Source organism: Streptomyces sp. NPDC014907 (genome assembly GCF_055562975.1).
On sequence record NZ_JBVHEG010000008.1, the window covers coordinates 1 to 50,911 of the forward strand.

At 74.0% G+C, this 50,911-nt stretch carries 44 protein-coding genes and 3 pseudogenes; 32 read left to right on the top strand and 15 right to left on the bottom strand.

What is annotated here, in order from left to right:
* Window positions 1-203 precede the first annotated feature (203 nt).
* The 5 genes from ACZ3IL_RS20895 to ACZ3IL_RS20915 all read right to left on the bottom strand — a co-directional run bounded on the left by ACZ3IL_RS20895 (window position 204) and on the right by ACZ3IL_RS20915 (window position 6,273).
* Entirely contained in the window at window positions 204-1,181 is a 978-nt protein-coding gene (locus ACZ3IL_RS20895) for a zinc metalloprotease (protein ID WP_467392067.1), read from the bottom strand.
* Between the two features lie 324 nt (window positions 1,182-1,505).
* Window positions 1,506-3,155 (bottom strand): alkaline phosphatase D family protein, encoded by a 1,650-nt coding sequence (locus ACZ3IL_RS20900; protein WP_467392069.1) that lies wholly within the window; start codon window positions 3,153-3,155, stop codon window positions 1,506-1,508.
* Window positions 3,156-3,326: 171 nt separating this feature from the next.
* Entirely contained in the window at window positions 3,327-4,142 is an 816-nt protein-coding gene (locus ACZ3IL_RS20905) for a DsbA family protein (protein ID WP_467392071.1), read from the bottom strand.
* Window positions 4,143-4,196: 54 nt separating this feature from the next.
* Complete coding sequence (locus ACZ3IL_RS20910) at window positions 4,197-4,877, bottom strand: hypothetical protein (protein ID WP_467392073.1); 681 nt, start codon at window positions 4,875-4,877, stop codon at window positions 4,197-4,199.
* A gap of 37 nt (window positions 4,878-4,914) precedes the next feature.
* Complete coding sequence (locus tag ACZ3IL_RS20915) at window positions 4,915-6,273, bottom strand: DUF2252 domain-containing protein (RefSeq protein WP_467392075.1); 1,359 nt, start codon at window positions 6,271-6,273, stop codon at window positions 4,915-4,917.
* A gap of 221 nt (window positions 6,274-6,494) precedes the next feature.
* Between ACZ3IL_RS20915 and dnaE the strand changes: the two genes are divergently transcribed.
* Window positions 6,495-10,034 carry a DNA polymerase III subunit alpha gene (gene dnaE, locus ACZ3IL_RS20920; RefSeq protein WP_467392077.1) on the top strand — a complete coding sequence of 1,180 codons (3,540 nt, stop codon included), beginning with the start codon at window positions 6,495-6,497 and terminating at the stop codon, window positions 10,032-10,034.
* Between the two features lie 69 nt (window positions 10,035-10,103).
* On the opposite strand, the gene ACZ3IL_RS20925 is transcribed toward dnaE, so the two are convergent.
* Entirely contained in the window at window positions 10,104-10,274 is a 171-nt protein-coding gene (locus ACZ3IL_RS20925; protein WP_467392079.1) for a hypothetical protein, read from the bottom strand.
* 226 nt (window positions 10,275-10,500) lie between these two features.
* On the opposite strand from ACZ3IL_RS20925, the gene ACZ3IL_RS20930 reads away from it, so the two are divergent.
* From ACZ3IL_RS20930 to ACZ3IL_RS20945, 4 genes are all read left to right on the top strand, one after another.
* Complete coding sequence (locus tag ACZ3IL_RS20930; RefSeq protein WP_467392081.1) at window positions 10,501-11,817, top strand: NYN domain-containing protein; 1,317 nt, start codon at window positions 10,501-10,503, stop codon at window positions 11,815-11,817.
* 20 nt (window positions 11,818-11,837) lie between these two features.
* Window positions 11,838-12,818, top strand: coding sequence for an ABC transporter ATP-binding protein (locus ACZ3IL_RS20935; RefSeq protein WP_467392485.1), 981 nt, complete (start codon window positions 11,838-11,840; stop codon window positions 12,816-12,818).
* Window positions 12,819-12,990: 172 nt separating this feature from the next.
* Entirely contained in the window at window positions 12,991-13,815 is an 825-nt protein-coding gene (locus ACZ3IL_RS20940) for an ABC transporter permease (RefSeq protein ID WP_467392083.1), read from the top strand.
* A 34-nt stretch (window positions 13,816-13,849) separates the two neighbouring features.
* The gene (locus ACZ3IL_RS20945; RefSeq protein WP_467392085.1) at window positions 13,850-14,503 is read left to right on the top strand and encodes a DUF2567 domain-containing protein; all 654 of its coding nucleotides are present in this window, start codon (window positions 13,850-13,852) and stop codon (window positions 14,501-14,503) included.
* A 103-nt stretch (window positions 14,504-14,606) separates the two neighbouring features.
* Here the strand turns inward: ACZ3IL_RS20945 and ybaK are convergent, their stop codons facing one another.
* The 4 genes from ybaK to ACZ3IL_RS20965 form a co-directional block, all read right to left on the bottom strand.
* Window positions 14,607-15,104 carry a Cys-tRNA(Pro) deacylase gene (gene ybaK, locus ACZ3IL_RS20950; RefSeq protein ID WP_467392087.1) on the bottom strand — a complete coding sequence of 166 codons (498 nt, stop codon included), beginning with the start codon at window positions 15,102-15,104 and terminating at the stop codon, window positions 14,607-14,609.
* Window positions 15,105-15,148: 44 nt separating this feature from the next.
* A complete protein-coding gene (locus ACZ3IL_RS20955) occupies window positions 15,149-15,886 on the bottom strand; it encodes an LON peptidase substrate-binding domain-containing protein (protein ID WP_467392089.1) in 738 nt (245 codons plus the stop codon).
* Between the two features lie 10 nt (window positions 15,887-15,896).
* Window positions 15,897-16,976, bottom strand: coding sequence for a hypothetical protein (locus ACZ3IL_RS20960; RefSeq protein WP_467392091.1), 1,080 nt, complete (start codon window positions 16,974-16,976; stop codon window positions 15,897-15,899).
* A gap of 226 nt (window positions 16,977-17,202) precedes the next feature.
* Window positions 17,203-18,807 (bottom strand): oxidoreductase, encoded by a 1,605-nt coding sequence (locus ACZ3IL_RS20965; protein WP_467392093.1) that lies wholly within the window; start codon window positions 18,805-18,807, stop codon window positions 17,203-17,205.
* Window positions 18,808-19,001: 194 nt separating this feature from the next.
* On the opposite strand from ACZ3IL_RS20965, the gene hisD reads away from it, so the two are divergent.
* The 10 genes from hisD to ACZ3IL_RS21015 all read left to right on the top strand — a co-directional run bounded on the left by hisD (window position 19,002) and on the right by ACZ3IL_RS21015 (window position 26,688).
* Window positions 19,002-20,345: a histidinol dehydrogenase gene (gene hisD / locus ACZ3IL_RS20970; RefSeq protein ID WP_467392095.1), complete on the top strand. Its 1,344-nt coding sequence runs from the start codon at window positions 19,002-19,004 to the stop codon at window positions 20,343-20,345.
* Window positions 20,342-21,448, top strand: coding sequence for a histidinol-phosphate transaminase (locus ACZ3IL_RS20975; RefSeq protein WP_467392097.1), 1,107 nt, complete (start codon window positions 20,342-20,344; stop codon window positions 21,446-21,448). The genes hisD and ACZ3IL_RS20975 overlap by 4 nt, the downstream gene beginning before the upstream one ends.
* On the top strand, window positions 21,445-22,038 hold the full coding sequence (gene hisB, locus ACZ3IL_RS20980) for an imidazoleglycerol-phosphate dehydratase HisB (RefSeq protein WP_467392099.1): 594 nt from the start codon (window positions 21,445-21,447) through the stop codon (window positions 22,036-22,038). The genes ACZ3IL_RS20975 and hisB overlap by 4 nt, the downstream gene beginning before the upstream one ends.
* Window positions 22,039-22,040: 2 nt before the next feature.
* The gene (locus ACZ3IL_RS20985) at window positions 22,041-22,205 is read left to right on the top strand and encodes a hypothetical protein (RefSeq protein WP_388691510.1); all 165 of its coding nucleotides are present in this window, start codon (window positions 22,041-22,043) and stop codon (window positions 22,203-22,205) included.
* Window positions 22,202-22,852 (top strand): imidazole glycerol phosphate synthase subunit HisH, encoded by a 651-nt coding sequence (gene hisH, locus ACZ3IL_RS20990; RefSeq protein WP_467392101.1) that lies wholly within the window; start codon window positions 22,202-22,204, stop codon window positions 22,850-22,852. Before ACZ3IL_RS20985 ends, hisH begins: the two co-directional genes overlap by 4 nt.
* A complete protein-coding gene (gene priA, locus ACZ3IL_RS20995; protein WP_467392103.1) occupies window positions 22,849-23,577 on the top strand; it encodes a bifunctional 1-(5-phosphoribosyl)-5-((5-phosphoribosylamino)methylideneamino)imidazole-4-carboxamide isomerase/phosphoribosylanthranilate isomerase PriA in 729 nt (242 codons plus the stop codon). Before hisH ends, priA begins: the two co-directional genes overlap by 4 nt.
* Entirely contained in the window at window positions 23,574-23,987 is a 414-nt protein-coding gene (locus tag ACZ3IL_RS21000) for a RidA family protein (protein ID WP_467392105.1), read from the top strand. Before priA ends, ACZ3IL_RS21000 begins: the two co-directional genes overlap by 4 nt.
* Window positions 23,984-24,739, top strand: coding sequence for an imidazole glycerol phosphate synthase subunit HisF (hisF, locus tag ACZ3IL_RS21005; protein ID WP_467392107.1), 756 nt, complete (start codon window positions 23,984-23,986; stop codon window positions 24,737-24,739). Before ACZ3IL_RS21000 ends, hisF begins: the two co-directional genes overlap by 4 nt.
* A gap of 117 nt (window positions 24,740-24,856) precedes the next feature.
* Window positions 24,857-25,444 carry a helix-turn-helix domain-containing protein gene (locus ACZ3IL_RS21010; RefSeq protein WP_467392109.1) on the top strand — a complete coding sequence of 196 codons (588 nt, stop codon included), beginning with the start codon at window positions 24,857-24,859 and terminating at the stop codon, window positions 25,442-25,444.
* The gene (locus ACZ3IL_RS21015) at window positions 25,441-26,688 is read left to right on the top strand and encodes an MFS transporter (RefSeq protein ID WP_467392111.1); all 1,248 of its coding nucleotides are present in this window, start codon (window positions 25,441-25,443) and stop codon (window positions 26,686-26,688) included. The genes ACZ3IL_RS21010 and ACZ3IL_RS21015 overlap by 4 nt, the downstream gene beginning before the upstream one ends.
* A 3-nt stretch (window positions 26,689-26,691) precedes the next feature.
* On the opposite strand, the gene ACZ3IL_RS21020 is transcribed toward ACZ3IL_RS21015, so the two are convergent.
* Window positions 26,692-27,327 carry a TIGR03085 family metal-binding protein gene (locus tag ACZ3IL_RS21020; protein ID WP_467392113.1) on the bottom strand — a complete coding sequence of 212 codons (636 nt, stop codon included), beginning with the start codon at window positions 27,325-27,327 and terminating at the stop codon, window positions 26,692-26,694.
* Between the two features lie 84 nt (window positions 27,328-27,411).
* Here ACZ3IL_RS21020 and hisI point away from each other — a divergent pair, with 84 nt between their 5' ends.
* The 11 genes from hisI to lgt all read left to right on the top strand — a co-directional run bounded on the left by hisI (window position 27,412) and on the right by lgt (window position 36,688).
* Window positions 27,412-27,762, top strand: coding sequence for a phosphoribosyl-AMP cyclohydrolase (hisI, locus tag ACZ3IL_RS21025; protein ID WP_356543510.1), 351 nt, complete (start codon window positions 27,412-27,414; stop codon window positions 27,760-27,762).
* A gap of 11 nt (window positions 27,763-27,773) precedes the next feature.
* Window positions 27,774-29,276 (top strand): anthranilate synthase component I, encoded by a 1,503-nt coding sequence (locus tag ACZ3IL_RS21030; RefSeq protein WP_467392115.1) that lies wholly within the window; start codon window positions 27,774-27,776, stop codon window positions 29,274-29,276.
* 22 nt (window positions 29,277-29,298) lie between these two features.
* Complete coding sequence (locus ACZ3IL_RS21035) at window positions 29,299-29,940, top strand: TIGR02234 family membrane protein (RefSeq protein WP_467392117.1); 642 nt, start codon at window positions 29,299-29,301, stop codon at window positions 29,938-29,940.
* Window positions 29,941-30,076: 136 nt separating this feature from the next.
* A complete protein-coding gene (locus ACZ3IL_RS21040; RefSeq protein WP_467392119.1) occupies window positions 30,077-30,331 on the top strand; it encodes an HGxxPAAW family protein in 255 nt (84 codons plus the stop codon).
* A gap of 77 nt (window positions 30,332-30,408) precedes the next feature.
* On the top strand, window positions 30,409-30,963 hold the full coding sequence (locus ACZ3IL_RS21045; protein ID WP_467392121.1) for a DUF2752 domain-containing protein: 555 nt from the start codon (window positions 30,409-30,411) through the stop codon (window positions 30,961-30,963).
* Window positions 30,964-31,100: 137 nt separating this feature from the next.
* Window positions 31,101-31,910: an indole-3-glycerol phosphate synthase TrpC gene (gene trpC / locus ACZ3IL_RS21050; RefSeq protein ID WP_467392123.1), complete on the top strand. Its 810-nt coding sequence runs from the start codon at window positions 31,101-31,103 to the stop codon at window positions 31,908-31,910.
* Window positions 31,911-31,980: 70 nt separating this feature from the next.
* The gene (gene trpM, locus ACZ3IL_RS21055) at window positions 31,981-32,193 is read left to right on the top strand and encodes a tryptophan biosynthesis modulator TrpM (RefSeq protein WP_467392487.1); all 213 of its coding nucleotides are present in this window, start codon (window positions 31,981-31,983) and stop codon (window positions 32,191-32,193) included.
* Between the two features lie 193 nt (window positions 32,194-32,386).
* The gene (gene trpB / locus ACZ3IL_RS21060; protein ID WP_467392125.1) at window positions 32,387-33,676 is read left to right on the top strand and encodes a tryptophan synthase subunit beta; all 1,290 of its coding nucleotides are present in this window, start codon (window positions 32,387-32,389) and stop codon (window positions 33,674-33,676) included.
* Window positions 33,673-34,503 (top strand): tryptophan synthase subunit alpha, encoded by an 831-nt coding sequence (gene trpA, locus ACZ3IL_RS21065; RefSeq protein WP_467392127.1) that lies wholly within the window; start codon window positions 33,673-33,675, stop codon window positions 34,501-34,503. Before trpB ends, trpA begins: the two co-directional genes overlap by 4 nt.
* Window positions 34,504-34,567: 64 nt before the next feature.
* Complete coding sequence (locus ACZ3IL_RS21070; RefSeq protein WP_467392129.1) at window positions 34,568-35,389, top strand: DsbA family protein; 822 nt, start codon at window positions 34,568-34,570, stop codon at window positions 35,387-35,389.
* A 255-nt stretch (window positions 35,390-35,644) separates the two neighbouring features.
* Window positions 35,645-36,688 carry a prolipoprotein diacylglyceryl transferase gene (lgt, locus tag ACZ3IL_RS21075; RefSeq protein WP_467392131.1) on the top strand — a complete coding sequence of 348 codons (1,044 nt, stop codon included), beginning with the start codon at window positions 35,645-35,647 and terminating at the stop codon, window positions 36,686-36,688.
* Between the two features lie 73 nt (window positions 36,689-36,761).
* Here lgt and ACZ3IL_RS21080 read toward each other — a convergent pair.
* The 4 genes and pseudogenes from ACZ3IL_RS21080 to ACZ3IL_RS21095 all read right to left on the bottom strand — a co-directional run.
* Window positions 36,762-37,095 (bottom strand): annotated as a pseudogene (locus tag ACZ3IL_RS21080) (CoA transferase); the annotation flags it as partial.
* Window positions 37,092-38,012, bottom strand: coding sequence for a ribokinase (rbsK, locus tag ACZ3IL_RS21085; RefSeq protein WP_467392133.1), 921 nt, complete (start codon window positions 38,010-38,012; stop codon window positions 37,092-37,094). The gene rbsK and the pseudogene ACZ3IL_RS21080, both read right to left, overlap by 4 nt.
* A pseudogene (locus ACZ3IL_RS21090) lies at window positions 38,009-38,473 on the bottom strand (ADP-ribosylglycohydrolase family protein); the annotation flags it as partial. The gene rbsK and the pseudogene ACZ3IL_RS21090, both read right to left, overlap by 4 nt.
* Window positions 38,422-39,588 carry an ADP-ribosylglycohydrolase family protein gene (locus ACZ3IL_RS21095; protein WP_467392489.1) on the bottom strand — a complete coding sequence of 389 codons (1,167 nt, stop codon included), beginning with the start codon at window positions 39,586-39,588 and terminating at the stop codon, window positions 38,422-38,424. The pseudogene ACZ3IL_RS21090 and the gene ACZ3IL_RS21095, both read right to left, overlap by 52 nt.
* A 606-nt stretch (window positions 39,589-40,194) precedes the next feature.
* Here ACZ3IL_RS21095 and ACZ3IL_RS21100 point away from each other — a divergent pair.
* The 6 genes and pseudogenes from ACZ3IL_RS21100 (at window position 40,195) to ACZ3IL_RS21125 (ending at window position 50,760) form a co-directional block, all read left to right on the top strand.
* Complete coding sequence (locus tag ACZ3IL_RS21100; protein ID WP_467392136.1) at window positions 40,195-40,923, top strand: VIT1/CCC1 transporter family protein; 729 nt, start codon at window positions 40,195-40,197, stop codon at window positions 40,921-40,923.
* 590 nt (window positions 40,924-41,513) lie between these two features.
* Window positions 41,514-46,082: a glutamate synthase large subunit gene (gene gltB, locus ACZ3IL_RS21105; RefSeq protein ID WP_467392138.1), complete on the top strand. Its 4,569-nt coding sequence runs from the start codon at window positions 41,514-41,516 to the stop codon at window positions 46,080-46,082.
* Window positions 46,075-47,535, top strand: coding sequence for a glutamate synthase subunit beta (locus ACZ3IL_RS21110; protein WP_467392140.1), 1,461 nt, complete (start codon window positions 46,075-46,077; stop codon window positions 47,533-47,535). The genes gltB and ACZ3IL_RS21110 overlap by 8 nt, the downstream gene beginning before the upstream one ends.
* Before the next feature lie 257 nt (window positions 47,536-47,792).
* Window positions 47,793-48,164, top strand: a pseudogene (locus ACZ3IL_RS21115) (VOC family protein); the annotation flags it as partial.
* A gap of 70 nt (window positions 48,165-48,234) precedes the next feature.
* Entirely contained in the window at window positions 48,235-48,744 is a 510-nt protein-coding gene (locus tag ACZ3IL_RS21120; protein WP_467392142.1) for a pyridoxamine 5'-phosphate oxidase family protein, read from the top strand.
* A gap of 360 nt (window positions 48,745-49,104) precedes the next feature.
* Window positions 49,105-50,760 (top strand): DEAD/DEAH box helicase, encoded by a 1,656-nt coding sequence (locus ACZ3IL_RS21125; protein ID WP_467392144.1) that lies wholly within the window; start codon window positions 49,105-49,107, stop codon window positions 50,758-50,760.
* Window positions 50,761-50,911: the final 151 nt, after the last annotated feature.

The following is a 50,911-nucleotide window of genomic DNA, read 5'->3' on the forward strand; positions in this document are numbered from 1 at the left end:
GGGGGGGGGGGGGGGGGGGGGGGGGGGGGGGGGGGGGGGGGGGGGGGGGGGGGGGGGGGGGGGGGGGGGGGGGGGGGGGGGGGGGGGGGGGGGGGCGGGGGGGGGGGGGGGGGGGGGGGGGGGGGGGGGGGGGGGGGGGGGGGGGGGGGGGGGGGGGGGGGGCCCCCCCCCCCCCCCCCCCCCCCGGCGTCCTCCGGGACGGGTCAGCCCGCGCGGTACGCGGTCCAGCTCTCGTTCATCCGGGTCACCTGGCCGGTGGTGAACTGGTACATGCAGGAGTCGTACGTGTAGTCCATGAAGTTGTGGATCGGGTCCACGCCGGTCTTGCTGGCGCAGGAGTCGCGGCCGGTCGGGCACTCGTAGGCCGGGCTCTTCTCGGCCGGGGTGTCGGCGACGTAGTCGCCGTTGCCGTTGCAGCCGCCCTGGAAGGTGTGGTAGAGGCCCATCCAGTGGCCGACCTCGTGCGTGGCGGTGTCGCCCTGGTTGTAGTTGGCCGCGGAGCCGCCCGGGAGCGAGGCGTCGAGGACGACGACGCCGTCCATGGACGGGTTGGACTTGTACGAGGACGGGAAGGTCGCCCAGCCGAGGAGGCCGCCGCCCAGGTTGGCGGTGTAGAAGTTCAGCGCGTTCGCCCCGCCCTTGCGGAGGGTCTGCTTCATCTCCTTCTCGGCGGTGGAGCCGGAGGTCAGGTTGTACCAGGCGGCGTTGTCCGTGTAGTCGGTACCGGCCAGCGTGAACTGGAAGTTGGTGTTCACGTTGCCGGTGCCCTGGCCGGCGTAGGCCGCGTTCAGGACGTTCATCTGGTTGCTGATGGCGGTGGCGGAGAGCTTGCCCGTCGTGCCGGAGTGGATGACGTGGAAGTAGACGGGGATGGTGACCGCGGTGGCGGCCTCCCCGGCGGCGGCGCCGAGGCGCCCGGACGGGCGGGCCGAGGCCAGTCTCTTCCTGAGGTCGTCGTCCATGGCCTTGGCCTGGGCGGCCGTGACCTCGTTCGGCTCGGCGGCGTGGCTGTCGGCGCCGCGCTCCTTGCGGGCGCCGGAGACGGCGGCGGTGCCGTCCGCGCACTCCTCGGCGGAGGCGCCGGCCAGGGTGGTGGAGGCACCGGTGGCGACGGGGGCGGAGAGGGGGGTCAGGGCCAGGGTTCCGGCCATGACGGCGGTGCCGACGATACGACGTGACATACGCGGGGATATACGGACAAGAGCACGCATGGTGTCTCCTCGTGGGGGGCGGGCGGAGGAACTTCCTCCGCCACGCCGGGGAGATTACGCGTCCATGTCAGGGGTCGTTGAGCAGTGATCAAGCCCAATCATCCGTAGGGCAATTCGGTACATCGGGAAGAAAAACTTGTGCGGTTTCCGGAGTTTGAGGCGACAACATCACGCCCGGAGGGTGGAGGCGGGTGGTGTGTCCGGATTCGATCGCCCGAAAAGGCCACCCGCCACAGCCGTGTGATCTCCCGTTAACAAACGGGACCATGGCTGAAAATAGACCCTCCGGGGAACTCAGAGGACCGGCTGGTACACCCGCTCGACACGCTGCGTTCCGCTCCGCGTCCGGTACGAGCGCGCCCAGGCCGTCGTCGCGTCCGGGTCCGCCTTGTCGGAGACCGTGTAGTAGTCCATCTGCGCGCGGGCGGCGGTCACGTCGAGCACGCCGTAGCCGTGGTGGTCCATGTCCACCCACTTCACATGGCGGTTGGCCGCCCTCACGGCGGTCTCCGCCACCGCGGAGAGCGTCCCCGGCGCCACGTGCAGCAGGTCGTCCAGGTTGTCCGAGGTCACCGAGGTGACGACGAACTCGGTCGCCGCCGAGCCCGACAGGGGGTACGTCGCGGCCTTCACCGGCACGTCGTTGGCCCACGCCATGTGGATGTCACCGGTCAGGAAGACCGTGTTCCGGATGCCCCGCGCGGTCAGGTGCGCCAGCAGCTCCCGGCGGTCGTCGGTGTAGCCGTCCCACTGGTCCACGTTGACCGCCAGCCCCTCCCTCGGCAGGCCCATCAGCTCCGCCAGCGGTTCCAGGAGGTGGGCGGGCAGGGCGCCGAAGGCGACCGGCGAGATCATCACCGAGGTCCCGACCAGCTGCCAGACCGCGTCCGAGCCCGCCAGCCCGGCCTTCAGCCAGTCCAGCTGGGCGCGGCCGGTGATGCTCCGCTCCGGGTCGTCGACCGCTCCGCTGCCCGTCCTCGCCGGGGCCGACCGGAACGAACGCAGGTCGAGCAGGTGCAGATCGGCCAGTCCGCCGAAGCGCAGGCGCCGGAAGACCGTGCCCTCGGTGGACGTCCGGACCGGCATCCACTCGAAGTACGCCCGCTTGGCGGCCGCCACCCGGGCCGCCCACTCGCCCTCGGCGCCGGGGGTGTGGTTCTCCGCCCCGCCCGACCAGGCGTCGTTGGCGAACTCGTGGTCGTCCCAGATGGCGATCACCGGGTGCGCCGCGTGCACCGCCCGGAGGTCGGGGTCCGTCTTGTACGCGCCGTGCCGGGTGCGGTAGTCGGCGAGGGTGACGATCTCGTGGCGCGGCTCGTGGGGCCGCACGGTGTACTCCGCCCCGGGGTAGACGCCGCCGGCGTACTCGTAGAGGTAGTCGCCCAGGTGCAGGACCGCGTCCAGGTCGGCGCGGGCGGCGAGGTGGCGGTAGGCCGAGAAGTGTCCCGCCTCCCAGTTCGCGCAGGAGACGACGCCGAAGCGGACGCCGTCCACGGCCGCGCCGGCGGCCGGCGCGGTGCGGGTGCGGCCCGCCGGCGAGACGACGCCGTCCGCGGTGAAGCGGAACCAGTAGGCGGTGGCCGGGCGCAGGCCCCGGACGTCCGCCTTCACCGTGTGGTCGGTGGCGGCGCCCGCCGTGACCGCGCCGGAGGCGACGACCCGGGTGAAGGCGCGGTCCTCCGCGAGCTCCCAGCCGACCCGCACGTCCGGGCCGAGGCCGGAGCCGGGCACGGCGGCGGGGACCGGGGTGACGCGCGTCCAGAGCAGGACGCCGTCGGGCAGCGGGTCGCCCGAGGCGACACCGTGCAGGAAGGCGGCCCGCCCGGTCTCCGCGACGGCGGGGGAGACCGCGCCCAGGACGGCGGGCGCGGCGACGGCGGTGGCGGCGGCGGCCTTCACGACCGTGCGGCGGGCGGGGGCGAGGGGTATGCGTCGACTGGTCACGGCCCGTCAGATTACTGAGGGGTACGCCCGGAGGGCGGGCGAGAACCGGAAATTCGCCCACTCGTCGTCCCGGGGACGCCTCCGGCCCCGGACCGGTGGGTCCGGGGCCGCGGGCGACCGCCGCGGGAGGGCCGGGCACCCGGGAGGGCCGGGCCCCGCGAGCGGCCGGCGTCAGGACTTCAGGGCCGCCGTGATCGCCTTGTCGAACTCGTCCGTCGTCATCGGCGGGTTGTCGGTGCCCTGGACCGTCACCGGCTTGCCGTCCATCCTCAGGGACGGGGTGCCCGTCACCCCGCTGTCGTCGAAGGTCCTGGACATCTTCATCGCCCAGGCGTCGAAGGTGCCGTCCTCGACGTGCTTCCTGAACGCGGCGTTGTTCTTGAGCGCCGGCACCGTGTCCGCGACCTCCAGGAGGTAGGAGTCCTTCGCGAACTTGTCCTCGTTCTCCTCCGGGTGGAACTTCGCGGAGTAGAGCGCCGACTTGTACTTCAGGAAGGCCTCCGGGCTCACGTCCAGGGCCGCGCCGAGCGCCGAGAGGGCGTTCTTGGAGCCCTCGCCGGGAGCGGCGTTGTCGATGAAGGTGGCGCCGACGTAACGGATCTTGTACTTGCCCGCCTCGACGTCCTTCTCGACCGTGGAACCCACGGACTGCTCGAAGGTCGCGCAGACCGGGCAGCGCGAGTCCTCGTACAGCTCCAGGGTCTTCTTCGCGGACGGCTTGCCGATGACGACCGTCGTGCCGTTCGCGCCCGAGGTGTTCCTGGGGGCGGTGACGGTCTTCGCGTCCGCCGCCGCCTCCCAGTGGGAGGGCTTGTTGGCCTGCACCACGGCGTAACCGATGCCGCCGGCGACGGCCAGGACGGCCACGGCCGAGCAGGCGACGACGAGCTGCCGGCGCACCCGGTCCTTCTTCGCCTGGCGCTCGCGCTCCTCGCGCAGCCGCTCGCGGGCGGCCGCCTTGCTGGCCTGGCTGTTGCGTGCACTCATGATCGTGATCTCCGTGAAGGTGAAGAGGGGGGCAGGGGGGACCGCGGGGTCCGCTCAGACGAGAGCGGGACCCGGGCGCGGCGGCCCCCGCCGCCCCACGGAGTGCACGAGGAGCCGGACCCGGGAGGGCCGGGGCCGTTCCCCGGGGCGGCCGGCGCGCCGGGGCGCCGGGCCCCCGGCGCGGACGAGGGCCGTCACGAGCAGCAGCGGCCGGAAGGCGAAGGCCCCCACCGCGCGGACGAGCCGGGCCAGCGCCCGCTCCCCGCCGCGCAGCCAGCACGCCGCCGAGAACCCGACGCCCACGTGCGCCAGGAGCAGCAGCCACGGCAGCGCCGGGTCGGGGGAGCCGAGCGGGCCGGCCGCGCCCCCGGGGGCCGTCACCCCGGGCAGCGGCGCGCCCACGGCGCCGCCGCAGAAGACCTCCACGCCCACCGAGCGCAGCGACCCGGCGACCGGTCCGCCGGCGGGGCCGTAACAGACCGCCTGGCCGCTGGTGAAGAGGGTGTCGGCCGCCAGCTCCAGCGGGACGAGGAGCCCGGCGATCGGGCCGAGGCCCCGCTCGCGGCCGGCCAGCGCGTACGCCACGGCGAAGACGCCGGCCGCGACCGGCACGACCGTCCCCGCCGGCAGCGGCACGCCCGAGAGCAGCACGTGGGACGCCACGGACAGCGTCACGACCAGTGCCGTGAAGAACGCCGCCCGCAGCGCCCTCAGCTGCGTCCCTGCCATGTCCATCGTCCAGGAGTGTGCCACGCCGGCCCGTAAGGGGTCTCTAAAGGGAACCCGTGGACGGTCCCGCCTGCCCCTGGAGTCCCGGAATCCGGCCGTTGCGGAAGAGGTCCACGAAGATCTGGTGATCGGCCCGCGCCCGCGCCCCGTAGGCGTGCGCGAAGTCCACCAGGAGTTCGGCGAAGCCCTCCTCGTCGGCGGCGATCGCCGCGTCGATGGCCCGCTCCGTCGAGAACGGCACCAGGGAGTGGCCGCTGGAGTCGTCCGCCGCCGCGTGCATGGTCGCCGTGGCCCGGCCCAGGTCCGCCACGGTCGCCGCGATCTCGGCCGGGTCGTCGATGTCCGACCAGTCCAGGTCCACCGCGTACGGCGACACCTCCGCGACCAGCTGCCCGGCACCGTCCAGCTCCGTCCACCCCAGCCACGGGTCGGCGTGCGCCTGGAGCGCCCGCTGCGAGATCACCGTGCGGTGGCCCTCGTGCCGGAAGTACTCCCGCACCGCCCCGTCCGTCACGTGGCGGGAGACCGCCGGGGTCTGCGCCTGCTTGAGGTAGATCACGACGTCGTTCTCCAGGGCGTCGCTGTTGCCCTCCAGGAGGATGTTGTACGAGGGGAGGCCGGCCGAGCCGATGCCGATCCCGCGCCGCCCCACCACGTCCTTCACCCGGTGCGAGTCGGGGCGGGCCAGACTGGACTCCGGCAGGGTCTCCAGGTAGCCGTCGAAGGCCGCCAGGACCTTCCGGCGGGTGGCGGCGTCCAGCTCGATCGCGCCGCCTCCGCCCGAGAAGCGCCGCTCGAAGTCCCGGACCTCCGTCATCGAGTCGAGGAGGCCGAAGCGGGTCAGCGACCGGGCCCGGCGCAGGGCGTCCAGCACCGGCCCGCCGGCGGTCCCCAGGGTGAAGCCGGGCACCTCGTCCCCGCGGGCTCCGGCCGCCAGGGCGCGGACGCGCTCCCGGTAGGCGGCCGCGCAGATCCGCACGAGGTCGGTGATCTGCGCGTCGCTCAGCGCCTTGGCGTGGCCGATCAGGGCGAGCGAGGCCGCCAGGCGCTTCAGGTCCCAGGTGAAGGGGCCCACGTACGCCTCGTCGAAGTCGTTGACGTTGAAGATCAGCCGCCCGTTGGAGTTCATGTACGTGCCGAAGTTCTCCGCGTGCAGGTCGCCGTGGATCCAGACCCGGCCGGTCCGCTCGTCCAGGTACGGCCCGCCGTGCGCCTCCCGCTCCAGGTCGGCGTAGAACAGGCACGCGGTGCCCCGGTAGAAGGCGAAGGCGGAGCCGGCCATCTTCCGGAACTTGACGCGGAAGGCCGCCGGGTCGGCGGCGAGGAGTTCGCCGAAGGCGGTGTCGAAGACGGCGAGGATGTGCTCACCGCGTTCGGCGGCGGCGGGCTGGGGGACCGGCATCGGGGTGCCTCCTGGTACGGGACGTGCGCGCAGGGTGTTCACGACAAAAGGGACGGGTGTTCCCCGTCTCCCACCGCGCGACCCTAGCCCCCGAGCGCCCCGCGCGACCCACCCGCCCGACTAGACTCCGACACCGTCCCCCCGGACCGCCCGCGGCCCGCCCGCCCGCCGCCCCTGCACGAGGCGCTTCGCGCCACAGATATCCCCGGAGGCCTCCCGCCGTGACCAAGCCGCCCTTCACGCACCTCCACGTCCACACCCAGTACTCGCTGCTGGACGGTGCCGCGCGGCTGAAGGACATGTTCAACGCGTGCAACGAGATGGGCATGACGCACATCGCCATGTCCGACCACGGCAACCTGCACGGGGCGTACGACTTCTTCCACTCGGCCAAGAAGGCCGGCGTCACGCCGATCATCGGCATCGAGGCGTACGTCGCCCCCGAGTCCCGGCGGAACAAGCGGAAGATCCAGTGGGGCCAGCCGCACCAGAAGCGCGACGACGTCTCCGGTTCCGGCGGTTACACCCACAAGACGATCTGGGCGGCGAACGCCACCGGCCTCCACAACCTCTTCAAGCTCTCCTCCGACGCCTACGCCGAGGGCTGGCTCCAGAAGTGGCCCCGGATGGACAAGGAGACCATCTCCCAGTGGTCCGAGGGCCTGATCGCCTCCACCGGCTGTCCCTCCGGCGAGCTGCAGACCCGGCTGCGCCTCGGCCAGTTCGACGAGGCGCTGAAGGCCGCCTCCGAGTACCAGGACATCTTCGGCAAGGACCGGTACTTCCTGGAGCTGATGGACCACGGCATCGAGATCGAGCACCGGGTCCGCGAGGACCTCCTGCGGATCGGCAAGAAGCTCGGCATCCCGCCGCTGGTCACCAACGACTCGCACTACACGTACGCGCACGAGGCCACCGCCCACGACGCCCTGCTGTGCATCCAGACCGGCAAGAACCTCTCCGACCCGGACCGCTTCAAGTTCGACGGCACCGGCTACTACCTGAAGTCCACGGACGAGATGTACGCCGTCGACTCCTCGGACGCCTGGCAGGAGGGCTGCGCCAACACGCGGCTGGTCGCGGAGCAGATCGACACCACCGGCATGTTCGAGGCCAAGAACCTCATGCCGAAGTTCGACATCCCCGAGGGCTACACCGAGGTCACCTGGTTCCGCGAGGAGACCATGCGCGGCATGCACCGCCGGTTCCCGAACGGGATTCCGGAGGACCGCATGAAGCAGGTCGAGTACGAGATGGACACGATCATCTCGATGGGCTTCCCCGGCTACTTCCTCGTCGTCGCCGACTTCATCATGTGGGCCAAGAAGCAGGGCATCGCCGTGGGCCCCGGCCGCGGCTCCGCGGCCGGCTCGATCGTCGCGTACGCCATGGGCATCACCGACCTCGACCCCATCCCGCACGGCCTGATCTTCGAGCGCTTCCTCAACCCCGAGCGCATCTCGATGCCCGACGTCGACATCGACTTCGACGAGCGCAGGCGCGTCGAGGTGATCCGGTACGTGACGGAGAAGTACGGCTCCGACAAGGTCGCCATGATCGGCACCTACGGCAAGATCAAGGCCAAGAACGCCATCAAGGACTCCGCGCGCGTCCTCGGCTACCCGTACGCCATGGGCGACCGGCTCACCAAGGCCATGCCCGCCGACGTCCTCGGCAAGGGCATCGACCTCGACGGCATCACCAACCCCTCCCACCCGCGCTACAGCGAGGCGGGCGAGATCCGGGCGATGTACGAGAACGAGCCCGACGTGAAGAAGGTCATCGACACCGCGAAGGGCGTCGAGGGCCTGGTCCGGCAGATGGGCGTGCACGCCGCCGGCGTGATCATGTCCAGCGAGCCGATCGTCGACCACGCCCCGATCTGGGTGCGGCACACCGACGGCGTCACCATCACGCAGTGGGACTACCCGCAGTGCGAGTCGCTCGGCCTCCTGAAGATGGACTTCCTGGGCCTGCGCAACCTCACCATCATGGACGACGCCGTCAAGATGGTGAAGGCGAACAAGGGCGTCGACCTCGACCTGCTCGCCCTTCCGCTCGACGACCCGAAGACCTTCGAGCTGCTCCAGCGCGGCGACACCCTCGGCGTCTTCCAGTTCGACGGCGGCCCCATGCGGTCGCTGCTGCGGCTGATGAAGCCCGACAACTTCGAAGACATCTCCGCCGTGTCCGCCCTGTACCGGCCGGGCCCGATGGGCATGAACTCGCACACGAACTACGCCCTGCGCAAGAACAAGCAGCAGGAGATCACCCCGATCCACCCCGAGCTGGAGAAGCCGCTCGAAGAGGTGCTCGCGGTCACCTACGGCCTCATCGTGTACCAGGAGCAGGTGCAGAAGGCCGCCCAGATCATCGCCGGGTACTCGCTCGGCGAGGCCGACATCCTCCGCCGCGTGATGGGCAAGAAGAAGCCCGAGGAGCTGGCGAAGAACTTCACCATCTTCCAGGCCGGCGCCCGGAAGAACGGCTACAGCGACGAGGCCATCCAGGCCCTCTGGGACGTCCTGGTCCCCTTCGCCGGCTACGCCTTCAACAAGGCGCACTCCGCCGCCTACGGACTGGTCTCCTACTGGACCGCCTACCTCAAGGCCAACCACCCGGCCGAGTACATGGCGGGACTGCTGACCTCGGTCAAGGACGACAAGGACAAGTCCGCGGTCTACCTCAACGAGTGCCGCCGCATGGGCATCAAGGTGCTGCCGCCCAACGTCAACGAGTCGGAGTCGAACTTCGCCGCCCAGGGCGACGACGTGATCCTCTTCGGCCTCTCCGCCATCCGCAACGTCGGCACCAACGTCGTCGAGTCGATCATCAAGACCCGCAAGTCCAAGGGGAAGTACTCCTCCTTCCCCGACTTCCTCGACAAGGTCGAGGCCGTCGTCTGCAACAAGCGGACCGTCGAGTCGCTGATCAAGGCCGGCGCCTTCGACGAGATGGGCCACACCCGCAAGGGCCTGGTCGCCCACCACGAACCCATGATCGACAACGTGGTGGCGGTCAAGCGCAAGGAGGCCGAGGGACAGTTCGACCTCTTCGGGGGCATGGGCGAGGAGACCAGCGACGAGCCCGGCTTCGGCCTGGACGTCGAGTTCTCCGACGTGGAGTGGGAGAAGTCGTACCTGCTCGCCCAGGAGCGCGAGATGCTCGGCCTCTACGTCTCCGACCACCCGCTCTTCGGCATCGAGCACGTCCTGTCCGACAAGGCGGACGCGTCGATCTCCCAGCTCACCGGCGGTGAGCACGGCGACGGCGCGGTCGTCACCATCGGCGGCATCATCTCCGGCCTCCAGCGCAAGATGACCAAGCAGGGCAACGCCTGGGCGATCGCCACCGTCGAGGACCTGGCCGGCTCCATCGAGTGCATGTTCTTCCCGGCCACGTACCAGCTGGTCTCCACCCAGCTCGTCGAGGACACGGTCGTCTTCGTCAAGGGACGGCTCGACAAGCGCGAGGACGTGCCCCGGCTCGTCGCCATGGAACTCCAGGTGCCCGACCTGTCGAACGCCGGGACCAACGCGCCGGTGGTCCTCACCATCCCGACGGTGAAGGTGACCCCGCCGATGGTCAGCAGGCTCGGCGAGATCCTCAAGCACCACAAGGGCAACACCGAGGTGCGGATCAAGCTCCAGGGCCCGCGCAAGACCACCGTGCTCCGGCTCGACCGGCACCGGGTGACGGCCGACCCGGCGCTCTTCGGCGACCTGAAGGTGCTGCTCGGCCCGTCCTGCCTGGCGGGCTGACCCCGCCTCCCCGCACGCGCAAGGGGCGCGCCCGTCGTCACGGGCGCGCCCCTTTGCCGTACGCGGGCGTCAGTTGTGGCCGAAGCGCTTCTGGCGGCCCTTGCGGGCGACGTCGCTCGGCAGCACCTGGGACGCGCGCTGCGCGGCCTCGGACTCCATCGCCGTCTGCTGGGCCTGCTGGGTGCCGCGCTCGGCCGGGGACTGCTTCTGACCACGGTTCTGGTTGCGGTTCTTGGCCATGGTGATGCCTCCTCAAGGGGATCTAGGGGCCAGGGCCGTTGTCAGACTCACATACGGTATGAAACGCCGCATGTTGGATCATTACGGAACGTAAAAGCCCTGCGAGCGGGGCATCCGCCACGCCGATGATCCAGTTCCGGCCGTCAAGCCACCGGCGGTCGGGCAGACTCGAAGGAAACCCGGAGCAACTTCCGATCCCGAGTCCGACCCCCAGGGCCGAAAGAGGGTGGAACACGTGGACCGCTGCGTCGTCCTGGTGGACGCCGGCTACCTGCTGGGCGCCGCCGCCAGCCTCCTCGCCGGGGAACCGGCCCGTTCCCGGATCACCGTCGACCACGCCGCGCTCATCCAGCAGCTGCGCCAGCGCGCCGAGGCCGAGACCGCGCTGCCCCTGCTGCGCATCTACTGGTTCGACGGCGCGCCCGACCGGGTGCCCCAGCCCGAACACCGCAGACTGCGCGTGATGCCCCGGGTCACCGTCCGGCTCGGCGCCCTGACCAGGAGCGAGGGGCGCTGGGCGCAGAAGGGCGTCGACGCGGCCATGCACACCGAGCTGACCGAGCTGGCCAGGAACAGGGCCTGCTCCGACATCGTGCTCGTCACCGGCGACGGCGACCTGCTGCCCGGCCTCATGTCGGCCAAGGAACACGGCGTCGCCGTCCACCTCTGGGCCGTCCAGGCCGCCGACGGCGACTACAACCAGTCCGAGGACCTGGTCGCCGAGGCCGACGAACGGCGGGTCCTCGACCGGGCCTGGATCACCCGCGCCGTCCGCGCCAAGGACCTCACCGGCGTCTGCGCGCCCCCGCCCGCCCCCCGCCCCGAGATCGCCGCCATCCTCTCCGCGCCGCTGCCCGAGGCCGCCCTCGCCGCCTCCGCCGAGCGCGCGGCGGAGGCCGCCGCCACGGCCGTGCGGAACGGGGACACCGCCCCCTCCGGCGCCTCCGCCGACGGGGACCACCAGCACGCCCGGGGGAACGGGCGCGCCCGCGACGCCGACCAGACCCCGGCGCCGGGGAAGGGCGTCCCCACCCCCAAGGACCTCGCGGGGCTGCGCGCCCCCCACGCCAACGGCACCGCCACCGCCACCGGGCCGCAGAGCACGAGCGCGCTCCGCTGGTCCTCCGACCGGGGCTGGGTCGAGCGCCCGGCTCCGCTCGGCGAGCCGGCCGAGACCGCCTCGCTGCCCACGCTCGCCACCCTCACCAGCGCCGAGCAGCGCTGGGCCGACCGGGAGGAGGACATCACCACCGTCGGCGGTGACCCGTTCGAGGTCGGACAGGTGTTCGCCCGCCGTTGGATGGAACGCCTTCCGGAACAGAGCCACGTCCAGAGGCTCTCCGCCCTCTACCCCCGCATCCCGCACCGCATCGACGGCGAACTCCTCCGCTACGCCGCCCGTTTCGGCCTCCTCGCCCACAAGGACGACCAGATCGACGAGCACGACCGGTACGCGATCAGGGCCGGATTCTGGCGCGAGATCGACGTCCGCGCCGCCGCCGAACACGCCCCCGCGCCCGGAGCGGGCCCGGCGACCCCGTAGGCTCTTCCTCCGTGAGTACGGTGTGCGCGGTGCGGGATCTGGTCAAGACGTACCCCGCCACGCGCGGCAGACGCGGCGCCCCCGCGACCTCCGCCGTGCGGGCCACCGACGGGATCAGCCTCGACGTGCGCGGCGGCGAGATCTTCGGCCTGCTCGGCCCCAACGGCGCCGGCAAGTCCACCCTCGTCCGCCAGGTCACCGGGCTCATGCGGCCCGATTCCGGCACCGTCGAACTGCTCGGCCACGACCTGGTGCGCCACCCCGAGCGGGCGGCCCGCCTCCTCGCCCACCTCGGCCAGGAGTCCACCGCCCTGGACGAGCTGACCGTCTCCCTGGCCGCCGAGACCACCGGACGGCTGCGCGGCCTCACCGCCCACGACGCGCGCGCCGAGCGCGACGCCGTCCTGGAGGAGCTGGGCCTCACCGCGCTCGCCTCCCGGCCGCTCAAGAAGCTCTCCGGCGGACAGCGGCGGCTCGCCTGCGTCGCCGCCGCCCTCGTCGGCCGGCGGCCCGTCCTCGTCCTGGACGAGCCCACCACCGGCATGGACCCCGTCGCCCGGCGCGCCGTCTGGGCCGCCGTCGACCGGCGGCGCGCCGAACAGGGCACCACCGTGCTGCTCGTCACCCACAACGTCATCGAGGCCGAGACCGTCCTCGACCGGGTCGCCGTCCTCGACCGCGGCCGGGTCATCGCCTGCGACACCCCGGCCGGGCTCAAGGAGCGCGTGGCCGGCGAGGTCCGCGTCGAACTGGTGTGGCGCGAGTCGGCCCCCCTCCACCTGCCCGAGGTCGCCGCGCTGCGGGAACCCGCCCAGGAGACCGGACGGCGCTGGACCCTGCGGCTCGCCCCCGACGCGGCCCGCGCGGCCGTCGCCACCGTCACCGGGGGCGCCGCCTTCGCCGCCCTCGACGACTTCACCCTGGCCACGCCCAGCCTGGAGGACGTCTACCTGGCGCTGGGCGGGGCGGCCGAGGGGGCCGAGGGGCTGGTGAAGGCATGACGGCCGCCACGGTTCCCGCGCCCGCCGGAACGGCCCGCCGGCCCGGCCTTTCGGGCCCCATCCGCACCTCCGGCGCCATCCGCACCTCCGGCCCCATCCGCACCTCCGGCGCCGACCGCGCCCCGCACGCGGCCCCCCGCGTTCCGCACGTGACCGTCAGGAGCTGTCCGCAGTGAGCACCGTGCCCGCCGAGGTCCTGCCGGCACCCGCGCCCGGCCGCCGGCCGTCCGGCGGGGGAACCGCCGCACCCCTCGCCCCCCGCGCCCGGCTGCTGCCGTCCATGGCCGCCGTCTACCGGGCCCAGCTCTCCCGGGCCCGCGTCGCCCGCATCCCGCTGCTCTTCGTGGCCACCTTCCAGTCGATCGGGATCATGGTCCTGATGCGCGGGGTCGTCGACGGCGGCTCCGAGGCGCGGGCCGTCGTGGCCGGCTCCACCGTCCTCGTCGTCGCCTTCGTCGCGCTCAACCTGCTCGCCCAGTACTTCGGGCAGCTGCGGGCCACCGGCGGCCTCGACCACTACGCCACCCTGCCCGTGCCGCCCGCCGCCGTCGTGCTCGGCGCGGCCGGGGCGTACGCCTCCTTCACCGTGCCCGGGACCGCCGTCACCGCCGTCGCCGGCTCCGTCCTCTTCGGCCTTCCGCTCGGCCACCTGTGGGTCCTCGCCGCCGTCGTCCCGCTCGCCGGCGCCGCCCTCGCGGGGCTCGGCGCGGCCCTCGGCCTCCTCGCGCCCCGGCAGGAGCTGGCCACCCTGCTGGGCCAGCTCGGCATGTCGGCGGCGCTGCTCCTGGGCGTCCTCCCGGCGGAGCGGCTGCCGGGCCCCATCGGCTGGGCGCGGGACCTGCTGCCGTCGACGTACGGCGTGGAGGCCCTGGCCCGCACCTTCGTCCCGCACCCCGACTGGGCGGCCGTCGGCCTCGACCTCGCCGTCTGCGGCGCGGTCGGCGCGGCCTCGCTCGCGGTCGCCACCCGGGCGTACCGGCGGGCCGTCGTCCGCTGAGGCGGGACACAGGCGCACCTGGCACGATGTCGGGGTGACCGCACCTCTGACTCCGCCCCACCAGCCACAGCCGCACGACCGCGACTGGCCCCCGCCGCCCCCGCCGCCGCTCGGTCCGGAGGGCGACCCGATCACGGCGGCCGAGGTCGTCCTGGGCGTCGTGGTCACCGTCGTCTCGGCGGTCGCGGGCGCGCTGCTCGGAGTGCTGTGGCTGAACCTGGCCCCGCGCGTCCCCCTCGTCTCGGACGGCAAGGGGGTCTACCTGCGGAACTCCGAGGGGGAGGCGGCGATCGGAGGGGACGGCACGTTCGTGCTGCTGGCCCTGGCCTTCGGCGCGGTCGCCGCGCTCGTCGTCTTCCTGCTGCGCCGCCGGGGCGGCATCCCGCCGGTGCTCGGCCTGGCGATCGGCGGCATCCTGGGTTCGCTGCTCGCGTGGAAGACCGGGACGTCCTTCGGCCCGACCCCGGACGTGGCCGCCCATGCCAGGGCGGTCGGCCCCGGCGTCGTCTTCGAGGCGCCGCTGAAGCTGAACCTGGGGGCCGCCGCGCTGCTGGCCTGGCCGCTCGCGGCGATGATCGTCCACCTGGCCCTGACGGCCCTCTTCGGCCCCCGTGACCCCGACCCCTGGGCCCGGCCCGGAGACGGCCCGGGGGACACCGTCCCCGGGGCCGGACCGAAAACGTCCTGAGGGGTCCGAAGAAGCCGAGCGGCCCGAGGGGCCCGGGGTTCCGGGGGACCCGAGCGACCCGGGTGGCCCGGAGAACCCGGGGAACCCCGGGGCCCGTGGAGGGTCAGACGCGGCCGATCGGGGCCACGACCGCCGAGGTGAGGGCGGCGAGGTCCCCGGGGGAGAGCTCCACCTCCAGGCCGCGCCGGCCCGCCGAGACGCAGATCGTCGCGTGCCCGGAGGCCGAGGCGTCGAGGACCGTACGGAGCCGCTTGCGCTGCCCGAGGGGGGAGATGCCGCCCCGCACGTAGCCGGTGGTGCGCTCCACCGCCGCCGGATCGGCCATCGCCGCGCGCTTGCCGCCGACCGCCGAGGCCAGCGCCTTCAGGTCCAGCTTGCCCGCCACCGGGACCACCGCGACCGTCAGCTCCCCGTCGACGTCCGCCACCAGCGTCTTGAACACCCGGTCGGGGGAGACGCCCAGCGCCTCCGCCGCCTCCTCGCCGTACGAGGGGGCGGCCGGGTCGTGCTCGTACGCGTGCACGGTGAAGGGGGTGCCGGCCGCCGCCAGGGCCACCGTCGCCGGAGTGCCCCCGCCGTTCTTCCTCTGCTTCTTCGCCACGTTCTCCGCCCCGTGTCCTCTCTCGGCTTCTTCCCGGGCCCGGCTCAGTTCGGGTGCGTCGGAGCCTGCGTCAGGTCCACCAGCGGCAGCGACGGCAGGTGCCGCAGCACCGCCGTCTCCGCGCGCAGCAGGGTCAGCTCCTCGCGCAGCCGCGTCACCGTGTCGGGGGCCTCGAGCAGCCGCTGCTTCGACGGCGTGTCGAGCATCGCCGCCGCCGCGACCAGATACGACACCACCGACGGGTCGTCCGGCAGCTCGCTCGTGGTCAGGGAGCGCTCCCGGGCCCCCGCCAGCCGCTTCTGGTAGTTCCGGAAGGCCCGCAGCACCACCTCGGCGAGCGCGCCCGGCTCCTCGCCCGGCTCCTCCGGGATCTCCTCGACCCCGGCCACCAGGAACGGACCGCTCGCGTCGACCGACAGCAGCCTCACCCGGGACGTGCCGGTCACCATCACCTCGAAGCTGCCGTCGGCGCGCTCCCGGATGCTCGCCGCGTCGGCGACGCAGCCGACCCGGTGGAAGGAGCGGATCGGGTCGGGGCCGAACCCGGCGGCCGGGCCCCTGGCGGGCAGCGCCGTCGGGTCCGGCAGCCCGGGCGCGGTCGGCGCGACCTCGTGGCCGTCGCGGATCGCCACGACGGCGAAGCGGCGCGGCTCCGACTCGTCGATCGTGAGCAGCTCGCGCATCATGGCGCGATAACGCTCCTCGAAGACGTTCAGCGGCAGGACGAGGCCGGGGAACAGCACCGCGTTGAGCGGAAAGAGGGGCATGCGGGCGGTGGTCACAGCGGCCAGCCTAATGGCCGACGGGCCCGCCCCGTCCGGCCCGCCCCCGGCGGGGGCCCCGGAGGGGCGTCCGGCGGGCCAGCTCGACCCGCGTCCGGTCCCGCGCGGCCAGGAAACGCAGGAGGGGGTCCCCCCTGCCCGGGCGGAGCCGGGGGTCCGGGGGAAGGCCCTCCGGTACGGCGTCCCGCGCGGAACCCCACGGGAACGAGGTCGCGTACGGGCCGATCCGGCCGAACTCCTCCCGCGCCTCCGCCCACCGCTCCCGCTCCACGAGGACGTGCGCGAGCAGGTTGCGGACCTCGGCCGGCCAGGGGTCGCCCGCCGGGAACGCCGCCGACAGGGCCAGGGCCCGGTCCGCCGCGCGGTCCACCCGGCCCGGGGACCCGGACCCGTCCCGTCCCGGCTCCGTCCGCAGCGCGTCGTGGGCGGCGCGGACCGGCAGCGCCCGTACGAGGGAGCGCGGGGCGGCGTCGTCGGCGGCCCGCTCGGCGAAGTCGAAGGCGGCGCGGTGCGAGCCGTCCCCCTGCGCGGACAGGTACTTCAGCGCCGCGACGTGGGAGCCGTAGTGGTGCGGGGAGCGGCGCACGGCCTGCGCCCAGAGCGTCTCGAAGACGGCTGCCCCGGCCCGCGCGCCGCGCGCGTGGTCCAGGGCGAGCCGCCACGGCACCGGGTCGTGCCCCGCCTCCTCGGCGACCGCCCGGACCAGCGGGTCGAGCTCGCGCAGCCGCTCGGCCCGCGCGGGGGAGTCCCACGCCCTGCGGACGGCGAGCTGCGCCGTGACGAGGAGGGCGTCGGGGTCGCGGGGCGCGGCCGAGACCCACCGGGCCAGCCAGTCGTCCCTCCGGTACGCGAAGGCGGCGAGCCGGACGACGTACCGGTCGCGGTCCTCCCACTCCGCGGCGTCCCGGGTGGTGGCGAGCAGCTTCGCCGCGGGGTCCGGGTCGGCCAGGGCGGCGGCGACCAGGGCGGGGGCGAGCCGCTCGTCCGGGGCGTCGAGCAGCACGTCGTCGTCCGGCACGAGCCCGGCGGCGAGCCGGGGGGCGTGCCGGACCGAACGGACGGTGCCGACCAGGGTGCGGAACAAGGACATGGTGTGACGTATTGTCCCCCGCTCACACCCCCGGCGGCAGCCGGGTCCACCCGGTCACGACAGCACTCTCACCCCGTCGTGACAGCTTCCACACCCTCTTCGCGACGCTCTCCCGCGCGGCGCTCCTCCGCCCCGCGCCCTCCGCCCCGCGTCCTCTCGTCCCGCGCGTGGCCCCCCGCGCCCTCCTCCGCCCCGTCCGCGCGGTGCTCCTCCCCGCGAGGGCCCCTCACCCCCTGCTCAGCAGCCGGGTCGCCCCCGCCGCCACCGTCGTCGCCAGAATCCAGCCCAGCAGGATCAGCCCCGTCACCACCCACTGCCAGGCGCCCTCCAGACGCCAGTAGCCCTCCTGGCCGAGGTTGATCACCGGCAGCAGCAGATCGAGCGCGTACAGCGAGCCGTTCCACTCGGGCGCCTCGTCCGCCTTCAGCGGCACCGGGTGGTAGCGGGAGAAGGCCACCGCGCCCGCCGCCCACAGCACCGCCATCCAGAGCGCCGCCCGCCCCGGCCGGTAGCCGTACGCCACGGCCCAGTCCTGGAGGTACCCCCAGAGCTTCCCGGCCAGGGGCAGCGTCTCCCGTCTGCGCCGCTGCTTGGCGAGCAGCACCTCGCGGGCGTCGGCGTCCTCGCCGCTGTTGCGCAGCACCGTCGCGAGGCGCTCGTACGGCTCGGGGGCGTACTCCGGGGTCGCCGCCGCCACCCACTCCAGCCGGAGCGACAGCGGGAAGCGCTCGTACGGCACCAGGTTCTCGTAGACGAAGCCGCCCATCGCCAGGCCGCCGGGCCCCGGCCAGCTGCTCCACATGTCGAGGAGCGTGACGACCTTGGCGCCGTTGAGCACCACCCGCCCCTCCTCCGGCCGCTCCCCGTTGAACCGCAGCTCCGGTGTGGTGATCCGGCGCAGCGACACCTCCTCGCGGCGGGAGCCGTCCAGCAGGAACCGGGCGTGCTTCAGGTCCACCGCGTCGCCGAACCGTCCGTCGTCGAGCCGCACCCCGCCGTGGAACTCGGTCGGCTTGTCCCGGGTCCCCGGGACGGGCCCGAGGCCGTACGGCGGGGTGGCCGTCGAGTCGACCGTGCCCTCGGCGGCCTCGCGCACCCACGCCGCGTTCAGGTAGAGCGTGCGCTCCACCGTCAGCTGCGGGGCGTTGAGCGCGCGGCGGTCCCGCGCCGCCCGCAGCACGCTGCCGCGCAGGTTGAGCGAGACGCCGACCTGTGCCCCGCGCAGGCTCAGCTCCCCGTACGTCTCGATCCGCTCGGCCTGGAGGTCCTGGGCGACCACCATCCCGTCCGCGGTGATCGCCCGCCCCCGCTGGTCGGGCCACACCTGGATCTCGTTGATCAGCAGGTCGGTGCCGATCTGGGCGTCCGTGAGCCGGATGCCCCACCGCACCCGGCAGCGCGGCAGGTGCAGGTCCCCCTCCGTGTGCAGCCGGGCCGCCTCCAGGCGCGGCAGCGCGCACTCGACCATCCGCAGGGTGCCGAACCGGGCCTCGGGCACCATCACCTCGCCGTCGAACCGGCAGCCGCGCAGCTCCACGTACGGCCCTATGGCCCCGCCCGCCAGGTCCAGCACGCCGGTGACCCGGGCCCCGTACAGCTTCAGCGCCGCCACCCGGCCGGACAGGGCGGGCGGTCCGGCGAGCAGCAGCAGCGCCAGCACCTCGGCGCGCACGCTCCGCTCCTCCCCCCACTCCCATCCCCCGAACGGGTCGTCCCGCTCCGCGACCCCCTCCGTCAGATCGCACGTCCCGCCCACGCGGAACGCCCGCCACAGGGCCCGCTCCGGGCCCGTGAGGTCGTCCGGCATCCCGTCCTCGTGCGGCTCGGTCACTGCCGCCCCCTCGCTTTCCACGATCCGTACCCACGGCTCCGTTCCCCGGGCTCCGTGGATTCGTACAGCCGTTCTTCCCGCTGTGTGACGGGCTGAACGCTAACGGTCAGGAGTGGCGACAAGACGCCAGTGGGGCGTGTATCAGCCAGTGATACGGGCGTCCGGTGCCGTGGGCCGTCTGAGAGAATTGACCCGTGATCTCTCGAATCGATCTGCGCGGCGAGACCCTTCCCGAGGGTTCCGCCCTGCGCGACCTGCTGCCCCGTGCCGAGTTCGACGTGGAAGCCGCCCTGGAGAAGGTGCGGCCGATCTGCGAGGACGTACGGCATCACGGCGCGGCCGCGGTGATCGAGTACGGGGAGAAGTTCGACGGCGTGCGGGTCGGGTCCCTGCGCGTCCCCGCCGGAGAGCTCACCCGCGCCCTCGACGAGCTGGACCCGGCCGTCCGCGCCGCCCTGGAGGAGTCCGTCCGCCGCGCCCGCCTCGTCCACCGCGAGCAGCGCCGCGCCACCCACACCACCCAGGTCGTCCCCGGCGGCACCGTCACCGAGAAGTGGATCCCCGTCGAGCGCGTCGGCCTGTACGTGCCGGGCGGCCGTTCGGTCTACCCCTCGTCCGTGGTGATGAACGTCGTCCCGGCCCAGGAGGCCGGCGTCGAGGGCGTCGCCGTCGCCTCGCCCCCGCAGAAGGAGTTCGGCGGCCTGCCGCACCCCACGATCCTGGCCGCCTGCGCCCTGCTCGGCGTGGACGAGGTCTACGCCGCCGGCGGCGCCCAGGCCGTCGCCATGTTCGCCTACGGCACGGAGGGCACCGGGGACGAGCCCGGCTGCGCCCCCGTCAACCTGGTCACCGGCCCCGGCAACATCTACGTGGCCGCCGCCAAGCGCCTCCTCAAGGGCCGCATCGGCATCGACGCCGAGGCCGGCCCCACCGAGATCGCGATCCTCGCGGACTCCACCGCCGACCCCGCGCACGTCGCCGCCGACCTCATCAGCCAGGCCGAGCACGACCCGATGGCCGCCTCCGTCCTCGTCACCGACTCCGAGGAGCTGGCCGCGGCCACCGAGGCCGAACTGAAGACGCAGGTCGCCGCCGCCAAGCACGTCGACGACCGGATCGTCCCCGCCCTCTCCGGCCGCCAGTCCGCGATCGTCCTCGTCCGCGACCTCGCCGACGGCCTCAGGGTCGTGGACGCGTACGGCGCCGAGCACCTGGAGGTCCAGACCGCCGACGCCGCCGCCGTCGCGGACCGCGTCCGCAACGCCGGCGCGATCTTCGTCGGCCCCTGGGCCCCCGTCTCCCTCGGCGACTACTGCGCCGGCTCCAACCACGTCCTGCCCACCGGCGGCTGCGCCTGCCACTCCTCGGGCCTCTCCGTGCAGTCCTTCCTGCGCGGGGTGCACATCGTGGACTACACGCGCGACGCCCTCGCGGACGTCGCCCGCCACGTGGTGACCCTGGCGGAGGCCGAGGACCTGCCGGCCCACGGCGCGGCGGTCAAGGCGAGGTTCGGATGGAAGGTGCCGGAGACCAAGTGACCGGAATCGACGACCTCCCCGTCCGCGACGAACTGCGCGGCAAGACCCCCTACGGCGCCCCCCAGCTCGACGTCCCCGTCCAGCTGAACACCAACGAGAACCCGTACCCGCTGCCCGAGCCGCTGGTGGCCCGGATCGCGGAACGGGTCGCCGAGGCCGCCCGGGGCCTCAACCGCTACCCCGACCGCGACGCCCTCGAACTGCGCACCGAGCTGGCCCGCTACCTCACCCGCACCGGCGGCCACCCGGTCACCGCCGAGAACGTCTGGGCGGCCAACGGCTCCAACGAGGTCCTCCAGCAGCTGCTCCAGACCTTCGGCGGCCCCGGCCGCACCGCGATCGGCTTCGAACCCTCGTACTCGATGCACTCCCTGATCGCCCGCGGCACCGGCACCGGCTGGATCTCCGGGCCCCGGAACGACGACTTCACCATCGACGTGGCGGCGGCGGAGAGGGCGATCGCCGAGCACCGCCCGGACGTCGTCTTCGTCACCTCGCCCAACAACCCCACCGGCACCGCCGTCGAGGCCGACACCGTCCTCGCCCTGTACGCGGCGGCCCGGGCCGCCGGCCCCTCGATGGTCGTCGTGGACGAGGCGTACGTCGAGTTCAGCCACCGGGACTCGCTGCTGCCCCTCCTGGAGGGCCGCCCGAACCTGGTGGTCTCCCGGACCATGTCCAAGGCGTTCGGCGCCGCCGGGCTCCGCCTCGGCTACCTCGCCGCCCACCCGGCCGTGGTCGACGCCGTCCAGCTGGTCCGCCTCCCGTACCACCTCTCCGCCGTCACCCAGGCGACCGCGCTCGCCGCCCTGGAGCACACCGACACCCTCCTCGGGTACGTCGAACAGCTCAAGGCCGAGCGCGACCGGCTCGTCACCGAGCTGCGGGCGATGGGCTGCGAGGTCACGGAGTCCGACGCCAACTTCGTGCAGTTCGGGAGGTTCCCCGACGCCCACGCCGCCTGGCGGAAGATCCTCGACCGGGGCGTCCTGGTCCGGGACAACGGCGTGCCGGGGCGGCTGCGGGTCACCGCGGGCACCCCCGAAGAGAACGACGCGTTCCTCGACGCGGTCCGTGAATTGATGAAGGAGCAGGAACGATGAGCCGCGTAGGCCGCGTTGAGCGCGCCACCAAGGAGACCTCCGTCGTCGTCGAGATCGACCTCGACGGCACCGGCAGGGTCGACGTGTCGACCGGGGTCGGCTTCTACGACCACATGCTCGACCAGCTCGGCCGCCACGGTCTGTTCGACCTCACCGTGAAGACCGACGGCGACCTGCACATCGACACGCACCACACCATCGAGGACACCGCCCTCGCCCTCGGCGCCGCCTTCCGGCAGGCCCTCGGCGACAAGGTCGGCATCTACCGCTTCGGCAACTGCACCGTCCCGCTGGACGAGTCGCTCGCCCAGGTCACCGTGGACCTCTCCGGCCGCCCGTACCTCGTGCACACCGAGCCCGAGAACATGGCGCCGATGATCGGCTCGTACGACACGACGATGACCCGCCACATCTTCGAGTCCTTCGTCGCCCAGGCCCAGATCGCGCTGCACGTCCACGTCCCGTACGGGCGCAACGCCCACCACATCGTGGAGTGCCAGTTCAAGGCCCTCGCCCGTGCTCTCCGCTACGCCTCCGAGCGCGACCCGCGCGCCGCCGGCATCCTCCCCTCCACGAAGGGCGCCCTCTAGTCGTGAACGGCCTCTCCACCGTCCTGATCGTCGTCGGGCTCTTCCTGCTCGGCGGCATCTACTCCTTCGCCAAGCAGAAGATGCCCAAGGGCCTGATCGTGCTCCTCTCCCTCGGCGCCGCGATGTGCCTCGCCGCCGGAGTGGTCCGTCTGGACGTGTGGGCATGAGCGCGGCCGGAAGCCCCAGGAAGGTCGTCGTCTTCGACTACGGCTTCGGCAACGTGCGCTCCGCCGAGCGCGCGCTCGCCCGCGTCGGCGCCGACGTCGAGATCACCCGCGACTACGAGACGGCCATGAACGCCGACGGACTCCTCGTCCCCGGCGTCGGTGCCTTCTCCGCCTGCATGCGGGGGCTCAGGGAGGCCCGCGGCGACTGGATCGTCGGCCGCCGCCTCGCCGGCGGCCGCCCCGTCATGGGCATCTGCGTCGGCATGCAGATCCTCTTCGCCCGGGGCGTCGAGCACGGCGTGGAGACCGGGGGACTCGACGAGTGGCCCGGCACCGTCGAGCCGCTGAACGCCCCCGTCGTCCCCCACATGGGCTGGAACACCGTCGAGGCCCCCGCCGGCAGCGAGCTGTTCGCCGGGCTCGACGCCGGAGCCCGGTACTACTTCGTGCACTCCTACGCGGTGCGCGAGTGGTCCCTGGAGGTCGGCAACCCCAACATCCGCGCCCCCAAGGTCACCTGGGCCACCCACGGCGAGCCGTTCGTCGCGGCCGTCGAGAACGGCGCCCTGTGGGCCACCCAGTTCCACCCCGAGAAGTCCGGCGACGCCGGAGCCCAGCTCCTCACCAACTGGATCGGAACCCTGTGAGCACTCTCGAACTCCTCCCCGCCGTGGACGTCCGCGACGGCCGGGCCGTCCGCCTCGTGCACGGCGAGTCCGGCACCGAGACCTCCTACGGCTCCCCGCTCGAAGCGGCCCTCGCCTGGCAGAACTCCGGAGCCGAGTGGCTGCACCTGGTCGACCTCGACGCGGCCTTCGGCACCGGCGACAACCGCGAGCTGGTGGCCGGGGTCGCGGGGGCCATGGACATCAAGGTCGAGCTCTCCGGCGGCATCCGCGACGACGCCTCGCTCGCCGCCGCCCTCGCCACCGGCTGCACCCGCGTCAACCTCGGCACCGCCGCCCTGGAGACCCCCGAGTGGGTCGCCAAGGTCATCGCCGAGTACGGCGACCGGATCGCCGTCGGCCTCGACGTGCGCGGCACGACCCTGCGCGGCCGGGGCTGGACCCGCGACGGCGGCGACCTGTACGAGACGCTCGCCCGCCTCGACTCCGAGGGCTGCGCCCGCTACGTCGTCACCGACATCGCCAAGGACGGCACCCTCCAGGGCCCCAACCTGGAACTCCTGAAGAACGTCTGCGCGGCGACCGACAAGCCCGTCGTCGCCTCCGGCGGGGTCTCCTCCCTGGACGACCTGCGGGCCCTGGCCGGCCTGGTCCCGCTGGGCGTCGAGGGCGCGATCGTCGGCAAGGCGCTGTACGCCGAGGCCTTCACCCTCGAAGAGGCGCTCGAAGTGGTGGCCCGCGCATGACGGAGGAGATCCGCAAGGTCACCACCGGCGCCCCCTGGGAGGAGCAGTTCGGCTACTCCCGCGCGGTGGAGCTGCCCAACGGGCTGGTCCTGGTCGCCGGCTGCACGTCGGTGGTCGGCGGCCAGATCGCCGCCGGCGGCCCCTACGAGCAGGCGGTCAACTCCTTCCGGGTGGCCTTCGACGCGCTGGAGCGGCTCGGCCTGGGCGCCGAGCACGTCGTCCGCACCCGGATGTACCTCACCCACGCCCGGGACATAGAGGAGGTCGGCCGCGCCCACAGGGAGCTGTTCGACGCCGTGCGCCCGGTCGCCACGATGATCATCGTCTCCGGCTTCGTCGACCCGAGCCTGGTCGTCGAGGTCGAGGTCGAGGCGTACCGCCCCCAGGGGCGGGGAGGGGAGGGCGCGTGAGTCTCGCCGTACGGGTCATTCCCTGCCTGGACGTGGACGACGGCCGGGTCGTCAAGGGCGTCAACTTCCAGAACCTGCGGGACGCGGGCGACCCCGTCGAGATGGCGAAGCTGTACGACGCCGAGGGCGCCGACGAGCTGACCTTCCTCGACATCACCGCCTCCTCCGGCAACCGGGAGACCACCTACGACGTGGTGCGCCGCACCGCCGAGCAGGTCTTCATCCCGCTCACGGTCGGCGGCGGGGTCCGCTCGGCCGAGGACGTCGACAAGCTGCTGCGGGCGGGTGCCGACAAGGTCGGCGTGAACACCGCGGCCATCGCGCGCCCCGAGCTGATCCGGGAGATCGCGGAGCGCTTCGGCCGCCAGGTGCTCGTCCTGTCCGTGGACGCGCGCCGCACCGCGACCGGCTCCTTCGAGGTCACCACGCACGGCGGCCGCGAGGGCACCGGCATCGACGCCGTCGAGTGGGCGCACCGCGCCGCCGAGCTCGGCGCGGGCGAGATCCTGCTCAACTCGATGGACGCGGACGGCACGAAGGACGGCTACGACACCGAGATGATCACGGCCGTGCGCAAGCACGTGACCGTGCCGGTGATCGCCTCCGGCGGCGCGGGGAAGCTCTCCGACTTCCCGCCGGCCGTCGCGGCGGGCGCGGACGCGGTGCTCGCCGCCTCCGTCTTCCACTTCGGGGACCTGCGGATCTCGCAGGTCAAGGAGACGCTGCGGGAGGCGGGCCACCCGGTCCGCTGAGAACGGTTCCGCTTTCTGGAAGGGCCCCTCCGGGGGCCCTTCTTCTCACCCAATCGTGCAGGATTTCTTTCGCAATTTTAGTTGCGCAACTTTTCTTTCGTATTTAGGGTCAGGGTCATGACCTCACCGGAGAACCGCCGGATCACCGACCTCGGCACCCTCAAGGCCGTCGCGCACCCCCTGCGGATGCGCCTCTACCGCGCCCTCTTCACGGCCCGCACCGCCACCGCCTCCCAGCTCGCCGCCCAGGTCGACGAGGCCGTCTCCCTCGTCAGCTACCACCTGCGCAAGCTCGCCGACCACGGCCTCATCGAGGAGGCCGCGGCCCGGTCCACGGACGGCCGCGAACGCTGGTGGCAGCCCAGCTCGTACGGCTTCAGCATCCACGACGAGGACATGCGCGACGCCCCCGAACTCGCCGCCGCCAACGCCGCCTTCAGCCGCACGGTCGAGGCACAGCGCGCCGAGATGCAGGCCCGCTTCCTCGACGAGCGGCACACCTGGTCCGACGCGTGGCGCACCGCCTCCACCGCCTCCGAGTGGCTGCCCCGCCTCACCGCCCCCGAACTCGCCGGACTCACCGCCGAACTGGACGCCGTCGTCAGGAAGTACGACCAGCGCGCCCGCGCCGCCGAAGAGTCCGGCGACACCGAGGGGCGCGAGAACGTCGCCGTCCACATCCACGCCTTCCCCTACCGCGCATGAGCGCCGCCGTCCTCGCCGCCGCCCCGTCGCGGCCCGCCCACCGCGACCCCCTGGTCCTGCGCTGGCTCGGCGCCCACACCGCCTCCACCCTCGGCGACGCCGTCTACCACCTGGCCCTCTCCTGGGCCGCCGTCCGGGGCGGCACCCCGGCGGAGGCGGGACTCGTGATGGCCGTCTCCGCCGTGCCCCGGGCCCTGCTGATGCTCGGCGGGGGAGTGGTCGCGGACCGCTTCGGTCCCCACCGGGTCGTCATCGCCTCCGACGGCGCCCGCTGCCTCGTGGTCCTCGCCCTGGCCGCGCTCGTCCTGGCCACCGCGCCCGCCCTCTGGGTCCTGGCCGCCGCCGCCCTCGTCTTCGGCGTCCTCGACGCCCTCTTCCTGCCCGCCGTCGGCGCCCTGCCGCCCCGGCTGGCCCCGCGCGACCAGCTCGCCCGCGTCCAGGGCACGCGCGGCCTCGGCCAGCGCGCCGGAGCCGTCCTCGGCGCCCCGCTCGGCGGCCTCGCGGTCGCCCTCGGCGGACCGGGCGCCGCGTTCGCGGCCGCCGGGCTGCTCTTCGCGCTCTCCCTGCCCCTGCTGACCGGGCTCCGCCTGCGCCCGCTGCCCGCCGGCACCGGGACGCGGACCGGGAGGCGCACCGCCCTCGGTGACCTCGCCGACGGCCTGCGCCACCTGCGCGGCCACCGGGTCCTCGGACCCCTCATGATCGTCATCGCGCTCGGCGACCTCGGCTTCGTCGGCCCCCTCAACGTCGGCCTCGTGCTCCTCTCCGACCAGCGCGGCTGGGGCGCCTCCGGCATGGGCTGGGTCCTCGCCGGCTTCGGCACCGGCGCGGCGGCCTCCTCGCTGCTGCTCGGCGTCAAGGGCCGGGTCCCGCGCGCCGGAGCCGTCCTCGGCGGAACCACGGCCCTCGGAGCCGTCTCGGTCGGCGCGCTCGCCCACGCCCCGCTGCTGCCGGCCGCCGTGCTCCTCGCGCTCTCCGTCGGCTTGCTCGCCGGACTCTCCGGAGCACTGGCCGGCGCCCTCCTCCAGACCGAGTGCGACCCCGCGTACCTCGGCCGCGTCTCCGCCGTCGCGAGCCTGTGCAGCCTGGGGTTCGCCCCGCTGGGCTTCCCGCTCACCGGGGCGGCCATCGGCCTCTGGGGCCCCGGGCCGGTCTTCACCGTCAGCGCCGCCGTCTGCGCCCTGGCGGGCGTGTACGCCCTGGCCGTCCCGGCCCTGCGCCACGCCGAACTGCCCCGGGCCTGATCCTCAGATGCCGAGCTGCTTCGTCTCCCGCAACCGCTCGATCGCCCCGGGCTCGCCCTCCAGGGCCACCTTCGCCGCCGACTGGCGCCCGTACAGGTACATCGTCAGCTCGCCCGGCTCCCCGGAGGCCGTCACCACCGGGGCGCCGCGACGGGCCACCACCGTCTGGCCGTCCGGGCGGCGCAGCACCAGGCCCACCGGGGCCCTGCGGCCCAGGAAGCGGGCCGTCCGCTCCAGACGGGACCAGAGGACGTCCGCGAAGACCGGATCGAGCTCGCGGGGCGACCAGTGGGGCTGCGCCCGCCGCACGTCCTCCGCGTGCACGTAGAACTCGACCACGTTCGCCCCCTCGTCCACCTGCTTGACGGCGAAGGGCGAGAACTTCGGCGGTCCCGTCCGGACGAGCCGGATCAGCTCCTCGTACGGCTTGTCCGCGAACTCCGCCTGCACCCGGTCCCGCCGGTCCTTCAGCAGCGGTACGAGCGAGCCGGCCGCCGCGTCCGGGCGCCGCTCCCGCACCACCACATGGGCCGCGAGGTCCCGGGTCCGCCAGCCCTCGCAGAGCGTCGGCGCGTCCGGACCCGCCGCTTCCAACAGGTCAGCCAGCAGAAGCCGTTCACGTTTGGCATGGGTCGACATGTCCGCCAGCCTACGGCGGACGCGGGCGGTCCGCCCAGTGGACGCCCCGCCGGTCACCGCCCCCGGGCGCGGCACAATGGCGCCATGAGCAGCAACCTCGACCCGGCCCTCTCCGCCCGCCTCAAGCGCAGCCCGGACGGGCTCGTCCCCGCCATCGCCCAGCAGTACGACACCGGCGAGGTGCTGATGCTCGGCTGGATGGACGACGAGGCCCTGCACCGCACCCTCACCACCGGCCGCTGCACCTACTGGTCCCGCAGCCGGGGCGAGTACTGGGTCAAGGGCGACACCTCCGGCCACGTCCAGCACGTCAAGTCCGTCGCCCTCGACTGCGACGCCGACACCCTCCTCGTCAAGGTCGACCAGGTCGGGGCCGCCTGCCACACCGGCGCCCGCACCTGCTTCGACGCCGACGTCCTCCCCGTGTCCCAGTAAGGTCCGGTGCCATGGATCTCGAGACCTTCCGCAAGCTGGCGGCCGACCGCCGCGTCATCCCCGTCGGCCGCAGGCTCCTCGCGGACGGCGACACCCCGGTCGGGCTCTACCGCAAGCTCGCCGCCGAACGCCCCGGCACCTTCCTCCTCGAATCCGCGGAGAACGGCCGCAGCTGGTCCCGCTACTCCTTCGTCGGCGTCCGCAGCGACGCCACCCTGACGGTGAAGGACGGCGAGGCCCACTGGCTCGGCACCCCGCCCGTCGGCGTCCCCACGGACGGCGACCCCCTCCAGGCCCTGCGCGCCACCGTCGAGGCCCTCCACACCCCCCGGGACCCGGCGGCCCCGTTCGACGGCGGGCTGCCGCCCTTCACCGGCGGCATGGTCGGCTACCTCGGCTACGACATCGTCCGCCGCCTGGAGAGGATCGGCGAGCACGGCCGCGACGACCTGGAACTCCCCGAGCTGACCATGCTCCTCACCAGCGACCTCGCGGTCCTGGACCACTGGGACGGCACGGTCCTCCTGATCGCCAACGCGATCAACCACAACGACCTGGAGACCGGCGTCGACGAGGCGTACGCGCACGCCGTCGCCCGCCTCGACGCGATGGAGGCCGACCTGGCCCGCCCGGTCGCGGCCGTCCCCACCGCCCTGCCCGCCTCCGAACTGCCCGCGTACTCGGCCCTCTGGGGCGGCCCTGCCTACCGGGACGCAGTCGAGGACATCAAAGAGCGGATCCGGGCCGGCGAGGCCTTCCAGGTCGTGCCCTCGCAGCGGTTCGAGACCCCCTGCACCGCCTCCGCGCTCGACGTCTACCGGGTCCTGCGGGCCACCAACCCCTCCCCGTACATGTACCTCTTCCGGTTCGAGAACGGCTTCGACGTCGTCGGGTCCAGCCCCGAGGCCCTGGTCAAGGTCGAGGACGGACGGGCACTGCTCCACCCCATCGCCGGCACCCGGCACCGGGGCGCCACCCCGCAGGAGGACCACGACCTCGCCGAGGAACTGCTCGCCGACCCCAAGGAGCGCGCCGAGCACCTCATGCTCGTCGACCTCGGCCGCAACGACCTCGGCCGGGTCTGCGTGCCCGGCTCCGTGGAGGTCGTGGACTTCATGTCGGTCGAGCGCTACTCCCACGTCATGCACATCGTCTCCACCGTGACCGGCCGGGTCGCGGAGGACCGCACCGCCTTCGACGTCCTCACCGCCTGCTTCCCCGCCGGGACGCTCTCCGGCGCCCCCAAGCCCCGCGCCATGCAGATCATCGAGGAGCTGGAGCCCTCCCGGCGCGGCCTGTACGGCGGATGTGTCGGTTATCTCGACTTCGCCGGCGACGCGGACACCGCCATCGCCATCCGTACCGCCCTGCTCCGCGACGGCACCGCGTACGTGCAGGCCGGGGCGGGCGTCGTCGCCGACTCCGACCCGGCGGCCGAGGACGACGAGTGCCGCAACAAGGCCGCCGCCGTCCTCCGGGCCGTCCACACCGCCAACCGGATGAAAAGCTCCTGAGCCCGTGGGGGATAGTGGGTACGTGAGCGCCGTACCCGTACCCCAGCCCCGGGCCGCCCGCGCGGCCGCCCCCTCCGGTGGCCGTCGCAGCCTGGCCGCGGCCCTCCTCCTCGGCGCCCTCGGCGCCACCGTCGTCCTGCTCTCCGCCGGACAGACCTGGGCGGAGGGCACCGCGTCCGTCGGCGGCGGCAGCGTGCCCGTCGAGGCCGACGGCGGCACCGTCACCGGTGTGCCGACCGCCCTCGCGATCGTCGGCCTCGCCGCGCTCTTCGCCGTCTTCGCGGTCCGCCGCGCCGGCCGCACCCTCGTCGCCGCGCTCCTCGCGCTGAGCGGCGCGGGTGCCGTCCTCGCCGCCGTCCTCGGCGCCTCCGACCGGGCCGCCCTGGACGCCGAGGCCGCCCGGATCAGCGGCGACACCTCCGCCGCCGTGGCCGGCCTGACCCACACCGCCTGGCCCTACGTGACCGCCGCGGGCGCCGCCCTCCTCCTCCTCGCCGGCCTCCTCGCACTCCGCTTCGGCGGGAGCTGGCCCGCCATGGGAGGCCGCTACGAGCGGACCGGCGCCCCCCGCGCCGGACGCGGGGCCCCCGCCACCGTCCCGGACCGGCCCGAGGACCTGTGGAAGGCCCTGGACCGGGGCGAGGACCCCACCCGCGGCGCGTGACCCGGGGGCCGGCCGCGACGCGTGATCGTCCGGGCACCCCCGATTCACCCCCGCGACCCCGCGTGCGGGACAATGAGCGCCGAGTGTCCGCGCACGCGAGACCTCACCACCGAGCAACAGCAACGAGGAGCAACTCATGGCGGGCAGCGCCCACGGACACACCCCGGCCGCCTGGACCGGTGTCATCATCTCCTTCATCGGCTTCTGCATCGCCGGGGTCTTCATGGTGGCCGCCAACGTGCCCGGTTTCTGGGCGGGCATCGGCGTCGTCCTGCTCGGCGGGGCCGTCGGCGGCGCGATGAAGCTCGCGGGCCTCGGCATGCCGAAGGAGTCGGCCGACGTGACCGCCGCCCGCGAGGCCGCGACCACGTCCGCGCGGGCCCGTCACTGACACCGCACCACGCACCCGAGGGCGCATCCCGGCACGGCCGGGCTGCGCCCCCGCGCGTCAGGGGCGAGAATCGGCGCGTGGACGCGCATCCGACACCCGACACGGCGACCGGCCCCGCCCCCCGCACCCGGTCGGCCGAACCCGCCGGCACGAATGTCGGGGACCCCGCGACGGCCTCCGCCGGACCCCGGCCGCACCCCGGCCCCCCGCTGCCGCCCCCGCCCCCGCCGCCCCGGTCACGGGCGCGCCGGCTCCTCGCGCCGGCGGGGACGATCGCCGGGGTCGTCGCGGCGTTCGCGTACGTCGGGGCCGTCGACCCCAACGAACCCGGCCACTACCCGGTCTGCCCGCTGCTCCGCCTCACCGGCGTGTACTGCCCCGGCTGCGGCGGACTCCGCAGCGCCCACGCCTTCGCCCACGGCGACCTCCCGGCCGCCCTCGGCTCCAACGCCCTCGCCGTCGCCGGCTACGCCGTCTTCGCCGTCTTCGCCGCCGTGTGGCTGGTTCGCGCCTTCCGCGGGCTGCCCACGCGCCTCACGGTCCCCCCGGCCCTGTGGTGGGCGGCCGGAACCGTCCTGGCCCTCTTCACCCTGGTCCGCAACCTTCCCCTCGGCTCCGCGCTGGCCCCCTGAGGGCCCCCGGGGCCCCGGCGGAACGTCCCAGCAGATGGGACGCCGATCCGGCCGATGCGGGCCGGAAGCCGTCCTGCGGATAGGATCGACGTGGCTGAACCCGCTTCGTCATCACCGTCCCGGAAGGGGGCCCTCGCGTGAGTGTGCTCGACGAGATCATCGAAGGCGTCCGCGCCGACCTCGCAGAGCGGCAGGCGCGGGTCACCCTCGACGAGCTCAAGGAGCGCGCCGCCAAGGCCCCGCAGGCCAAGGACGGCGTCGCCGCGCTGCGCGGCGACGGCGTCAAGGTGATCTGCGAGGTCAAGCGCTCCAGCCCGTCCAAGGGCGCGCTCGCCGCGATCGCCGACCCGGCCGCCCTGGCCGCGGACTACGAGGCGGGCGGCGCGGCCGTCATCTCCGTCCTCACCGAGGAGCGCCGCTTCGGCGGCTCGCTCGCCGACCTGGAGACCGTCCGCGCCCGGGTCGACGTCCCGGTCCTGCGCAAGGACTTCATCGTCACCGCCTACCAGCTCTGGGAGGCCCGCGCGTACGGAGCCGACCTGGCGCTCCTCATCGTCGCCGCCCTGGAGCAGGAGGCCCTCGTCTCCCTCATCGAGCGCGCCGAGTCCATCGGGCTCACCCCGCTGGTCGAGGCGCACGACGAGGAGGAGGCCGAGCGCGCCGTCGAGGCGGGCGCCCGGATCATCGGCGTCAACGCCCGCAACCTCAAGACCCTCAAGGTCGACCGTTCGACCTTCGAGCGCGTCGCCCCCGAGATCCCCGCGCACATCGTCAAGGTCGCCGAGTCCGGCGTCCGCGGCCCGCACGACCTCATCGCCTACGCCAACGCGGGCGCCGACGCCGTCCTCGTGGGCGAGTCCCTGGTGACCGGCCGCGACCCCAAGGCCGCCGTCGCGGACCTGGTCGCCGCCGGCGCCCACCCGGCCCTCCGGCACGGCCGGAACTGACCGGCCCGTGACGCCCCGCCACGACACGCCGACGCCCCCGGGTACCGCCCGGGGGAACGCCGCCGTGCCCGTGCCGCCGGCGCCCGGACGCCTCGCCCGGCTCCGCACCGCCGCCGCCCCCCTCCCCGCGCACGCCCCCCTGGCCCGGGGCTGCCGCCCGCGCGGCTGCCGCGCGCCCGCACGCCGGGTCCTCGGCCGCCGGGTGCGGTACGTGATCGGCGACGAACCCGGCCAGGTCAACGGCATGCGATGGCGCCCGCGCCCCGCGCGCTTCCCCACGTAGTACGACGACGCCCGGGACGCGTTCCGGAGGTCCCGTCCGCCCCTCCCCGGGCGGACGCGGCCGCGACGCCGGAACGCGCCCCGGCCGCGGTCCGGGCACCGGCCCCGTCGTGCGCACGCGAGCGGCTCGCGCGCCCATCGTGACCACCACCCGCACGTGATCCCGGGGCACCCGCCCCGCGAGGAGCAACCGCATGTCCAGCGAGTTCTTCATCCCCGACCTGGAGGGCCAGGTCCCCACCGCCGAGGGCTACTTCGGCGCCTACGGCGGCAAGTTCATCCCGGAGGCCCTGGTCGCCGCCGTGGACGAGGTCGCCGTCGAGTACGACAAGGCGAAGGACGATCCCGAGTTCGCCCGCGAGCTGAACGACCTGATGGTGAACTACACGGGCCGCCCGAGCGCCCTCACCGAGGTCCCCCGGTTCGCCGTGCACGCCGGCGGTGCCCGGATCTTCCTCAAGCGCGAGGACCTCAACCACACCGGCTCGCACAAGATCAACAACGTGCTCGGCCAGGCCCTCCTGACCAGGCGCATGGGCAAGACCCGGGTCATCGCGGAGACCGGCGCCGGACAGCACGGCGTCGCCACCGCCACCGCCTGCGCCCTCTTCGGGCTCGACTGCACCATCTACATGGGCGAGATCGACACGCGGCGCCAGGCGCTCAACGTGGCCCGGATGCGGATGCTCGGCGCCGAGGTCGTCGCCGTGAAGTCCGGCAGCCGCACCCTCAAGGACGCCATCAACGAGGCCTTCCGCGACTGGGTCGCCAACGTCGACCGGACGCACTACCTCTTCGGCACCGTCGCCGGCCCCCACCCCTTCCCCGCCATGGTCCGCGACTTCCACCGCGTCATCGGCGTCGAGGCCCGCCGCCAGGTCCTGGAGCGCGCCGGACGCCTCCCGGACGCGGCGGTCGCCTGCGTCGGCGGCGGCTCCAACGCCATCGGCCTCTTCCACGCCTTCGTCCCCGACGCCGGCGTGCGCCTGATCGGCTGCGAGCCGGCCGGCCACGGCGTCGAGACCGGCGAGCACGCGGCCACCCTCACCGCGGGCGAGCCCGGCATCCTGCACGGCTCGCGGTCGTACGTCCTCCAGGACGAGGAGGGCCAGATCACCGAGCCGTACTCGATCTCGGCGGGCCTGGACTACCCCGGCATCGGCCCCGAGCACGCGTACCTCAAGGACAGCGGGCGCGGCGAGTACCGCGCCGTCACCGACGCCGCCGCCATGCGGGCGCTGCGGCTGCTCTCCCGCACCGAGGGCATCATCCCGGCCATCGAGTCGGCACACGCCCTCGCCGGGGCGATCGAGGTCGGCGAGGAGCTGGGCCCCGAGGGCCTGATCGTCGTCAACCTCTCCGGGCGCGGAGACAAGGACATGGACACGGCCGCCCGCTACTTCGGCCTGTACGACACCGACGCCGAGGTGCCCGCGGACGGCGGCGCCGACGGCACCGCCGAGATCGAGGGGGACGCCGAGTGAGCGGCAACATCCAGCTTCTGAGCGACACGCTCGCCAAGGCGAAGGCGGAGGACCGGGCCGCGCTCATCGCCTACCTGCCGGCCGGCTTCCCGACCGTCGACGGCGGCATCGCGGCGGTCAAGGCCGTCCTCGACGGCGGCGCGGACGTCGTCGAGGTCGGCCTGCCGCACAGCGACCCCGTCCTCGACGGCCCGGTCATCCAGACCGCCGACGACATCGCCCTGCGCGGCGGCGTCAGGATCGCCGACGTCATGCGCACGGTCCGGGAGGCCCACGCGGCCACCGGCAAGCCGGTCCTCGTCATGACGTACTGGAACCCGATCGACCGGTACGGCGTCGAGCGCTTCACCGGGGAACTGGCCGCCGCGGGCGGCGCGGGCTGCATCCTGCCCGACCTCCCGGTCCAGGAGTCGGCCCTCTGGCGCGAGCACGCGGAGAAGCACGGCCTCGCGACCGTCTTCGTCGTCGCGCCCAGCAGCAGGGACGAGCGCCTCGCCACCATCACGGCGGCCGGGTCCGGCTTCGTCTACGCCGCCTCGCTCATGGGCGTCACCGGCACCCGCGCGTCGGTCGGCGCGCAGGCGTCCGACCTCGTCCGCCGCACCCGGGCCGCCGTCGCCCCCGGCCGGGACCTGCCCGTCTGCGTCGGGCTCGGCGTCTCCGACGCGGCCCAGGCCAGGGAGGTCGCCGCCTTCTCCGACGGCGTCATCGTCGGCTCCGCCTTCGTGAAGCGGATCCTCGACGCCGGCGACGACACCGCCGCCGGACTCGCCGCCGTAAGGGAACTGGCGGCCGAACTCGCCGAGGGCGTCCGCCGCGCCCCGTAACCCGTTCGGATGGATTCGGCACCGGGGAGGCGCGCACGTGCCTCCCCGGTTCGTTTCCCAGGGCGTGAGCGAGAACAACCGTGGTGACGGTAACCGGAACGCGCGGGAGCGCCTTCAGCAGCAGCGCGAGCGCGACAGGGCCCGCGACCGGCAGCGACGCGTCCTGATCGTGTCGTCGGCGGTGGTCGGCGTCCTCGCCCTGGCGGCGGTCGTCGGCGTGATCGCCGCCAACGCCGGCAAGGACGACGGCCCCTCCGGGGCCGGTCCGGTGGTCGCGCCGACCGGCTCCGTCGAGGACGACAAGCCCGCCATCCCCACCGGCAGGGCGGACGCCCCGTCCACCCTCGCCGTCTGGGAGGACTTCCGCTGCCCGGCGTGCGCCCAGTTCGAGAACGTCATGCGGGACTCCATCCACGAGCTGGAGGCCTCCGGCGCCCTCAAGGCCGAGTACCACCTCGCCACCCTCATCGACGGGAACATGGGCGGCAGCGGCTCCCTGCGCGCGGCGAACGCCGCGGCGTGCGCCCAGGACGCGGGGAAGTTCACCGCGTACCACGACACGCTCTACATCAACCAGCCGCAGGAGACCGACGACGCCTTCGGGAAGAACGGGAAGCTGATCGAGCTGGCGGCGAAGGTGCCGGGGCTCGACACGCCGGCGTTCCGCGCGTGCGTGGAGAACGGCACGCACGACGCCTGGGTGAAGAAGTCCAACGAGGCCTTCCAGAAGGGCGGCTTCCGGGGCACCCCGACCGTCCTCCTCAACGGGGAGCCGGTCTTCCCGACGAAGGGGAACGAACAGATCTCCCCGGAGAACCTGAAGAAGTGGGTCGCCGAGGCCAACAAGGGCAAGAAGCCCGGCACGGCCTCCTCGCCGGCGGGCTGAGCCGCCCCGGCTGTCCCGTTCCGGCCACCCGGCCCCGGGCGGAGCACCCCCGCCCCGGCCGGTCCGGCGCCCCGGCACCCCCGCCCCGGCCGGTCCGGCGCCGACGTCCCCCTCCGGCGTCCCGACCCGGCCGGGGCGCCCCCGGTCCGCCGCCCCGGTCCGCCTCCGCCGGGGCGGCCCGGCACGGTTAGTTACCCAGAAGTTGCCGGACGGACTGCCGTCCCGCCCGGCCGGCAGGGTAGCGTCGGACCTGCCATGGACCTTGCCTACATTCCCAGCCCGTCGACCGGCGTGATCCACCTCGGACCGATCCCGCTGCGCGGCTACGCCTTCTGCATCATCATCGGTGTCTTCGTCGCCGTCTGGTACGGCAACAAGCGCTGGATCGCCCGGGGCGGCACCGCCGGCACCGTGGCCGACATCGCCGTCTGGGCGGTGCCCTTCGGCCTCGTCGGCGGACGCCTCTACCACGTGATCACCGACTACCAGCTGTACTTCGGCGAGGGTGAGAACTGGGTCGACGCCTTCAAGATCTGGGAGGGCGGCCTCGGGATCTGGGGCGCCATCGCGCTCGGCGCGGTGGGCGCCTGGATCGGCTGCCGCCGCCGGGGCATCCCGCTCCCCGCGTACGCCGACGCCATCGCGCCCGGCATCGCCCTCGCCCAGGCCATCGGCCGCTGGGGCAACTGGTTCAACCAGGAGCTGTACGGCCGGCCGACCGACCTGCCCTGGGCCCTGAAGATCACCGAGAGCGCGAACCGCGAGGCCGGGACCTACCACCCGACCTTCCTGTACGAGTCGCTCTGGTGCGTCGGCGTCGCCCTCCTCGTCGTCTGGGCCGACCGCCGCTTCAGGCTCGGCCACGGACGCGCCTTCGCGCTCTACGTCGCCGCGTACTGCGCGGGCCGCGGCTGGATCGAGTACATGCGCGTGGACGAGGCGCACCACATCCTCGGCCTGCGCCTGAACGTGTGGACGGCGATCGTCGTCTTCGTGCTCGCCGTGCTCTACATCGTGGTCTCGGCGCGGACGCGGCCGGGACGCGAGGAGGTCGTGGAGCCGGGCGCCGTGGAGAAGGTCGTGGAGAAGGCCGTGGAGACGGAGCCGATCGAGGCCGGGAAGACCCCCGGCGACGAGGCGGCGGACGAGCCCGGCGACGACGCGGAGAACCAGCCCGGCGGCGGGGCGGCCGACGACGCGCGCGGCGCGGCGGACGACGGGCCGGAGGACGCGGCCCCCGACGCCCCCGCCCGGACCCGCCTCGACAAGGACGTGGAGCACGGCGCGGGCAGGAGCTGACCGACCGTGGCCGGAAGGGCCGCCGGGACCGATGGGGTCCCGGCGGCCCTTCCGCGTACGGGGAGCGGCACGGGCCGGGACGGAAGTTCTCCACGGTCACGTCGGCCCCGGCGGCGGGCGCGAGGAGGGTGTCGCGGCCGCCGGGCGCGGACAGGCCGAGGGTGATCGTCCGCTTGTTGCGGCCGAGGACCTTCCACCACGGGCCGACGCCGGCCTTGAGGGGCCGTGGCCCGGGACGGGGTGGGCTTGCGGGGGTGCTCCACCTTGACGGCGTCGGCGCCGGAGCCGCCCGGCACCATGGCCGCCATGGGGCCGGCGAAGAGGGTCGCCGGGTCCAGGACGCGCGGTCCGTGGAGGGGAGCGGCGGGACCGGCGGCCGGTGCGCCGCCCGGTGCGGGAGCGGTCATACGGGATCGGTCTCCAGGGTCTCGGGGGAGCGGAAGGCGGCCTCGATGTCGACGCGGTACGGCATCGAGGCCGACGCGCCCTCGCACCGCACGGAGAGCGCGGCGGCGGTCTGCGCCCAGGCGAGGGCCTCCGGGACGGGGCGGCCCTCGCCGAGGGCGACCGCGAGGGCGCCGGCGAAGGTGTCGCCCGCCCCGGTGGTGTCCACGGCCCGGACGCGGGGGGCGGGCACGGCGACCGGTTCGGCGCCGCGCGCCGCGTACAGGCTGCCGGCCGCGCCCAGGGTGACCACCACGGCGGGCACGTCCCGCAGCAGGGCCTCCGCGGCGGCGCGCGGGTCGGTGAGGCCGGTGAGGGCGGCCGCCTCGTGCTCGTTCGGCACCAGCAGGTCGGTGGCGGCGAGGAGCTCGGGCGGGAGGGGACGCGCGGGGGCGGGGGTGAGGACGGTGCGGACGCCGAGCCGGCGGGCGGCCGCGGCGCCCTCCACGACGACGGAGAGGGGGAGTTCGAGCTGGAGCAGCAGGAAGTCGGCGGTGCCGATGAGGGCCTCGTCGCCGGGGGAGAGGGCGGTGACGGCGCCGTTGGCCCCGGGGACGACGACGATCGCGTTGCCCCCCTCGTCGTCCACCACGACGTGGGCCGTGCCGGAGGGTCCGTCAACGGTGCGCAGCAGGTCGGTGTCCACCGCGCAGTGCTCCAGGGTGGCCCGGAGCCGTACCCCGAAGTCGTCCGTGCCGACCGCGCCGATCATCGCCACCTCGGCGCCGGCGCGGGCGGCGGCCACGGCCTGGTTGGCGCCCTTGCCGCCGGGGACCGTGCGGAAGGAGCGGCCGGTGACGGTCTCGCCGAGGGCCGGGGCCCTGGGCACGCGGGCGACGAGGTCCATGTTCGTGCTGCCGAGCACGACGATGCTGGTCATGGGCGTACTTCCTCCAGGTGTGCCAGTTCGGCCAGGGCGTCGAAACCGGTGCCGTCGAAGGACGGGACGGAGGACGCGAGACGGTTCTCGAGGGGCGGGGTCCAGCGTTCGGGCAGCCGGACGGGACGCCCGGCGAGCAGCCCGGCCACCGAACCGGCGGTGGCGCCGTTGGAGCCGGTGTCCCGTCCGCCCGGGACCGCCGCGCAGACGGAGCGGGAGAAGTCGCCGTCTGCGTGGGTGGGGGCGGCGGCGAGCAGGGCGGTGTGGGGGACGGCATGCACCCAGTGGTACCCGCCGCCCGCCGCGTACCGGCGGGCCGCCGGTACGCGGGCGTCGCGGCCGTCCTCGGCCGCCTGCCGGAGTTCGTGGCCCACCGGGTCCTCCGGCTGCACCCGGGTCACCCGGAGGTTCACCGGTCCGCGTCCGTCAGCGCCGCGAACGCCGACTCGTGCGCCCGGCGCGCCTCCGTGTCCCGTGCGAAGACCTCGCGGGCGACCCCGGCCAGGGCCCGCGCCGGGGCGTGCGGATCGAGGCGGCTCGCCTCCGTGACCCGCTTCGCCCAGTCGGCGGGCACGGCCCGCTCGCCGTGCAGCGCGCCGACGATCGCGCCCGCCATCGTGGCGATCGAGTCGCAGTCCCGGCCGTAGTTGACCGCGCCCAGGACCGTGCGACGGAAGTCGCCCTCGCCGACGAGCAGCATCCCCAGGGCGATCGGCAGCTCCTCGATCGAGTGGAGCCGGGAGGGGCGCCGGGCGCCGAGGGACGGCGAACGGTAATCGGGGCCGACCGTGTCGAAGGGGGCCACCGCCTTGCGGAGGGGAGCGAGGGCGGACTCGAAGTCCGTGTACCGGGAGGCGGTTTCGGCGACCGCCTCGATGGCCGCCTCCGTCCCGTCCTTCGCCAGTGACAGGGCGGTGTCCACCACCGAGACCGGGGTGGCGCCCGGCGCGCAGGCCGCGGCCACCGCTGCCGCGAACACGCCCGCCGCCTCCCGGCCGTACGAGGACTGGTGCGCGCCCGTGACGTCCAGGGCCTCGGCGTAGGCGGCCCGCGGATGGGCCGCGTTCACGAGTCCGACCGGGGCCATGTACATCGCGGCGCCGCAGTTGACGATGTTGCCGTTGCCGGCCTCGCGGGGGTCCACATGGCCGTAGTGGAGCCGGGTCACGACCCACTTCTCGGCGAGGAAGAGCCGCTGGAGGGGCAGCGCCTCGGCCTCCGGCTCCGGAATCCAGACGGGGGAGTTCATGAGTTCGGGGACGAGGTGGTCGGCGACCGCGTACGCGTCGAGGTGGCCGCGGACCTTCTCGTACACCCGGATCAGGGCGTGGGTCATCAGGGTGTCGTCGGTGACGTGCCCGTCGCCCCTGTGGTACGGGGCGACGGGGCGGGCGGTGCGCCAGTCGCCGCCGCTCCAGGGCCCGACGATCCCGGTGACGCGGCCGCCGTGGCGCTCCAGGATCTGTTCGGGGCTGTAGCCCTCGACGGGGCCGCCGAGCGCGTCGCCGACGGCGGCCCCGAGGAGGCTGCCGGTGATCCGGTCATCCAGACCGGGTACGTCCAGGGTGCGGGTCATGCCGGAATTGTCCACCTGGGGAGGCCGGTTCCCGGCTCCCGGCAGCCCGGCGAGTTCCACCGGGTCCGTCCCCGCGAGCCGGGGCGGCGCGCACCCCGCGAGCGTCCGGCGGGCCTCGCGCCGGCTCGCCGGGACCGGACGGCCGCCGCCGAGCGCCCCGGCGAGCGCGCCCGCGAGCGCCGGGGCCGAGTCCGCCACCCGGGAGAGGCGGGCGGCGACCGGGACCGCGGCCGGCACCTCGCCCCGGGCGGCGCGGTGCCGGGCGGCGGGCCACCCCGCCGCGTCGCCCGCGGCGAGGTCGAGGAGCGCCCCCCTCGCCCGTTCCCGCGTGTCGCGTGCCGTGGTCACCATCGCGGCGGCTCCTTCCCCGGAGAGGCGCACCAGTGGCGCCCCGCTGCCCGGATCTGTGCCGCTCCGGGCCGCGAACTCGCCGGGGAAGCGCCCCTGTCACCCGCCCGACACCGCGTCGGGGACCGGCCCGGCCGCTGAGGCGGACCTTAGTAAGTACGGCCTGCCTTGCTGGCGCACCCCTTACATCGAGCGTACTTTCGGGGATACGCAAGGGGGAGGCGGGCGCGTTCGGCCCGCCGGAACGAGGGGAGAACCATGTCCGTCATCGAGGCCCAGGCACCGCTGCACGAGGCCCACCGCGACAACCACACGCACCGCGACGTGAACGGCGGTTGGCTGCGCCCCGCCGTCTTCGGCGCGATGGACGGACTCGTGTCCAACCTCGCCCTCATGACCGGTGTCGCCGGCGGCGCGGTCTCCTCGGGGACCGTCGTCGTCACCGGCCTCGCGGGCCTCGCCGCCGGCGCCTTCTCGATGGCCGCCGGCGAGTACACCTCCGTCGCCTCGCAGCGCGAACTCGTCCAGGCCGAACTCGACGTCGAGCGGGCGCAGTTGCGCAAGCACCCGGTGGACGAGATGGAGGAGCTGGCCGCGCTCTACGTCTCCCGGGGCGTCGAGCCCGCCCTCGCCCGCGAGGTCGCGATGCAGCTGTCGAAGGACCCCGACCGGGCCCTGGAGATCCACGCCCGCGAAGAGCTGGGCATCGACCCCGACGACCTGCCGTCGCCGGTGGTCGCGGCCGTCTCGTCGTTCGGCTCGTTCGCGCTCGGCGCGCTGCTGCCCGTCCTGCCGTACCTGCTCGGCGCGACCGCCCTCTGGCCCGCCGTCCTCCTGGCCCTCCTCGGCCTCTTCGCCTGCGGCGCCCTGGTGGCCCGGGTGACCGCCCGCGGCTGGTTCTTCAGCGGCGCGCGCCAGCTCGTCCTGGGCGGAGCCGCCGCGGCCGTCACGTACGGGCTCGGCATGCTCTTCGGCGCGGCGCTGTAACCCGCGCGGCCCCCGGGGCCCGGCCGCGTCCCGCACGGGGCCCGGCCGCGTCCCGCTCCTGTCGCCCGCGCCACCCGTACGGCCCCATGATCCGTTCCGTATATCCATGCGGCCCCGCCCCCGGCGTCCCGTCGTCCCCGGGGGCGGGGCCGCCCGGACATAAGCCGCGTAATCGCTGTGACGTATCTCCCTGTACCGATCCGCCGCGGCGGTGAGACACTATGCGGGACGCCACATATCGAGCCGGTTACCCGGCGGTTTCGAACTCCTGGACACCGGGAAAGAGGCAGGAGCGTCACTGGGCAACGAAGCCCGTATCGGTGACGGCTCGCCGGAAGACCGGAAACCCCCTCGCACCCCCGATCCACCCCCGCCGGACAGGCCGGGCCGCCGCGTCCCCGTGGTGGGACCACCCCGTCGCCGCGCGCCGATGGTGTCCGCATGCTGGAATGAGCTATCCGCTTCGCGAGAAGCCAGCCATCATGTAACCTGCACGAAATTTTGCGGAGGGCCAACGTCGTCCCTCGGTAGTCACTCCCCCAGACTTCGTCTGGGAGGTGCCCCAAGCCACGACGACGACGGGAGAGCCGATGCGTTCCGACGCCTGGTCGCCCATGGACGGTCGCCCCGCTCCGCAGGGGATGTACGACCCCCGTAACGAACACGACGCCTGCGGTGTCGGGTTCGTGGCCACCCTCACCGGTGTACCGAGCCACGAGCTGGTGGAGCAGGCGCTGACCGTACTGCGCAACCTCGAACACCGCGGTGCCACCGGTGCCGAAGCCGACTCCGGAGACGGCGCCGGCATCCTCCTCCAGGTCCCCGACGCCTTCCTCCGCGAGGTCGCCGGATTCGGGCTCCCCGAGGCCGGCGCCTACGCCGTGGGCACCGCGTTCCTCCCCAAGGACGACACCGACGCCACCGCCGCGAGGATCGGGACGATCGCCGCCGAGGAGGGCCTGACCGTCCTCGGCTGGCGCGAGGTCCCCGTCACCCCCGAGCTGCTCGGCGCCTCCGCCCGCTCCACCATGCCGGTCTTCCGCCAGCTCTTCGTCGCGGACGCCGCCGGCGCGGCCACCGGCATCGCCCTGGACCGCAAGGCGTTCGTCCTGCGCAAGCGCGCCGAGCGCGAGGCCGCGACCTACTTCCCCTCGCTCTCCGCCCGCACCCTCGTCTACAAGGGCATGCTGACCACCGGACAGCTGGAACCCTTCTTCCCGGACCTGTCGGACCGCCGCTGCGCCACCGCCGTGGCCCTGGTCCACTCCCGGTTCTCCACCAACACCTTCCCCAGCTGGCCGCTGGCCCACCCGTACCGCTTCGTCGCCCACAACGGTGAGATCAACACCGTCAAGGGCAACCGGAACTGGATGACCGCCCGCGAGGCCCAGCTCGCCTCCGACGTCCTCGGAGACGGCTCCCTGGAGCGGATCTTCCCGGTCTGCACCCCGGACGCCTCCGACTCGGCCTCCTTCGACGAGGTCCTGGAACTCCTCCACCTCGGCGGCCGCTCCCTGCCGCACGCGGTCCTGATGATGGTCCCGGAGGCGTGGGAGAACCACGAGACCATGGACCCGGCCCGCCGCGCCTTCTACCAGTACCACTCCACGCTGATGGAGCCCTGGGACGGCCCGGCCTGCGTCACCTTCACCGACGGCGTCCAGGTCGGCGCGGTCCTCGACCGCAACGGTCTGCGCCCCGGCCGCTACTGGGTCACCGACGACGGCCTCGTCGTCCTCTCCTCCGAGGTCGGCGTCCTCGACATCGACCCCGCCCGGGTCGTCCGCAAGGGCCGCCTCCAGCCCGGCAGGATGTTCCTCGTCGACACCGCCGAGCACCGCATCGTCGAGGACGACGAGATCAAGAACGCCCTCGCCGCCGAGCACCCCTACGCGGAGTGGCTGGAGACCGGCGAGATCGAACTCTCCGACCTCCCCGAGCGCGAGCACATCGTGCACACCCACGCCTCGGTCACCCGCCGCCAGCAGACCTTCGGCTACACCGAGGAGGAGCTGCGCGTCATCCTCGCCCCGATGGCCCGCACCGGCGGCGAACCGCTCGGCTCCATGGGCACCGACTCGCCGATCGCGGCCCTGTCCGCCCGCCCGCGGCTGCTCTTCGACTACTTCACCCAGCTCTTCGCGCAGGTCACCAACCCTCCGCTCGACGCCATCCGCGAAGAGCTGGTCACCTCCCTGCGCTCCTCGCTCGGCCCCCAGGGCAACCTGCTCGAACCGACCCCCGTGTCGTGCCGCAGCGTCACCCTGCCCTTCCCGGTGATCGACAACGACGAGCTGGCCAAGCTCATCCACATCAACGCCGACGGCGACATGCCCGGCATGAAGGCCACCACCCTCTCCGGCCTCTACCGGGTCTCCGGCGGCGGCGAAGCCCTCGCCGCCCGCATCGAGGAGATCCGCGCCGAGACCGACACCGCCATCGAGGGCGGCGCCCGCCTCATCGTGCTCTCCGACCGGCACTCCGACGCCGAGCACGCCCCGATCCCCTCGCTGCTGCTCACCGCGGCCGTCCACCACCACCTCATCCGCACCAAGCAGCGCACCAAGGTGGGCCTGCTCGTGGAGGCCGGAGACGTCCGCGAGGTCCACCACGTCGCCCTGCTCATCGGCTACGGCGCCGCGGCGGTCAACCCGTACCTCGCCATGGAGTCCGTCGAGGACCTGGTCCGCGCCGGCACCTTCATCGAGGGCCTGGAGCCCGAGCAGGCCATCCGGAACCTGATCCACGCCCTCGGCAAGGGCGTCCTCAAGGTCATGTCCAAGATGGGCATCTCCACCGTCGCCTCCTACCGGGGCGCCCAGGTCTTCGAGGCCGTCGGCCTGGACGAGGACTTCGTCACCACCTACTTCAACGGCACGGCCACCAAGATCGGCGGCGCCGGCATCGACGTCGTCGCCCAGGAGGTCGCCGCCCGCCACGCCAAGGCGTACCCCGTCTCCGGCGTCGCCTCGGCGCACCGCGCCCTGGACATCGGCGGCGAGTACCAGTGGCGCCGCGAGGGCGAGCCGCACCTGTTCGACCCGGAGACCGTCTTCCGCCTCCAGCACGCCACGCGCACCAAGCGGTACGACATCTTCAAGAAGTACACCGAGCGGGTCAACGAACAGTCCGAGCGGCTGATGACGCTCCGCGGCCTCTTCGGCTTCGCCACCGGCGACCGCGACCCGGTCCCCCTCGACGAGGTCGAGCCGGCCTCCGAGATCGTCAAGCGCTTCTCCACCGGCGCCATGTCGTACGGCTCCATCTCCAAGGAGGCGCACGAGACCCTCGCCATCGCCATGAACCGGCTGGGCGGCAAGTCCAACACCGGCGAGGGCGGCGAGGACCCGGACCGCCTCTACGACCCGGCCCGCCGCTCCTCCATCAAGCAGGTCGCCTCCGGCCGCTTCGGCGTCACGAGCGAATACCTGGTCAACGCCGACGACATCCAGATCAAGATGGCCCAGGGCGCCAAGCCCGGCGAGGGCGGCCAGCTGCCCGGCCACAAGGTCTACCCGTGGGTCGCCAGGACGCGTCACTCGACGCCCGGCGTCGGCCTGATCTCCCCGCCGCCGCACCACGACATCTACTCCATCGAGGACCTGGCGCAGCTGATCCACGACCTCAAGAACGCCAACCCCGAGGCCCGCGTCCACGTGAAGCTGGTCTCCGAGGTCGGCGTCGGCACGGTCGCGGCCGGCGTCTCCAAGGCCCACGCGGACGTCGTCCTCATCTCCGGCCACGACGGCGGAACGGGCGCCTCCCCGCTCACCTCCCTCAAGCACGCGGGCGGCCCCTGGGAGCTCGGCCTCGCCGAGACCCAGCAGACCCTGCTGCTCAACGGCCTGCGCGACCGGATCGTCGTCCAGACCGACGGCCAGCTCAAGACCGGCCGCGACGTCGTCATCGCCGCGCTGCTCGGCGCCGAGGAGTTCGGCTTCGCCACCGCCCCCCTCGTCGTCTCCGGCTGCGTCATGATGCGCGTCTGCCACCTCGACACCTGCCCGGTCGGCATCGCCACCCAGAACCCGGTCCTGCGCGACCGCTTCTCCGGCAAGCCCGAGTTCGTCGTCAACTTCTTCGAGTTCATCGCCGAGGAGGTCCGCGAGATCCTCGCCGAGCTGGGCTTCCGCACCCTCGAAGAGGCCGTCGGCCACGCCGAGCTGCTCGACACCGACCGCGCCGTCACCCACTGGAAGGCGCAGGGCCTCGACCTGACCCCGCTCTTCCACGTGCCCGAGCTGCCCGAGGGCGCGGTCCGCCACGCCCTGATCGAGCAGGACCACGGCCTGGAGAAGGCCCTCGACAACGAGCTGATCCAGCTCGCCGCCGAGGCCCTCGACGCCCCCTCCGCCGAGGAGGCCCGCCCGGTCCGCGCCCAGGTCGCCATCCGCAACATCAACCGCACGGTCGGCACCATGCTCGGCCACCACGTGACGAAGAGGTTCGGCGGCGCCGGTCTCCCGGCCGACACCATCGACATCACCTTCACCGGCTCCGCCGGCCAGTCCTTCGGCGCCTTCCTGCCGAGCGGCGTCACCCTCCGCCTGGAGGGCGACGCCAACGACTACGTCGGCAAGGGCCTCTCCGGCGGCCGCGTCGTCGTCCGCCCCGACCGGGGCGCCGACCACCTGGCCGAGTACTCCACCATCGCGGGCAACACCATCGCGTACGGCGCGACCGGCGGCGAACTGTTCCTCCGCGGCCGCACCGGCGAGCGGTTCTGCGTCCGCAACTCCGGCGCCCTCGTCGTCTCCGAGGGCGTGGGCGACCACGGCTGCGAGTACATGACCGGCGGCACGGCCGTCGTCCTCGGCGAGACCGGGCGCAACTTCGCGGCCGGCATGTCGGGCGGCGTCGCCTACGTGATCGACCTCGACCGGGACAACGTCAACACCGGAAACCTGGGCGCGATCGAAACCCTGTCGGACACCGACGCGGAGTGGCTGCACGAGGTCGTGCGCCGCCACCACGAGGAGACCGGTTCCACCGTCGCCCGGAAGCTCCTCGACGACTGGGACGCCGCCGCGGCCCGCTTCAGCAAGATCATCCCCACCACGTACAAGGCAGTGCTCGCCGCCAAGGACGCCGCTGAGCTCGCCGGCCTCTCCGAGGCCGAGACCACCGAGAAGATGATGGAGGCGGCGACCCATGGCTGATCCGAAGGGCTTCCTCACCACCGGCCGCGAGGTCGCCGAGACCCGTCCCGTGGCCGAGCGCGTCCGCGACTGGAACGAGGTCTACGTCCCCGGCTCCCTGCTGCCGATCATCAGCAAGCAGGCCGGCCGCTGCATGGACTGCGGCATCCCGTTCTGCCACAACGGCTGCCCCCTCGGGAACCTGATCCCCGAGTGGAACGACTACGCCTACCGCGAGGACTGGTCGGCGGCGCAGGAGCGCCTGCACGCCACCAACAACTTCCCGGAGTTCACCGGCCGCCTCTGCCCCGCCCCCTGCGAGGCCGCGTGCGTGCTCGGCATCAACCAGCCGGCCGTCACCATCAAGAACGTCGAGGTCTCCATCATCGACAAGGCCTGGGACGGGGGCGACGTCAAGCCGCAGGTGCCCGAGCGCCTCTCCGGCAAGACCGCCGCCGTCATCGGCTCCGGCCCGGCGGGCCTCGCCGCGGCCCAGCAGCTCACCCGGGCCGGCCACACCGTGGTCGTGTACGAGCGCGCCGACCGCATCGGCGGCCTGCTGCGCTACGGCATCCCCGAGTTCAAGATGGAGAAGCGGCACATCAACCGCCGCATCGAGCAGATGCGCGCGGAGGGCACCAAGTTCCGCACCGGCATCGAGATCGGCCGCGACCTGATGGCGACGGACCTGCGCAAGCGGTTCGACGCCGTGGTCGTCGCCGCCGGCGCCACCACCGCCCGCGACCTGCCCGTCCCCGGCCGCGAGCTGAACGGCATCCACCAGGCGATGGAGTACCTGCCCCTCGCCAACAAGGTGGTCGAGGGCGACTTCGTCGCCCCGCCCATCACCGCCGAGGGCAAGCACGTCGTCGTCATCGGCGGCGGCGACACCGGCGCCGACTGCGTCGGCACGGCCCACCGCCAGGGCGCGGCCTCGGTCACGCAGCTGGAGATCATGCCGCGGCCGGGCGAGGAGCGGAACCCGGGCCAGCCCTGGCCGACCTTCCCCATGCTGTACAAGGTCACCTCGGCGCACGAGGAGGGCGGCGAGCGGGTCTACTCCGTCTCCACCACCCACTTCGAGGGCGACGAGGACGGCAACGTCCAGTTCCTCCACCTCGTCGAGGTCGAGTTCGCCGACGGCAGGCTGAACCAGAAGCCGGGCACGGAGCGGAAGATCCCCGCCCAGCTCGTCACCCTCGCCATGGGCTTCACCGGCACGGACGTCCAGAACGGCCTGGTCGCCCAGTTCGGCCTGGAACTCGACGAGCGCGGCAACATCGCCCGCGACGCGGACTTCGCCACCAACGTCGACGGCGTCTTCGTCGCCGGCGACGCCGGACGGGGCCAGTCCCTCATCGTCTGGGCCATCGCCGAGGGCCGCTCCGCCGCCCGCGGCGTGGACCGCTACCTGACCGGCGCCAGTTCCCTGCCGGCCCCGATCCGCCCGACGGACCGCGCCCTGACGGTCTGACCCGGCCGGATCACCCCCCTGAACGTCCCGCACAACGACGTGCGGAACCGAGCACGGCGCCCCCCGACCTGTCCCCGACCGGACGACCCGGGCGGGCGCCGCTGCGCGTCCGCGCCCGCCACCGGAGGGCGCCCCGGCCCGGAGGGCGCCCCGGTCCGGACGGCGCCCCGGCCCGGAGAGGGGCGCGGGCCCGGAGGGTGGGGGAGGGCCCCGGAAATCGGTGGCCCTCCCGGCCCCCGGCGTGAATCATGACGCCCATGACCTCTCTCGTACGCCACGTGACCATCGACTGCGCCGACCCCTACGCCCTCGCCTCCTTCTGGGCGGAGGTCCTCGGCGCCGAACTCTCCGACGAGGACGCGCCCGGCGACGACGAGGTCCTCGTCGCATCGCCCGGAGCCGGCCTCCTCTTCATCCGGGTGCCCGAACCGAAGACGGTGAAGAACCGCGTCCACCTCGACGTCCAGCCGCAGGACCGCACCCGCGACGAGGAGGTCGAGCGGCTGCTCGGCCTCGGCGCCGCCCTCCTCGGCGACCACCGGAACCCCGACGGCACCGGCTGGGCCACGCTGGCGGACCCCGAGGGCAACGAGTTCTGCGTCGAGCGCTCCCGGGCGGAACGCGCCGCCTCCTGACCGCCGCGCGGAACCACCGGAAATCCGGACGGAAGACGTCGGGTATCCGGTGTTCCCTGGAACCATGGGAGACACCGGAACCACCTGGCCGGCCTTCGAGGCCGTCGAACCCGAACTCGCCGCGACCGTGCGCGAACGCTTCGGCGCGTACGCCCACCACGTCCTCGCCACCGTACGGAAGGACGGCTCGCCCCGCCTCAGCGGCATCGAGGCGGACTTCCGCGACGGCGAACTGTGGCTGGGCATGATGCCGCACTCGCGCAAGGCGCTCGACCTGCGCCGCGACCCCCGGTTCGCCCTGCTCGCCAACCCCGGGCCCGGCACCGACATGGCCGGCGGCGACGTCCGGATCTCCGGACGGGCGGTCGAGATCACCGACCCCGGGGCCCTGGAGCGGTACGCGGGGGCGGCGGGCGCGCCCCTGCCCCTCCACCTCTTCCGGGCCGAGCCGGCCGAGGTCGTGCGGACCCGGGTGGAGGGCGAGGAGATCGTCCTCCGCTGCTGGAGGCCGGGACGGCCCGCGTGGACGATCCGGCGCGGCAACGACGACGCCCCGCCCCGCGAGGAGACGTGAACGGCCGGACCCCGGCCCCGGCGGCTGTGAGGTCGCCCACGTCCGGACAGGGCCGCCCGGCCCCCGACCGGCCCTCCGGCCCGCACCGACCGCCCGCCCCCGCCCCTCCGGGTGCCGGACGGGCGGGGCGGGAAGGTTCCGGGGCGCACTATTGTTCCGGTAGAGACGACCGGAGTCCGCACCGCGTGCTCCGGCGCCAGCGACCGGGGCCGCACCGCGCGCCCCGGTGGTGAGACAGCCGGAGCCCGCACCGCGTGCTCCGAACAGAGCAGCCGGGGCCCGCATCGCGCAGGTGCGGGCCCCCGCTGCGCCGCGCACCGGCCAGAAGGGCACGGCGGCGCACCGGCCAGAAAGGCACGAATGACCCGCTCCGAGCGCCCCCACAAGCGCGGCCCCCGTCCCGACCGGGCGAAGTCCGCGGCACAGCCGAAGACCGCCCGCGGCGGCCGCCGTCCGGCCACGCCCCCGCCGCCGAGCGAGTTCACGCCGCCGGTGACCGTGACGCCCGCGCTGCCGGCCGTGGCCTCCTTCGCCGACCTCGACATGCCCGAGGCCCTGCTGCGGGTCCTGGGCGAACAGGGCGTCACGGAGCCGTTCCCGATCCAGGCCGCGACCCTGCCGAACTCGCTGGCCGGCCGCGACGTGCTCGGCCGGGGACGCACCGGCTCCGGCAAGACCCTCGCCTTCGGCCTCGCCCTGCTCGCCCGCACCGCGGGCCGCCGCGCCGAGCCGACCGCGCCCCTCGCCCTGGTCCTGGTGCCCACGCGCGAGCTCGCCCAGCAGGTGACCGACGCCCTCACCCCGTACGCCGCCGCCCTGCGGCTGCGGATCACCACGGTCGTCGGCGGCATGTCGATCTCCCGGCAGTCGTCCGCGCTGCGGCGCGGCGCCGAGGTGCTGATCGCCACCCCGGGCCGGCTCGCCGACCTCATCGACCGGGGAGACTGCCGGCTCGACCGGGTCGCCGTCACCGTCCTGGACGAGGCCGACCAGATGGCCGACATGGGCTTCCTGCCGCAGGTCACCAAGCTCCTGAAGCAGGTGGAGCCCGGCGGGCAGCGCCTGCTCTTCTCGGCCACCCTCGACCGGAACATCGACAAGCTCGTCAAGATGTTCCTGGACGACCCGGTCGTGCACTCGGTCGACCCCTCGGCCGGCGCGGTGACCACCATGGAGCACCACGTCCTGTACGTGATGGACGAGACCGACAAGAAGGCCGTCACGCTGCGGATCGCGGCCCGCGACGGCCGGACGATCCTCTTCCTGGACACCAAGCGGTCCGTGGACCGGCTCGTCAAGCGGCTCCTCGCCAACGGCGTGCGGGCCTCCGGGCTGCACGGCGGGCGTTCGCAGCCGCAGCGCAACCGGACCCTGGACCAGTTCAAGAGCGGCCAGGTCACCACGCTCGTGGCGACGAACGTGGCCGCGCGCGGCATCCACGTGGACGACCTCGACATGGTCGTGAACGTCGATCCGCCGATGGACCACAAGGACTACCTGCACCGCGGCGGCCGCACCGCCCGCGCCGGCGAGTCCGGCAGCGTCTTCACCCTGGTCCTGCCCGAGCAGAAGCGCGACATGGGCCGGCTGATGTCGAACGCGGGCATCAGCCCCCGCACGGCGCAGATCAAGTCCAGCGACGAGGAACTGGCCGAGCTGACCGGCGCCCGGGAGCCCTCGGGCGTCCCGGTCGTCATCGAGGTCCCGCAGCCGGCCCCGGCGCGCAAGCCGGCCGCGTCCCGGAGCGGTGGCGGCGGCACCGGTGGCGGCCGTCGCCGCCGCCCGGCCTCCGCCGCCGGCACCGGCGCCGCGTCCACGGGCTCGGCGCGCGGTTCCGCCTCGGCGGGCGGCGCGGGGCGCGGCTCCGGCGCGGGCCGGGGCACCGGCTCCGGCCGCGCGTCGGCCTCCGGCACGGGTTCCGGCCGCGCGTCGGCCGGGGGCGCCGGCCGCGGCGGGCGCCCGACGGCGGGAACCGGCCGCCCGCGCGGCTCCCGGCCGAGGCCGACCGACACGTAACCCCCGGCGGGGGAGCACGGGGACCCGGGCACGGTGACCCCGGTCGCGGGGGGGGGGGGGGGGCCGGGCCCCCCCCCCCCCCCCCCCCCCCCCCCCCCCCCCCCCCCCCCCCCCCCCCCCCCCCCCCCCCCCCCCCCCCCCGCCCCCCCCA

What these genes read in the sequence shown, in the direction of transcription:
- ACZ3IL_RS20895 (WP_467392067.1), bottom strand. Translation starts at nt 1,181, where the DNA reads ATGTCACGTCGTATCGTCGGCACCGCCGTCATGGCCGGAACCCTGGCC.
- ACZ3IL_RS20905 (WP_467392071.1), bottom strand. Translation starts at nt 4,142, where the DNA reads ATGAGTGCACGCAACAGCCAGGCCAGCAAGGCGGCCGCCCGCGAGCGG.
- ACZ3IL_RS20910 (WP_467392073.1), bottom strand. Translation starts at nt 4,877, where the DNA reads ATGGACATGGCAGGGACGCAGCTGAGGGCGCTGCGGGCGGCGTTCTTC.
- ACZ3IL_RS20915 (WP_467392075.1), bottom strand. Translation starts at nt 6,273, where the DNA reads ATGCCGGTCCCCCAGCCCGCCGCCGCCGAACGCGGTGAGCACATCCTC.
- ACZ3IL_RS20925 (WP_467392079.1), bottom strand. Translation starts at nt 10,274, where the DNA reads ATGGCCAAGAACCGCAACCAGAACCGTGGTCAGAAGCAGTCCCCGGCC.
- ACZ3IL_RS20960 (WP_467392091.1), bottom strand. Translation starts at nt 16,976, where the DNA reads ATGTCCTTGTTCCGCACCCTGGTCGGCACCGTCCGTTCGGTCCGGCAC.
- hisB (WP_467392099.1), top strand. Translation starts at nt 21,445, where the DNA reads ATGAGCCGCGTAGGCCGCGTTGAGCGCGCCACCAAGGAGACCTCCGTC.
- hisH (WP_467392101.1), top strand. Translation starts at nt 22,202, where the DNA reads ATGAGCGCGGCCGGAAGCCCCAGGAAGGTCGTCGTCTTCGACTACGGC.
- ACZ3IL_RS21000 (WP_467392105.1), top strand. Translation starts at nt 23,574, where the DNA reads ATGACGGAGGAGATCCGCAAGGTCACCACCGGCGCCCCCTGGGAGGAG.
- ACZ3IL_RS21010 (WP_467392109.1), top strand. Translation starts at nt 24,857, where the DNA reads ATGACCTCACCGGAGAACCGCCGGATCACCGACCTCGGCACCCTCAAG.
- ACZ3IL_RS21015 (WP_467392111.1), top strand. Translation starts at nt 25,441, where the DNA reads ATGAGCGCCGCCGTCCTCGCCGCCGCCCCGTCGCGGCCCGCCCACCGC.
- ACZ3IL_RS21020 (WP_467392113.1), bottom strand. Translation starts at nt 27,327, where the DNA reads ATGTCGACCCATGCCAAACGTGAACGGCTTCTGCTGGCTGACCTGTTG.
- hisI (WP_356543510.1), top strand. Translation starts at nt 27,412, where the DNA reads ATGAGCAGCAACCTCGACCCGGCCCTCTCCGCCCGCCTCAAGCGCAGC.
- ACZ3IL_RS21030 (WP_467392115.1), top strand. Translation starts at nt 27,774, where the DNA reads ATGGATCTCGAGACCTTCCGCAAGCTGGCGGCCGACCGCCGCGTCATC.
- ACZ3IL_RS21040 (WP_467392119.1), top strand. Translation starts at nt 30,077, where the DNA reads ATGGCGGGCAGCGCCCACGGACACACCCCGGCCGCCTGGACCGGTGTC.
- trpB (WP_467392125.1), top strand. Translation starts at nt 32,387, where the DNA reads ATGTCCAGCGAGTTCTTCATCCCCGACCTGGAGGGCCAGGTCCCCACC.
- lgt (WP_467392131.1), top strand. Translation starts at nt 35,645, where the DNA reads ATGGACCTTGCCTACATTCCCAGCCCGTCGACCGGCGTGATCCACCTC.
- rbsK (WP_467392133.1), bottom strand. Translation starts at nt 38,012, where the DNA reads ATGACCAGCATCGTCGTGCTCGGCAGCACGAACATGGACCTCGTCGCC.
- ACZ3IL_RS21095 (WP_467392489.1), bottom strand. Translation starts at nt 39,588, where the DNA reads ATGACCCGCACCCTGGACGTACCCGGTCTGGATGACCGGATCACCGGC.
- ACZ3IL_RS21100 (WP_467392136.1), top strand. Translation starts at nt 40,195, where the DNA reads ATGTCCGTCATCGAGGCCCAGGCACCGCTGCACGAGGCCCACCGCGAC.
- gltB (WP_467392138.1), top strand. Translation starts at nt 41,514, where the DNA reads ATGCGTTCCGACGCCTGGTCGCCCATGGACGGTCGCCCCGCTCCGCAG.
- ACZ3IL_RS21110 (WP_467392140.1), top strand. Translation starts at nt 46,075, where the DNA reads ATGGCTGATCCGAAGGGCTTCCTCACCACCGGCCGCGAGGTCGCCGAG.
- ACZ3IL_RS21120 (WP_467392142.1), top strand. Translation starts at nt 48,235, where the DNA reads ATGGGAGACACCGGAACCACCTGGCCGGCCTTCGAGGCCGTCGAACCC.
- ACZ3IL_RS21125 (WP_467392144.1), top strand. Translation starts at nt 49,105, where the DNA reads ATGACCCGCTCCGAGCGCCCCCACAAGCGCGGCCCCCGTCCCGACCGG.